This window comes from Yersinia aleksiciae, from assembly GCF_001047675.1.
GTDB classification, from domain to species: domain Bacteria; phylum Pseudomonadota; class Gammaproteobacteria; order Enterobacterales; family Enterobacteriaceae; genus Yersinia; species Yersinia aleksiciae.
The window spans coordinates 3052626-3110296 of record NZ_CP011975.1 but is presented as its reverse complement, the minus strand read 5'-3'; the positions used below and the strand labels follow the sequence as shown (position 1 = coordinate 3110296).

The window sequence follows — 57671 nt, the reverse complement described above, 5'->3', positions numbered from 1 at the left end:
AAAATGAAGTCAGAAACGTGTCACGATGCTGTAGACGAGTCAGGGGTTAAATTAGGTTCAACTTGTCTGGGTTGATGCGTTCCAGTCAAATTAAGGAATTTCAGCCATGCTGTACGGTCCGGAGATAACATACCGAGGGGATCAAAGGAATATTTAGCCGGTATCTTATTAGAAAGCAAGAAATACACTGCGTTATTAACGTACTTAATGCTAGCCATCTGTTCTTTATCTTCAACACTTAATCCACTGACCAGACCGTCTAACTTTTTTAATTTTTCAATAACAGCTACCTTTTCACTCTCTCTCCTTATATATGCACTATGATGAAAAACATTAGCTAAAAAACTAAAAAATCGCTCTCCAATAGTTTTTTTCGTATCAATAGTTTTTATGGCCTGACTAATAATGTCACTACTTACAGATATAGAGTGTTGTGTAGATATTACATTCGTTTCATGGTCATCATCTGTAACTATTTCATTTATACTCTTAGAAGAATTATTAATGACAATCTTATTATATTCCTCTTTTTTACTAACTAAAAAATAATGATCTTTCAACAGTCTATTTTCATAAGCCACCCAAGAATCGTAGCCATCATCGTTGGGTTTTTCTAACTCCTGAGACCCCAATTTTATTCTATTTGTTATAGCTGGAAAACCATTATATATTTCAAGTAATGCAGTAAAAATATCATTATCAGCTTTCAATAAATCAATTTCATTGGAATGGTTTTCACAATCACGTTTTAACTCAGCTAAGCTACGCAAATTGGTTTCCTGAGATATATTTTCTTCAGAAATTGGAGATACATTTACATGAGAAGATTGACCTATATCTTCATCTCCCTCAGAAATTTGACCTGTATCTTCTACAGAACATTGAGATACATTTTCTTTAGAAACTGAAGATACATTTACATGTGGAGATTGACTTATTTCTTCACCTCCCTCAGAAATGTGACCTGTATCTTCCACAGAACATTGAGATACATTTTCTTTAGAAACTGAAGATACATTTACATGTAGAGATTGACCTATATCTTCATCTCTCTCAGAATTTTTATCTGTAGCTCCTACAGGATATTGAAGTTTACTCTCGCCAAAATATTGAGGGGTATTTTCTGCAACAAGTCGGGAGGTGTTTTCATTATTTTCAAGTGGTGTTAATTTATAATGCTTACCTGAAAGCCCATTACCAGTGGACTTATAAAAACAGTAACCACCTGCTAGGAAAGAATCTTTTTTCTCCATTGATTCTCGTATTGTTTTAATTACTAAACGACATTTATCACTACTAGCAGCGTTCTTAAAATAAGAATTAATACTATTTATCACTTCATATTCGCTGTTACTTTCCTTTAATTTTTGGTAAAAATCAGGGAATTTTTTACTCTTTTTTGTTATTGAACAATCACGAACTACAAGATCAAGCACCTTAAGAACTTCACCTTTAATCATAGAAAATCTATTATTAGGTTCATTTTCTAATAGTGTTTGTGAGGAAATATTTTGCAATCCAGTGTTTGGATCTGAAGCACCTATAACATTAGTTGTTGTCGGCATAATATCACTCCACTAAAATAATCAAGTTAGTACCTGTCCAAGATAGACAGGTATATAGAAATACCGTTATAAAAATAAGATTGCTATCAAACTAACGCACTAATTTGAGGAAAGTAATTTTAGGGAGGGGATATTTCAGACCTACAAATAATATTATTAACATTATTTATTTAAAAAATAATATGCAAATTAATAATTAGCAACAAAAAAACATCATAAGCACACGAATAAAAAAGCCCTGAAATACCACCAATTAAGATGATATTTCAGGGCTAATACTGCAACTAACGCTATTAAGCCAATAACATCAAGGCAGAATTGAAGGCTGGTCTGCGCCCTCTTTCTCAACTTTCTGCTGCAACATATGCTCGCGTTTCATACCCAGTTTCAACGCCAGCGCGGACGCTACGTAGATGGATGAAACTGTACCGATGGAAACACCGATCAGCATCGTCAGTGAGAAGCCTTGCAGCATCGCACCACCGAAGATAAACAGCATCAATACCACCATCAGCGTGGTTGCAGATGTCATGATAGTACGGCTTAAAGTCTGGGTCAGAGACACGTTCATGATTTCGTAAGGTGTACCGCGGCGAATCTTGCGGAAGTTCTCACGAATACGGTCTGATACCACAATACTGTCGTTAAGTGAGTAACCGATAACCGACATCAATGAAGCGATGATGGTTAAGTCAATCTCAATATGGAACAACGACAAGATCCCCATGGTAATGACCACGTCATGGGCCAGAGCGATAACCGCCCCCAACGCCAGACGCCATTCAAAACGGAAACCGACATAAACCAGAATACACAGCAACGCTACCAGTAACGCCATGCCACCCGCCTGGGCTAAATCACTGCCCACACTTGGCCCAACGAACTCGATACGTTTTACCGATGCATTCTTATCAACTGACTCATTGATAACAGATATGACTTTGTTACCCAGTTCCTGCCCGGCAGTCCCGGTGGCAGGTGGCATACGTACCATCACATCACGAGTGCTGCCAAAGTTTTGCAAGATTGGCGATTCAAAACCCGCCTTTTCCAGCGTGTCGCGCAGTTGATCCAGATCGGCAGGTTTTTCCAGGTTAATTTCAATCACCGTACCACCGGTGAAATCAAGACCCCAGTTGAACCCTTTGGTGGACATCACCGCAATCGATGCGACCAACAGCAGCAACGAGATGCCGAAAGCAACGTTATCCCAGCGCATAAAGTCATAGACTCTACGGCCATAGTTCAGTTGTTCAACAGTATAATCCTGTGCCACAACGTACTCCTCAAATAGACAGCTTGTTAATGCGCTTGCCGCCGTAAAGCAGGTTGACGATGGCACGAGTACCGACTATTGCGGTGAACATTGACGTTACAACACCAATGGCGGTTGTAATGGCAAAGCCTTTAATCGAACCGGTACCCACAGCATAAAGAATAATCGCTGTGATCAACGTCGTTACGTTCGCATCGACGATACTTGAGAAGGCACCTTTGTACCCTTCATGAATCGCTTGCTGGATCGTCCGCCCGTTTCTGTACTCTTCTTTTATTCGCTCGTTAATCAGTACGTTAGCATCAACTGCTACTGCTAGCGTCAAGACGATCCCGGCAATACCCGGCATAGTTAATGTCGCCCCTGGCAGCAGGGACATCACGCCCACGATTAACACCAAGTTAGCCAACAATGCAGTACTGGCAATCACACCAAACTTACGATAGTAAACCACCATAAACAGGATAGAGACTGCTAGACCCCACAAGCAGGCTTCCAGACCTTGGGTAATGTTTTGTGAACCCAAAGTTGGCCCGATAGTCCGCTCTTCCACGATTTGGATTGGGGCAATCAATGCACCCGCACGTAATAACAGAGAAAGCTGACGAGCTTCAGTCGGGTTATCAATGCCAGTAATGCGGAAGCTGTTACCCAAACGCGACTGAATGGTCGCAACGTTGATAACTTCTTCCTGCTTAACCAGAATCGCCCGGCCATTAGCATCTTTTTTACCGCTGTCTTTATATTCTACGAACAAAGTCGCCATCGGCTTGCCGATATTGTCTTTGGTAAAATTAGACATCAGAGAACCACCCGCGCTGTCGAGCGAAATATTAACCTGAGCTTGGTTATATTCGTCAGTACTGGAGGTTGAATCGGTAATATGGTCACCGGTTAAGATAACGCGCTTGTACAAGACAACCGGGCGGCCTTCACGGGTATTTTTGACTTCTGAATCGCCCGGCACGCGGCCAGTGGCGGCAACAGAGGCATCAACATTGCTGTTTACCAGACGGAATTCCAGCGTTGCTGTCGCACCAAGAATCTCTTTGGCACGCGCAGTGTCCTGGATACCCGGTAACTCAACCACAATACGATCTGAACCCTGACGCTGAACCAACGGCTCGGCTACACCTAGTTGGTTAACCCGGTTACGCAGGATCGTAATGTTTTGCTGAACCGCATATTCGCGCGCTTCTCGCAGACGGTCATCGGTCATCACAGCTTTTAGAGTATTGCTGCCATTAGAACCAATCACCAGATCTCGGTGGCGGGAAGAGAGGTAGCTGATAGCGTCATCGCGCGTTTTATCGTCGCGGAAACGCACTTCAACACCATAGTTATCGAGTTTACGCACTGTCGCATACGGGATATTTTTCTCACGCAGATCAGTGCGCAAGGTATCCATCGTTTGCTCTTGCAGTTTGCCAAGCGCAGTGTCCATGTCCACTTCCATCAGGAAGTGCACACCACCACGCAGGTCAAGACCCAGCTTCATCGGCTCAGCACCCAACTTGGCAAGCCAGGAAGGTGTTGCCGGTGCCAGATTTAGCGCGATAACGTATTTATCTCCCATCGCAGCAACAAGTGCCTCACGGGCTCGCAGCTGGACGTCAGGATCTTTAAAGCGAGCCAGGATTGCACCATTTTCCAGTGCAATGGACTTGCTCGCTATGTTGTCTTTTTCTAAAACGTCACGGACTTGGACCAGCGTTGTTTCACTGGCGGCGATTCCTCGCGCACCAGTGATTTGAACAGCCGGATCCTCACCATAAAGGTTGGGAAGTGCATATAGCAGACCGACGAAGATCACGACGATCAGCATCAGATACTTCCACAAAGGATAACGGTTTAACACGGCAATTCCCTTCGGGAAAATCGAAAATTACAGAGCTTTCATTGTACCTTTCGGTAAAACGGCAGCAACGAAGTCACGTTTGATCATCACTTCAGTGGTGTCGTTCAGTGCGATAACGATGTAGCCCGTTTCCGCAACTTTAGTAACACGACCAAGTAAACCACCCGTGGTTAAAACTTCATCACCCTTACCGATAGAATCCATCAGTTTTTTGTGTTCTTTGGCACGTTTTTGCTGTGGACGCAGGATCATGAAGTAAAAAATCAGACCAAATACCACCAGCATAATCACCAGGGAGTACGGGCTGCTCTGAGCCGGAGCCCCAGCGGATGCGACAGCATCGGAAATGAAAAGACTCATTAAAATTCCCTCATTGTTATCAATATCAGTAGTGTGAAATCAGTGCGATAAAATCAGTAACGTTAAATCGTAACTGTTCAATCTATAAAATACCCGTCATCTTTCAAACCGCAGGTGTTTTAGCTACTTTTGGTTGCTGCCTTCCTGCGTCCTGAAATCTTTTGGGTATGTAAAAATGGTAATTTTAAAATCAAACGTTTAATGGTGGAACAGGTTTCCCTATCAGACCATAAAAATCTTCGACGAAGCTCTCTAATTTACCTTCTTCAATAGCCTGACGTAAACCCGCCATTAGGCGCTGGTAATAACGTAGGTTATGAATCGTGTTCAGGCGCGCACCTAGTATTTCGTTGCAGCGATCAAGATGATGCAAGTAGGCGCGGCTATAATTGCGACAAGTGTAGCAATCACAATGTTCATCCAGCGTTGCAGTATCACTTTTATGCTTGGCGTTACGGATTTTCACCACACCGTCAGTCACGAATAGATGGCCATTACGTGCATTACGGGTTGGCATCACGCAGTCAAACATGTCGATACCACGACGCACACCTTCCACCAGATCCTCCGGTTTCCCCACGCCCATCAGGTAACGTGGTTTATCTGCGGGAATCTGTGGGCAAACATGCTCTAAAATGCGATGCATATCTTCTTTTGGCTCGCCTACCGCCAAGCCGCCCACAGCGTAACCATCAAAACCGATATCTACCAGCCCTTTTACGGACACATCACGTAAATCTTCGTAAACACCGCCTTGAATAATACCGAACAATGCATTTTTATTGTTCAGTTCATCAAAGCGTTGGCGACTACGGGCAGCCCAACGTAAGGACATCTCCATTGAGCGCTTGGCATAATCCCAGTCCGCTGGATAGGGAGTACACTCGTCGAAAATCATTACGATATCGGAGCCGAGATCGTTCTGAATTTCCATCGATTTTTCTGGGCTAAGGAACACTTTATCGCCGTTGATCGGGTTTTGGAACGTCACCCCTTCTTCTTTGATTTTGCGCATCGCACCAAGGCTGAACACTTGAAAACCGCCTGAGTCGGTCAGAATCGGGCCATGCCATTGCATAAAATCATGTAAATCGCCATGCAGCTTCATGATTTCCTGACCCGGACGCAACCAGAGATGGAAGGTGTTACCCAGCAAGATCTGCGCACCGGTCTCTTTGACTTCTTCCGGCGTCATCCCTTTTACAGTGCCATAGGTACCCACTGGCATAAATGCCGGGGTTTCTACTACACCGCGTTCAAATATTAGGCGACCACGACGTGCGCGCCCGTCAGTTTTTTGTAATTCGTACTTCAACATAACCTCCAGCATCAGAGATACAGTCTGATGTTGTTTTAGCCTGATCACACTCTATACATTTGAAAATATACAATTTGTGTGACCTAAAATTTACAGGTTAACCGTCTCTTGCGGTGCCTGTGGATTACGGCTGATGAACATTGCATCGCCATAACTGAAAAAGCGGTATTGTTCTGCCACAGCCTGCTGATAAGCATTCATGGTATTTTTATAACCTGCGAAAGCAGAAACCAGCATTATCAATGTTGATTCAGGTAAATGGAAATTGGTGACCAGAGCATCCACAACCTGATATTCATAGCCTGGATAAATAAAGATACGGGTATCACCAAAGAAAGGGGCAATCAGGCCGTTCTCCGTAGCTTTGGCGGCACTTTCCAATGAACGTACTGAGGTAGTGCCGACAGCGACCACGCGCTTGCCACGGGCTTTACACGCCAAAACAGCATCGACGACCTCTTGGGGCACTTCTGCATATTCGGAGTGCATTATATGCTCTTCGATGGTGTCAACTCGTACTGGTTGGAACGTCCCAGCGCCGACATGCAAGGTCACGAAGGCCATCTCAATGCCTTTTTCTCGCAATGCTGCCAGCATCGGCTCATCAAAATGCAGCCCAGCGGTTGGCGCAGCAACCGCACCAGGGCGCTCACTGTATACCGTTTGGTATAGCTCGCGATCGGCGTCTTCGTCAGGGCGATCAATATAAGGAGGCAAAGGCATATGGCCAACAGCATTCAGGATGGTGAAAACATCCCGCTCATCGTCAAACCGCAGCTCAAACAGTGTGTCATGCCTTGCCAGCATGGTGGCTCGGATACTTTCGTCATCACCTAATAGCAGCTCTGTACCGGGTTTAGGTGATTTTGAAGCTTTAACATGGGCTAGAACGCGATGGTCATCCAAAACACGTTCAACCAGCACTTCAAGCTTACCGCCACTGGTTTTACGGCCAAACAGGCGAGCCGGAATAACCCGGGTATTGTTGAAGACCAGCAGATCACCGGGTTCTAGTTTATCCAGCAAATCAGTGAAAATGCCGTGCGTTAAGGTTCCCGTTGGGCCATCCAGTGACAATAAGCGGCATCCGCTACGCTGGGACTGGGGGTAATGGGCAATCAGAGATTCCGGTAGCTCAAAAGAAAAATCGGCAACACGCATGGCTTTCCACTTCATATTAGGACAGACCCGAACCAACCGAGATGATGGGCAGGTACACAAAAACAGGCCGCTAGTCTAGAGCCCTCAGGGGCAGGCTGCAAGAAATAAGGATAATTGGCAGTCATTTGCTATACCCAAAATAGTGGGCGTTGCAGGTAGGCTGCAAACGAGTAGCTCCCGATGAGCTGACCCACATCAGTGATTCGGGTACGTAAGTGCAAACTAACACCGCTGCAACTTCAAGCAAGAAGGGTATATACTCGGGGCATGAACTTTCTCGCCCATCTCCATCTCGCCACACTGGCTGACAGCTCTTTACTCGGTAATCTGCTGGCAGATTTTGTCCGTGGTAATCCACAGGGTGAATACACCCCTGACGTTGTAGCGGGTATAATGATGCATCGTCGCGTTGATGTGATGACTGATACCTTGCCGTTGGTGAAAGAAGCGCGGACCTATTTCAGTGCTGATTATCGTCGGGTTGCCCCTATTACGCTAGATGTGCTGTGGGACCATTTTCTCGCCCGTCATTGGGATAAACTGGTACCTGACTGTACGCTGCCTGATTTTATCCAAGATGCCCAAAGCCAGATTTTGCCCCATTTGCAGCAGACACCCACAGGTTTTCAGAACCTCAACGCCTATTTGTGGCCAGAGCGTTGGCTGGAGCGTTATGCTGAACTACCCTTTATAGCTGATGTGTTACAGGGTATGGCTAACCGTCGCCCCAAACTGGTGGCGCTTGCAGGCTCTTTTCACGACATAGAGCAACACTATCAGCCGTTAGAGCAACTGTTCTGGGCATTTTATCCTGCAATGATGTTGCAGGCGAAACGTCAGCAGATTTAGCTAAAAGCACCGTTCATTGTAGGGCTATTGATACTAAGCCACTTGCGCTTTCTAGCAAAATGGGTATCTTAGCAAGACTACGAAACTAAAATCGTTGTAACGATAGGTAAAAGCTATCACAGCAATTGGTATTTATCCCTTTATTCATTACGCTTAAATACCTATGCTGTGCCGATACTTTTAAGACAACTGGTTAATCCATCCCTATTAACAGGAGTAATTTATGGTTCTGGTAACTCGTCAAGCCCCTGATTTTACAGCAGCTGCTGTTCTTGGTAGCGGCGAAATCGTTGAAAACTTCAACCTGAAAAAACACCTGAACGGCCGCCCTGCCGTCCTGTTCTTCTGGCCAATGGACTTCACTTTCGTTTGTCCTTCAGAGTTGATCGCTTTCGACCACCGTTACGAAGAATTCCAGAAACGTGGCGTTGAAGTTGTTGGTGTTTCTTTCGACTCCGAGTTTGTTCACAACGCATGGCGTAAAACCCCAGTTGATAACGGCGGTATTGGTGAAGTTAAGTACCCAATGGTTGCTGATATCAAACGTGAAATTCAGAAAGCCTACGGTATTGAGCACCCAGATGCTGGTGTTGCACTGCGCGGCTCTTTCCTGATCGACAAAAACGGCGTCGTTCGTCACCAAGTGGTTAACGACCTGCCACTGGGCCGTAACATCGACGAAATGCTGCGTATGGTTGACGCACTGCAATTCCACGAAGAGCACGGCGACGTTTGCCCTGCGCAGTGGGAAAAAGGTAAAGCAGGTATGGGCGCATCTCCAGATGGCGTAGCTAAATACCTGTCTGAAAACGCCTCTAAGCTGTAATAACAGTTTAGGCAGCCCCTGATTCGCTCGAGGGATATCAAGCCAGTCAGCTTACGCTGACTGGCTTTTTTTATGCCGAACCTGCTTAGCTTTAACGTGCAAAAAGTGCTTTATGGCAACATCTGCTCTATTTCAAAGCAACTCTCTATCTGATTCGAACAATGCCCAAAGCAGGCAGCTTCAAGCACCCGCCGCCGCGTCTATATAATAATCATTCCTATTCCCAGTGTATCCGCCTTAGTTATACTCATTAATTTTCAATCAGTTGTCTTCACTTAACTTAATTTCACCCAAATAAAAAACAACCTATCAGTCTGGCTACATCTCATCACCCCACCCTCTGCCGCCAATTAATTAGCTGCCATAACAATTAATTCTGCTATTAATTATTACCAGGGTGTGTTTTGCGCACTCCATAAGCAGCGATTTTAAGCTGCCAGACAAAAATGACTGGGTAATCCCTGACAGGCAGGAAATAACAGGAGTCAGAATGCTTTTGAGAAAATGGAATAAGCCCTTGGCTGTATTGGCTTTACTGGTGAGTAGCACGCTACATGCAGCCTCAACACCCGCAGTAGAAGCGAAAAATGGCATGGTTGTGACTTCCCAATATCTGGCTTCACAAGTCGGGACCGATATTTTGAAAATGGGTGGAAACGCGATTGATGCTGCGGTTGCCGTGGGGTATGCGCAAGCGGTGGTGAATCCGTGCTGCGGTAATATCGGCGGTGGTGGTTTTATGACCATTCACCTTGCTGATGGAACCGATACATTCATCAATTTCCGTGAAACCGCACCTGCCGCTGCCAGTGCTGATATGTATTTGGATAAAGAGGGTAAAGTGACCAAAGATGCCAGTTTGTATGGCTATCTGGCTGCGGGTGTTCCCGGCACTGTTTTGGGGATGGACAGCGCACAAAAGAAATACGGTAAATTGACCCGCCAGCAAGTCATGGCACCAGCAATTAAGTTGGCTCGCGAAGGTTTTATATTGACCCGCGCCGATACTGACATTCTGGATACCACCGTCAAACGCTTCCGTCAGGATCCAGAATCTGCGCGTATTTTCCTACGTAAAGATGGCGAAGCCCTGCAACCGGGAGATCGCCTGATTCAGACAGATCTGGCGGAGACATTAACCGCTATCTCGGAGAAGGGACCGGATGCATTTTATCAGGGCAAGATACCGCAGGCAGTAGAAGCGGCAGCGAAGAAAGGTGGTGGGATTCTCACCGCGGCTGATTTTGCCAACTATAAAATCACTGAAACTGCGCCCATTACCTGTAGCTATCGTGGTTATAAATTTGTGTCCTCCCCTCCACCTAGCTCTGGTGGCGTGACATTATGTGAAACATTGAATGTGCTTGAGGGCTATGACCTGAAAAGTATGGGCTTTAACTCCGCCGCCTACATTCATACGCTGACAGAAGCGATGCGCCATGCCTATATGGACCGTAATACCTTCCTCGGTGACCCAGAGTTTGTCAAAAACCCGATTGACCGCCTGCTGAGTAAAAGCTATGCCGCAGACATCCGCAAGCAGATCGTCGCTAACAAAGCGACCCCATCTGTAGAAGTGCAGCCGGGTATGCAACCCCATGAAAAACCGGAAACAACTCACTACTCCATCGTCGATCATGAAGGTAACGCCGTCTCGACCACCTACACGGTAAATGGCCGTTTTGGTGCTGTGGTCATTGCACCCGGTACCGGCTTCTTCCTCAATGATGAAATGGATGATTTTACGGTTAAAGTGGGTGAGCAAAATATGTATGGCTTAGTTCAGGGAGCGACTAATGCCATCGCCCCCGGTAAGCGCCCACTATCGTCCATGAGCCCGACACTGGTGACTAAGGATGGTAAGACATTCATGGTATTAGGTTCACCGGGCGGTTCACGAATCATCACGATTACCTTACAAACGGCATTGAATGTGATTGATCAGGGTATGACCCCCCAAGAGGCGGTGGATGCCCCACGCATTCATCACCAATGGTTACCCGACGAGGTTTATTACGAGCAGCGTGGCGTCTCCGCAGACAGTCTTAACCTACTGAAAACGATGGGATATAAGATGGTTGAGCAGAATCCGTGGGGCGCGACTGAACTGATTCTGGTCGGTTTGGCTGGCGTGGAGGGTGTCAGCCCTGCTAACTCGGGGAATGACTCTGCCGTCTCCGGCAAAGTGCGCGAAGGTTATCTCTACGGGGCCAACGATGTTCGCCGCCCTGCGGGTGCGGCCATTGGTTACTAACAGCCATTAGTCACCCATCGGCATCGGATGCTGATACTGATGCTCTGACCTATAATACATCCCCCATCAATATATCGATGGGGGAAACTATTCACTGATTTACATCACAACCACATCTATCACCACGGCAATGTATGCCCTTGATAATCAATGAAACCGTGGCCTCCTTTACCGGAAGCGTGTTCAATTTGGTCAACAACACCTTTGACGCTGGTCGCGATGGTCAGTGGCGCCGCATCCCCGCCCATATCCGTTTTTACCCAACCTGGATGAATCGATAGCACGGTCAGTGTCGGATCCGCTACCTCGGCGACCAGATTACGGGTCATCATATTCAGTGCAGCTTTACTGGCTGAATACAGAGGTTTATGGCCGGAAGCATTATGACCAAGGCTGCCTAGCTGGGATGACATAAAGGCCAATACACTGTGGGTTGGATTGCGTTGCGCCAGCAGATGCTGAGCAATGCGGATGGGCGAAATAGCATTCGTTTGGAACAGCTCGAGGATCTCCTCGGGTTTGGCATCCACCGCTGATTGATGTTCTGGCCCCGAGATACCCGCATTAACGAATATCAGGTCAAACTTCTGGCCCTGCACCTGTGTCAGGAACTGCTTAATGCTTTCTGGCTGATTAATATCTAATGTTAGCCAATGAGCCGCATGCGCACCGGTATCTTTGGCCGCGCCGCGCGTCGTCGCCGTCACTGCCCAGCCACGGCGATTAAGTTCATCAACCAATCCCAGCCCTAAGCCCCGAGATGCACCGATAATCAACGCCTGTCTTTTAGATGTGCTCATATCATTTTCCCTTTGGTGAGTTTACCGACCAACTATTTACCCTCGTTATATACATAGTATCCCACCCAAAGAAAAAGCGGCATTTAGCCGCTTTAATATCTTCTACTGCGCACTAACTACTAAGTTAGCACTCACTATAGTGTTCAACTAGGACTGACCACGCCACAGAGTGACACTCTCACCCGACAAGTGGAGATTCACGCCTGCTTCGTCAACATCCAGTTCGGATAATCCCTCCAGCCGTCGCCACTCAGCCGCATTGAGCAAAGGTGAGGCCGGCAATAAGATATTCGTATCCTGATGACGTTGTATCGCCACCATCACTCGCTCGCGTTGATAGCTGCGAATAAATACCAGGGAATCATCATTGGCATAAATCACCTGACAACCGCCACGGCGCAGTGCTCGACTCTTGTGGCGTAAAGCCGCCATTCGTTGACAGAGTTTCAGTAGGTCAGCATCCCACTGGGACTCATCCCATGGGAAGGGTTTACGGCAGAATGGGTCATTGCCACCATCTAAACCGATCTCATCGCCATAAAATAAGCACGGTACGCCAATCCAGCTAAACAGCCATACCAGCGCCATTTGCATTCGGGCTTTATCACCATTCAGCAACGTTATAAAACGAGCGGTATCATGACTATCCAACTGATTAAATAAGCGCAACTGATGACTATGAGGCAACCCAGCACGGTATTCATCCATCCAGTAGGCACAATCCTCGGCTTTCAGTTTTATCGGATGATAAGCCACGTCAATACCCGCTAAGAAGCTGCGTATCGGCAAGGCAAATCCCATGTAATTCATTGCCGAATCTTCCACGCCAGCATGCAACCAATTGCGCGCGTCGCCAAAGTGCTCGCCCAGAATATAGGCTTGTGGGTTCTCCTCTTTCGCGGCCTGATAGATACCGGCCAAGTGCCGTAAATTCCCTCTGGCTCCGCCCTCTTCCCCCAGCATATGCACTACATCTAACCGCCATCCATCAATGCTGTAAGGGGGCCGTAACCAATAACGCACCACGCTATCATCACCGCGATAAATTTGATTCACCACGCCGTCATTCGCGAAGTTGAGTTTCGGTAAACTGGCATTCCCTTTCCAGTCCAGCGCCCGCCCATCGGGGAAGAAATTAAACCAGCCACGATAAGGCGAATCCGGATGATGGCAAGCACCGTTAGTGCCTTGCTGATGGCGATCAAACCAGTGATGGGAATCACCGGTATGGTTAAACACCCCATCGAGCACCAATTTTATACCCGCATCTCGGGTGGCTGCGCGCAGTTGCAGAAAAGCAGGCTCTCCGCCGAGGTAGGGATCAACCTGATAATAATCTTGCGTATCGTATTTATGCACGCTGGGTGCGGTGAAAATTGGGTTTAGATACAGCGCCGTCACACCAAGCTTTTGCAAATAGGGGAGTTTTTGCGTGATACCCGCCAGATCGCCGCCATAGAATGTTGAAGCGGCATTCACATCATCCAGCGGTTGCTGCCACTCACGGCGGGAAACAGGATGACCTGCCGCATGGTGGGTATAACTGCCATCCCGCACACCATGCTCGCCCTGGCTACTGGCAAAACGATCGGGGAATATTTGATAAAAAATTTGGTCGGCAACCCAATCAGGGCCACTGTCCGGCACATCAATGGCAAACTGCGCCAATTGCGCCGGCGGAACGACTGAAAAACCTAACGGGCCGAACCACCGCTGGTCATCATTCCACAGCAGTTTGAAACAATAGCGCCGGGTAGGCTGGCCTTCATGTAGTGGCAAAGTCGCTCGGTAACACCAGAAACCCTCACGTTGCTGCCCCTTCATTGTAAGCAGCCACTCTTCATTATCTGGCTCGCAGCGTAAGAAAACTTGGGTGGGCAAGTTTTCACCTTGCAACCATAGTGTAATGTGTAATGCGTCGCCCCGCTGACGGACAAACGGCGGGACCGGTAGATGCCAACCACTAAGCATAAAATTCTCCTGCTTTAACCAAAACGATTGCTGTTGAGGCTATCTGGTGCAGACATTAACGCCGCGACACATTCACCTATATAGACACATTCACCTGTTAAATGTAACCGGCATAAACAATGCCACGTTATGGAGGGGTTACCCTCATCTATCCGCATAAATATCGGGGATGAGGTTGGGGGCGGAGAGACTTATTGCGTTACAGAGTGATGAAATTGTAGGGCTATCCCGATTGTACAAAGCAAAAAACCGGAAGATGTGTTCTTCCGGTTTGATAGGCAATTCAACTCAGTGTTATTCCGCTTGTTTCGCAGGTTCTACTTGTTTCTTCTGATGGTTGACCTTGAAGTAATACCCCACCAGCAACAGCGCGATCCATACTAATCCGACATACAGCGAGATTCGCGTCGTTGGGAACCAACCAATCAGGCCGATGATAAACACCAGGAAAATGATAGCCAGAACTGAAGTAAAGGTGCCGCCACGCAGTGGGAAGTCCAGCGCCTTAATTTGCTCTTTGCTCAGCGATCGACGGAAGCCAATCTGGGAGAACAGGATCATAATCCACACCCAAACCGTGGCAAAGGTCGCAAGTGAAGCGATCACCAAGAACACATTTTCCGGCATGATGTAATTCAGGTAAACCGCTGTCAGCATGGCCCCCATCATCACCAACACCGTAACCCACGGCACACCGCGTTTGGAAATCGCAGCAAAGGCTTTCGGCGCATGGCCCTGCTCTGCCATCCCGTTCAGCATACGCCCAACACCGAACACATCACTGTTAATGGCGGATAACGATGCGGTGATAACCACAAAGTTCAGAATACCTGCCGCAACCGTAATCCCCATATGCTGGAAGGTCAGTACAAACGGGCTACCGTTGGTGCCAACTTGGTTCCATGGGTAAATAGACATGATGACAAACAGAGTACCGACGTAGAACACCAGAATACGCCACGGAACGGAGTTAATTGCTTTTGGAATGGAGCTCTTCGGGTTCTCAGCTTCGCCCGCAGTAATACCGATAATCTCAATACCACCGTAAGCAAACATCACCAGTTGCAGTGACAGGATCATGCCGACGAAACCATTACTGAAGAAGCCGCCATTAGTCCATAAATTATGGATACCGGTTGGCTGCCCACCATTGCCAATACCCCAAATGATGATGCCGATACCGGCCAAAATCATGATGATAATGGTGGCAACTTTGAAGAATGAGAACCAGAATTCCAGTTCACCAAAGACCTTAACGCTCATCATATTGACTGCGCCAATGATCAGGACAACACTCAACACCCATACCCAGTGATCTACATTCGGGAACCAGACGCCCATATAGATACCAAAAGCGGTCACATCAGCAATCGCAACAATCAAAATCTCAAAACAGTACGTCCAGCCAGTGATATAGCCTGCCATCGGCCCAAGGTAATCTTGCGCATAGCGAGAGAACGAACTGGCCTGCGGGTTATTCACAGACATTTCACCCAAGGCCCGCATGATGATAAATGCCACCACGCCACCAATCAGGTATGCCAATAATACACTTGGCCCCGCCATTCTTATTGCATCAGCCGAACCATAGAATAAGCCTGTACCTATTGCTGACCCTAATGCCATAAAACGGATATGGCGTGTCGTTAGGCCGCGTTTCAGCTTATTTTTGACTGGTAATTCCATGAATAAAGCCCCGTCTTTTTCAGCAAAAAGCCACGGGGATGAGCCGTGGCTAAAAAAATCCTATCGCTGTGCAGTTATTGCTTGGCAGCAACTTCCTGACGACAGCAGACGCGATCGTACAACCCTACGACGACGAATACCAGCAGCGAAGGTGATAACCATGCCAGCCCTTGTGCAGCCAAGGGTAAATGCTGCGTCCATTCGGGCAAGAAGTGCGCAAACGTAGACGCTTTCACCGCATCAAGGATACCGAACAGCAAGCTGACCAACATGACAGGGGCGACGATGCGTGAGGCGTGATGCCACCAGCGCAGAGTGAAGCTCATCAGAACCAGCACGATGCATGGCGGATAAATTGCCGTCAGTACTGGAATGGAGATCTGAATCAGATGGCTCAGCCCCAGATTCGACACCATCATCGAGAAGATACCGAGAATAAATACCAGTGTTCGGTAAGATAACGGCAGGTATTGAGCAAAGAATTCAGCACAGGCGCAGGTCAGGCCCACCGCTGTCACCATACAGGCAATGAAAATCAATGCTGCCAGGAAGACGCTTCCCAACCCACCAAAGGTGTGCTGAACGTAAGCATGCAAGACCACGGCACCATTTTGTGCATCAGGCACCAAAGCACCGCTGCTAGAACCCAGCTTAAACAAACTCAGGTAGACCAACGTCAAGCCGATACCGGCAATCAATCCAGCCCAGATGGTATAGCGCGTCAGCAATTGTGAGGAAACCACACCGCGCGAACGGGCCGCATTGACGATAACGATACCGAAGACCAAGGCCCCCAAGGTATCCATGGTCAGATAACCATTAACAAAGCCGGAGGAGAATGGTACTTGCTGATAGGCATCCGTAGCGGGAATCAATGGACCCGCAGGCCAAACCAGTGCGGCAATACCCAAAATCGCCAGCGCCAAAATCTTCAGTGGCGCCAGAATATGCCCAACCGTATCCAGTAAGCGGCCCGGATATAACGATATTCCGATAACCAGCGCGAAATAAATCACGCTATAGATAAACAGCGGCAATGGACCATCACCGGTCAACGGGGCAATACCCACTTCGAAGGAGACCGTTGCAGTACGCGGGGTAGCAAACAGTGGGCCGACCGCCAGATAGCAAACCGTCGCCAGTACCAGACCGGCACCACGGCCAATCGGCGTGCTCAGAGCATCAATACCACCGCCGACACGTGCCAGCGCGATAACCGTAATGACCGGTAATCCAACCGCGGTAATCAGGAAACCCAGCGCAGCCATCCAAACATGTTCACCCGATTGTAAACCCACCATCGGTGGGAAGATGATATTGCCGGCCCCGACGAATAAAGCAAAGGTCATAAAACCTAATGCCATAATATCTTTAGACGATAAACGATGACTCATAGTGATGTGCGTTGCCTAGTTAAAATGATCAAAAGAAAAAGTCCTAAGCTGTGGCCTTCCCTACGTGATCGAAACGATACAAAGCTCTGATAAACGCAAACTCCGGCGGTTAATAAGCAATCTATTTCGTCAGTATGCAGTATTTTTGAAGTTATTTGCAGGAGGAATAGACCAACAACGGCGGTAAGTAGACAGTTTATAGCGGAGAAAGGCAAGTGGGGATCATAAAAGTAGAGTCATCATCCAGATAATCTCACCAAACCAGTTAATCGTGCCAGATTTAGATAAATACACACCACAAGATTTGTATCATTTATATCCGATCGTTAACAATTTATAGTCAATCTCACCCACCCCGCCCCACTCATCGGGTGAAAAAATCATCGCTAAATTGTGGTTTTTCGTGGGAGAGAGTAGCCAATTGCGTGGAAGAAAAGTGCCATTAAAAACAGACTAATCAGCAAAACCCAATGCTTTTCGGGTCTGGGTCAGTACCTCAGGAGGTAAAGGCAAATAGCCATCATGGGTCGCTCGTTTTTGCCCTTCTGGCGATAAAACTCGCTCAAGGAATGCCGCAGTCAGCGGTTCCAACGGCTGGCCCGGTACTTTATTGATGTAAATATAGAGATAACGCGAGAGAGGATAGCGGCCATCTTTAACATTTTCGGCCGTCGGCGAGACAAAATCTTGCCCAGAAGCCGCCAGTGCCAGTGGCTTAACACCACTATTACGAAAGCCGATACTGGCATAACCAATGCCATTTAATGACCCCGCCACCGCCTGTACCACGGAAGCAGAGCCGGGCAACTCATTAATATTATTTACAAAATCACCATCGCACAGCACCCGATGCTTAAAGTAGCCATAGGTTCCTGAGGCTGAATTTCGGCTATAACGCTGTAAAGTGCGAGCAGCCCAGTCACCTGCTAACCCCAACTCACCAAAGCGCTGAATCGGGCGAGGTGCTCCACAGCGGCGATTTTGCGAGAAAATAGCATCAAGCTGCGATAAAGTCAGTTTATTCAGCGGGTTATCCTGATGGACAAAAACCACCAATGCATCGACGGCCACAGGGACAGCCAGTGGCGGATAGCCATAGCGTTGAATAAATGCAGTAATTTCACCGGCTTTCATTGGCCGACTCATCGGGCCAAGCTGGGCAGCCCCAGCCGCTAACGCAGCAGGCGCAGTTGAGGAGCCAGCAGCCTGAATCTGCAAATTAACACCGGGATAGTGATGATTGAAATCATCACCCCACAAGGAGAGCAAGTTGGCTAAGGTATCAGAGCCAACACTGGAAAGATTACCTGACAAGGTATGGGCATCAGCAACTGGCGCGGGTGAATACTCCGCCGCCATCGGCGATAACATCACCTGCTGCGTGAAGGCAGCACAGCTAAACCCTAGCATGGCAGTGAACAGCGCCGGTTTTCCCCATCTCATCAGCTTAGTATCCATGCAGTATTAGGATTTGACTGCATTCTCGGCTAAAACCGCGGGAACAATCAACCGGTTCGGCAAGGTAAAAATAAATCGCGTACCCAATCCAATTTCACTCATCACCTCTAAACGCGCGTCGTGGTGACTCAATGCATGCTTCACAATCGCCAGCCCCAACCCACTGCCGCCCGTTTGTCGTGATCGCGCTTTATCCACCCGATAGAAACGTTCCGTTAGCCGTGGCACATGCTCCGGACCAATCCCCGGCCCATTGTCGCTGACCTGAAATTGTGCGCCTTGTGGTGTTTGTTGCCAACACACCTCAATTTTGGTGCCATCAGGGGTGTGATTAACCGCGTTATAGACCAGATTCGAAACGGCACTGCGCAGTTGGTCTTCGTTGCCAAACACCTTTAACTGCTCGTTCACCCGGAAAGTAATCTCGTGGCGGCCATTACTCAGCGCCTGCACCTCATGCTGCAATACTTTTAGCATCAACGGGATATCCACCCGCTCATTCATATCCACATTAGGTGCTGCCTCAATACGTGAGAGCGTCAATAGTTGTTTAACCAACCCATCCATGCGCTTGGTCTGCTCCTGCATCGTCCCTAGCGCTTTATCCCGCAATGGCCCGGCCAATTCTTGGTCATGCATCATTTCCAAATAGCCCTGCAACACTGTCAGGGGGGTGCGCAGCTCATGGCTGACGTTAGCAAAAAAGTTACGTCTCGCCCCTTCCAACTGCCGCATTTGGGTCACATCACGGGCGACCATCAATAATTGCCCTTCTGAATAAGGCATCACGCGGAACTCGACATAATAACCATTATTCAATTGCAGGGTCAGTGGGCGGGAAAAGGCTTGTTGTTGCAGATATTGGCTGAATTCCGGGTAGCGCAATAAGTTGAGGATATGCTGACCATTATCCTCCGGCCAGCGGAACCCGAGCAATTGCTGGGCCAGCCCGTTACACCAGAAGATATTGCCATCAATTGTCGTGATAACCACTGCATCCGGCAGTGATTCGGCACCGCTACGAAAGCGCTTGATAAGTAATGCCAACTCGCGCCGACGCCGACGATTTCTCAGTTGCATCTGGTATAAGCCGTAAAACAGCGGCTCCCAACTCCAACGGCCCGCAGGCGGTGTCATGCTGCGGTCTAACCACAGCCAATGAGATAATTTGAGTTGGTTATAGAAGTTCCAGATCAGCGCCGCGAGTACGGAGACCAGCAATAGCCAAGGGAGATACCCGATAAAAGCGCCCAGCAATAATGCTGGCAAACAAAAAAGAGCCAGCTCTAAAGCCAGCGTTTTCCATGATAAACGTTCTAACACAACGAATTCTCCGGCACTGAAAACTCAGTAGCGCGTTGAGAAACGGTATCCAGTTCCCCGGACAGTTTGTACCATGCGGTCATGACCATCAACTTCAAGCGCCTTGCGTAGCCGACGAATATGCACGTCGACCGTACGATCTTCTACATAAACGTTAGTGCCCCAGACATAATTAAGCAACTGCTCACGGCTGTAAACGCGCTCAGGATGGGTCATAAAGAAGTGCAGCAGCTTGAACTCGGTCGGCCCCATATCCAGTGCTTGCTCGTTAGCCATCACTCGATGCGAGGAGGGGTCAAGGCTTAAGCCTTGCATTTCAATGACTTCTTCAACCGCCATTGGCGATATTCGGCGCATAACCGCCTTGATACGTGCCACCAGCTCTTTCGGCGAAAAAGGCTTGGTAATATAGTCATCCGCACCCACTTCCAAACCGCGTACCCGATCTTCTTCTTCGCCACGGGCGGTCAACATCATCACCGGAATGTCTCTGGTCAATGCTTCGCGTTTCATATGCTTAATAAACTGGATACCCGAGCCACCCGGCAGCATCCAGTCCAACAGCACTAAATCAGGGAAAGGCTCCGACAGACGAGTGACTGCGCTGTCATAATCTTCGGCTTCTAACGGTTGGTAACCATTCTGCTCCAACACAAAGCACACCATCTCACGGATTGGCGCTTCATCTTCCACCACCAGTATGCGTCTTGCCATCATCAACCCTGCCAGTAAGTTAGTGGTCACTATTTGATTTCGGGAGCCATTATGCGTCAGTTTTGTGACATTTTTATGAAAAACATCGCGCTTCTACAAGCAATAAGCATAGTGATAAATTTTACGGTAATTGCAAAATGCAGCAGCCAAGTTTGCGAGACGTCTCGGAGATTTGTCTTATGCTACTGTTTTAGCCGCGACATCCTGCGGTCAGCGTTTATAATCAGCGCCATTCTCTTTGACTGATAACCTGCCGTGCGGGAGATTTATGCGCATTATCCATACCTCTGATTGGCATTTAGGCCAGCATTTCTTCACCAAAAGCCGGGCTGCCGAACATCAAGCATTTCTGCACTGGCTCATTAAGCAGATCGAAGAAAATCAGGTAGATGCGTTGATTGTCGCCGGTGATATCTTTGATACTGGCTCCCCGCCCAGCTATGCCCGTGAGCTCTATAACTGCTTTGTGGTTGAACTCCAGCCCACTGGCTGCCAGTTGGTGGTTCTCGGGGGAAATCACGATTCAGTCTCAACACTGAATGAATCACGTGGTTTGCTTTCCTATCTGAATACTACAGTGATCTCCTGTGCCAGTAGCAATCTCGAACAGCAAATCATTACGCTGAAAAACCGTCAGCAGCAACCTGCGGCCTTACTGTGCGCAATTCCCTTCTTGCGCCCACGGGACTTAGTGACCAGCCAAGCCGGTGAATCTGGCGGGCAAAAACAGCTGGCACTGCAGGAAGCCATAGCCAGCCACTATCAAGCGCTATATCAGCGCGCTGTTGAACTGCGCACCGAATTTGGCTTGCCTCTGCCTATTATCGCCACTGGGCATCTCACCACCGTGGGGGTCACTACCTCAGATTCAGTTCGTGATATCTATATCGGCACACTGGATGCGTTTCCCGCCCAAGCTTTTCCACCGGCAGATTATATTGCACTGGGCCATATACACCGTGCACAGCAAGTGGCTAAAACAGAGCATATTCGTTACAGCGGTTCCCCCATTGCCCTGAGTTTTGATGAGTTGGGCAAAGAGAAAAGTGTCTATCTGGTGGAGTTTGCCCAACAGGCCTTGGCATCAGTGACCCCATTACTCATCCCGCAATTTCAGCCGATGCAGCTCATTAAAGGGGATTTGCAGCAAATAGAGCAGCAATTGGCTAAATTTGCTGACCATCAGGGCTTACCGGTCTGGCTGGATATCGAAGTTGCCACCCAAGACTATCTCACTGATATTCAAAGGCGGATTCAGGCGCTGGCCACAGATCTACCCGTCGAGGTCGTACTATTACGTCGCAGCAAAGAGCAGCGTAACAACAGCATTGAGCAGCAAGAGAAAGAGACACTCAATGAGCTGAGTGTCTCCGATGTATTTGAACGTAGGCTCGCACTAGAAGCAGATTTAGCCGAACCACGTCAGCAGCGGATGCGCCAGATGTTCAATCAGGTGGTTGAAGAGATCACGCAAGGTAAAGATGCCGCAGAGGAGCAGCCGATATGAGAATTTTAAGCCTGCGCCTAAAAAACATTAACTCCCTACAAGGGGAGTGGAAGATAGATTTCACTGCTGAGCCATTCGCCAGCAACGGCTTATTCGCCATCACCGGCCCCACTGGCGCGGGGAAAACCACGCTACTGGATGCGATTTGCCTTGCGCTGTACCACCAAACGCCGCGCCTAAATGTCACGCCGAGCCACAATGAGTTGATGACACGTCATACCGCCGAGTCGCTGGCCGAAGTTGAATTTGAGGTGAAAGACACCCGCTATCGCGCATTTTGGAGTCAACGTCGCGCTAAAAACAGCCCCGAAGGAAATCTGCAAGCGCCTAAAGTTGAGTTAGCGCTTTGCGAAAGCGGCAAGATTCTGGCCGATAAAGTGCGTGATAAGCTCGATATGGTTGCTGAGATAACCGGGCTGGATTTTGGCCGTTTTACCAAATCCATGATGTTGTCACAGGGGCAATTTGCCGCATTCCTCAATGCCGACGCCAATGATCGTGCTGAGTTATTGGAAGAGTTAACGGGTACTGACATCTATGGGCGGCTATCTGAACATGTTTTTGAACAACACAAGCAGGCCAAAACCGATCTGGACGCCTTACACCAGAGGGCAAGCGGCATTGAGTTACTAAATGAAGAGCAGCGGTCAGCTCTATCGCAACAAATAGATGAACTTAGCCAACAAGAGAAGCAACTTGCCGCAGAACAATCGGTGAATCCGCAGCAAATAAGCTGGCTAACCCATTGGCAGCAGCAGCAAAAGAGTGCGCTGGAATATCAGCAGCAACAAAAACTGATTGAGCAAGCATTCGAGCAAGCTCAGCCGGAATTGCAGCGACTAGCCCGAAGTGAACCTGCTGAAAAACTGCGTCCCTTGCTGCGGGAATGCTCACGCAGTCGACAAGACTTGCAGCAGATACAATTGCGTATCACCACACTGACCCAACAGCAGCAGCAACTTCAGACTCAACTGACACCACTGGCTGAAGCGTTGGAGCAAGCTAATTTGGCTCGCCAGCAGCAGGCGGTGAAACAGCATGAACAAGAAACGCTGATCGAACAAAAAGTCGTCCCGCTGGATAACACGATTGCGCAGCAGCAGCACACGTTGGCGCAACTTGCTACGCAGTTACAACAGTTACAGGGCAAAGAACAGCAAGAGAGACAACAGCTTGCACTCAATGAGCAGCAACGGCTACAAACTCATCAGCGCCTACAACAATTGGCTGAATATGCGCGCCAGCATCCCCATCATCAGCACTGGGAAAAGAACCTGCCGTTATGGCGTGAACAGTTCCGCCAACTGCATATACTGCAACAGCAGTCAGTTGAGAGCGAACAGCAGCTACAACAACAGGTCACGCTGCTCAATACGTTACAACAACAAATTACTACGCTGAATGAGCAAGACAAACAACAGCAAGCAACATTGATACAAGCCACTTCGCAGGCGGGTAGCCTCCAGCAGCAATTATTAGCGCTTGAGCAACAGCAGCCTTCAGCACAGCTACGCCAACAATGGGGCGAACTCCAGCAACAGCGGGCCACACGGCAACAATTAGCTGCACTATCGCCTTTGGCACAACAAGTCCAGTCACTGCTCGATAAGCAACAACAGCAATTCGTTAGCCAGCAGCAACAGCTAAAACTGCTTGAGCAGCAGTTGGCAGAAAAACGTCAGTTGTATAAACAGCAAAAACAGCATCTGACAGATCTGGAAAGCTTGTGGGAGCGCGAAAAACAGATAGCCGGATTAGAGGCGGAAAGGGCCAAACTGCAATCGGGAAAAGCCTGCCCATTATGTGGGGCGTTGGATCATCCGGCCGTTACTGAGTATCAGGCGGTACAACCCTCAGAAACGGCTAAACGTGTTGAAGAACTGCGCCTTCAAGTCGATCAACTCTTCGCCGCCGGAACGGAGTTGCGCACTCAGGTAGAGAGTGTGCAGCAACAGCAGCAACGTTTGGAGCAAGAAGTACAACAAAACAGCCAGCAATTGGCTGATTATAAAAAGCTTTGGCAAAAACTGGCACAACCACTGGCACTGACATTCGCCTTGAATGAACCTGCAGCTTTAGCGACTTGGTTAGAACAGCAGGAACAGTTAGAACAAAACTGCCAACAACAACTGGCCGAATATGAGCGTTTAAATCAGCAACATCAGCAAGCGAAGGATGTTCTGGCTCAAGCTGAACAGCAGCAGCAAAAACATCTGCAACAGTTGGCATTAATCACGCAGCGTCAACAAGATACCCAGCAATCCCACCAGACGTTATTAGCGCAACATCAACGCCAGCAGGATGAGTTAGCACTGATGCGTCAGGGCTTCCACAATGCGCTGGCTGAATTATCACTCTCAACCCCTGGAACAGACCAACAACAGAGTTGGCTGACACAGCGGGAAGAAGAGAGCCAACGCTGGCAGCAGTACCAGCAAGAGCAGCAACAACGGGTGCTGGAGCAAAAAGCACTGGAGACGCGGATTGAAGATGAGCGCCGCCATTTGCAAGCGTACGTTGATCAATTAACTGAGCTGACTCAGCAGCATCAACAGACCGAAACCCTACTCCAACAGTACCATCAGCAGCGCCATGAACTGTTTGGCGACAGTCGTGTTAGTGAAGCGCGCCAGTTATTACGTCTGCAACAGCAGCAGGTGGATCTGGTACAGCAAAACGCCGCAGAAGCCCTGCAACTGGCTCAATCCCAGCTCAGCCGATTATCCGGTGAATTGGAGGGGTTAGAGCAGCAATACCTGCATAATCAGCAGCGTGTGGCAGCAGCTCAAGCTGAGTTGCAACAGGCACTGGAGATTAGTGAGTTCACAGATGAAGCGGCACTGACTGCAGCCTTGCTGAGTGAAGAAGAGAGGCAACATTTGCAGCAATTGCAACTGCAATTGAACGAGCGGCAACAACAAATCCATATCCGTCAGCAGCAAACCAACGAAGCGCTGGAACAACATTTACAACAGTGCCCATCGGGTGTCGATCGGACATCTGAATTGGCAGTGTTACAGTTGCAATCGGAACAACTCTTAGCACAGCTGAAAACCAATACCTTACGCCAAGGTGAACTACGCAATCAGCTCGAAAGTGACGTAGCTCGCCGTAACAACCAACACGCACTGTTTGAACAAATTGAACGTAGCCAGCAGCAATATGATGACTGGAGCTATCTCAATCAGTTAATTGGCTCCAAAGAAGGTGATAAATTCCGCAAATTTGCCCAAGGGCTGACACTCGATCATCTGGTCTATTTAGCCAATAACCAACTCAGTCGCTTGCATGGCCGCTATCTGTTGCAGCGCAAAACCAGTGATGCACTGGAGCTGCAAGTGGTGGATACATGGCAAGCCGATGCCATACGCGATACCCGTACACTATCAGGAGGTGAAAGTTTTCTGGTTAGTCTGGCGCTGGCACTCGCACTGTCGGATCTGGTCAGTCATAAAACCAGCATTGACTCACTGTTCCTCGATGAGGGCTTCGGCACGCTGGATGCGGAAACACTGGATACCGCGCTGGATGCACTTGATAGCCTGAATGCGTCGGGTAAAACTATAGGTGTCATCAGCCATGTTGAGGCGATGAAAGACCGAATTCCGGTGCAAATAAAAGTGAAGAAAGTCAACGGACTGGGTGTCAGTCGTTTAGATAATATCTTCCGCGTCAATCCAGACTGAGTTTTACCCCGAGCCATTGGCGTTACAGCTAGGCAGCAAGCGAACAAGTCCCGATGAGCTGACTCAAGTCAGTGATTCGGGTGCGCGAGCGTCGCTAACAACGCTGTGGCGTCAAGGGCGAAGGGCGGTTGGCCACAACCAAGCAGCGCCACGCACCCCACTCGAATCTCCGTGCACTGCCTTGCGAATTGGGGTTTCACACTCTCCACCAAATACCCAAGGGCTGATTAACGCAGGCAATGTTTTATAGAGGCGATCGATATTACTCATTCCTCCGCCCAAGACCACGACATCGGGGTCAAACAGGTTAATGACATGAGCCAATGACTTGGCAAAACGTTGCTCATAATTGCTCATGGCCTGTTCGGCTAGCGCATCCCCCTGCTCAACCAACGTAATGATCTCATGGCCTTTAAGTGGTTTTCCACTCAGACGAAAGTAATCAGTGGCAAAACCTGTGCCGGAGACAAACGTCTCAATACAGCCTTTTTTGCCGCAATAACAAGCAACCTCCTGCTGATATTGGCGTTCTTCGTCATTCTGCCACGGCAAAGGATTATGACCCCACTCACCGGCGATGCCATTGCCGCCCGCATGGACCCGTCCATCAATAGCAATACCTGACCCACAACCCGTGCCAATAATGGCAGCAAATACCAGATGCTTCCCCGCACCGGCGCCATCAGTGGCTTCAGAAACAGCCAAACAATTAGCATCATTTGCCAGACGCACCGGACGCGAGATGAGATCTGACAGATCTTTATCAACAAACTGACCATTCAGCCATACCGAATTGGCATTTTTGACTTTGCCGGTAAAAGGAGAGAGTGTGCCCGGAATTCCCACCCCGACACTGCCCCGCTCACCTATAGCCTGCTCGGCGTCAGCAACTAAAGCTGCAATCGCCTGCAACGTTTTTTGATAATCATGGCGTGGGGTATCAACCCGCTTCCGGAAAAGTTCCAGCCCATCATTGCTCAATGCAATGACCTCTATTTTGGTGCCACCCAGATCGATACCAATGCGCATAGCGCTCCACCTCATTGACGGAATTATTCGTTGTATTGCGAGCGATAAATATGCCCCGATGTGCCAAGGCAATGACGATAATATAAATCTTATCTTTTCAGTGTGGACAATGCATCGCGGTGACACAATCTTTGTTACCCGTAATTTTGCATTCTGTCGTGTTTAAATCCCATCGGGTGAAAATTGCATTCAGAAAATGATTGGCTGGCGCGCTTTTTTCTTATTCTTTACTAGGGGTCAAGGGATCAATTCGTTATCATGCCGCCCTGCGTTTGATTAACTCGCGCGCTCCAGGCGCGCCCGAGCCAGGGATATTACTATGCTGTGGTTTAAGAATTTAATGGTTTACCGTTTGAGCCGGGAAGTCTCGCTATCTGCGGATGAAATGGAGAAACAGTTAAGCGCCCTCAGTTTCACCCCCTGTGGCAGCCAGGATATGGCAAAAACTGGTTGGGTATCACCGATGGGTTCACACAGCGATGCCTTAACGCATACGGTTAATGGTCAGATCGTGATTTGTGCGCGTAAAGAAGAGAAAATCTTGCCATCTCCGGTGATTAAGCAAGAGTTACAAGCCAAAATTGAACGTCTGGAAGGTGAACAACATCGCAAACTGAAAAAAACTGAAAAAGATTCATTAAAAGATGAAGTTCTGCACAGTTTATTGCCACGAGCATTCAGTCGATTTAACCAAACCTTCCTGTGGATTGATACGGTCAATGATCTGATTATGGTTGATGCGGCCAGTGCTAAACGGGCTGAAGACACCTTAGCGTTGCTGCGAAAAAGTCTGGGTTCCTTACCGGTAGTGCCGCTGACATTGGAAAACCCGATTGAGCTGACACTAACTGAGTGGGTGCGTAGTAAAGAATTACCTGCTGGTTTTACACTGATGGATGAGGCTGAACTGAAAGCCATTCTGGAAGATGGCGGCGTGATCCGTTGCAAGAAACAGGATCTGTTCAGTGATGAAATCGCGGTGCATATTGAAGCTGGCAAGCTGGTGACAAAGCTGGCACTGGATTGGCAAGAGCGTGTTCAGTTGGTGCTGTCCGATGATGGATCACTGAAGCGTCTGAAATTCGCTGATACCTTACGCGAGCAGAACGATGATATTGATCGGGAAGATTTTGCTCAGCGTTTCGATGCCGATTTTATTCTGATGACCAGTGAACTGGCCGCCTTGATTAAAAATCTCATTGAAGCTTTGGGTGGTGAGGCGCAGCGCTAATACTGCTGTAACTCTAGTAGGATGAATATTGCCCTCTCTGGCATGGAGAGGGCAGAAATATTCGCTAAATTAAAAGTAAATTAGCTCAAATATTTGCACAGATACGATGATGCTTCAGCAACTTGCAGGTTAAATTCACTTTCCCCTGGGATATAGAAGGTTTCACCTGGTTTGAAGACTTCCCAACCTGACGAACCTGGAATCAGTACCTTTAAGCTGCCAGTAATGACCGTCATCTCTTCCGGTTTAGCTGTACTGAAGGTGTATTCACCCTTTTCCATCACCCCAACGCTAGCTGGTCCAATGCTGTCACTGTCAAAACCAATAGATTTCACTTTCCCGGTAAAATACTCATTAAATTTCAGCATAGTTTTGCACCCGCGTCTTAATCAGAATTGAGCTTTCATATTAGAGTCTCTATAAACGCTCTGTCACTGATTATTATGACGAAATGGGATCATTACCGGATTCACAACCAAGGTTGCGGAGAAAACGCACGAATTGGTGCTAGATTTTATTTTTATCCCAGAGGAAAGCGGTTATTTGACTTAAACAAAGCAACCGCAAATGATTTACAGCTTAAGTAAGTGCGTATTTTTAGAAAAAGAGAATGGCATCAGAGGTTTCGTAAAATATACAGCGCCAGCGAGGTTTCAAAGACCACAATCAATATTGACCAGAATGCAGGCATAAAATTGGTGTGTTGATGGATAAATAATTTGAAGGTTTTCATCGGCCCGCCTTGATTGGCCTTGCCTTGAGTGGCATTAATCAACATAAATGATTTACGTTGAAATGATTACGTAGGTGATGATTGTACGCTTCGTATAATTATCAGGCAATCAGATGGGCTAATTATTCATATTACAAATTACTCTAACTGCCCCCCACTACTTCACTGTTTCATCCGCTAAAATCTGGACAATATGTTCGACAACTTCTTGTGGTTGCTGAGTTGCATCCAGCACATGATGGGCGACTTCCTGATAGAGCGCTTCCCGGCTGGCTAATACATCCAGCATTTCCTCAACGATCGGTTTACCCGTGAGGCTTGGTCGTTGAGCATCTTCTGGATCTTCGGTTAACCGCTCGGCCAGCACATTGGCCGATGCACGCAGGTAAATAACCACGCCGTGATTGCGCATAAATGTGCGATTTTTAGGCGTCAATACCGCACCACCACCGGTAGCAACCACCGTTTTAGGGGCAGTGACAGTCTGCAAAGCCATACTTTCTCGCAAACGAAAGCCATCCCAACCCTCGCGAGCGACAACTTCGGCAACACTCATCTGTAAGGTTTGCTGCATAAACAGATCTGTATCAATAAAACGATACCCCAATGCCTCTGCCAACGCCTTCCCTACTGTTGTCTTACCTGCACCACGCGCACCAACCATGAAGATAGTTTGTGTCATTACTTGAAAATCCTTTCGCATCAACTTCTGAGGATAAATTCTCGATATCAAAAAACTGGCCGCTATTGTTAACCGACGAAATTAGATTAACACTCAGCTATATGCTGTAGATGCAAATCATACCGATAATTGAGAGTAGTGCAAACTTTACAGGCATGTAAAATTAACGATACACAAAATGGAGGTAATATTGCACACCAACCCGATAAAGCGGGTTAATCCCTATCGGGTGATGAGCATAATCAGAAATCGATACTGGCACGTAGAACAAACTGTCGAGGCTCACCAACAGCAACCCGCAAATTACCACCGCTTGAAGGATAATACGTTTTGTCAAACAGGTTTTTCACGTTTAACTGCCATTTCACTCGATAATGATTAACCAGTAATGAATATGAAATAAAAGCATCAGCCACGGTGTAATCATCTAGGGTAAAACGGTTTGCTGCGTCACCCGCTCGCCGCCCGACATAGCGAGCACCCGCACCAATTCGCATTTCATCGCCGCTCTGCCAACCGGTAGAGCCTAATGTCTGGGTCAGAAATAAAGACGCACTATTACGGGCGACATTCGTCATCTGATTACCTTTATTATTAGGGTCTTCCGTTACTCTGGCCCCAATATAAGCATAAGTGGCAATGGCGCTTAGATTATCGGTCAATTGCCCCGCGACATCTAACTCAATACCTTGTGAACGCACACGTCCAGCGGTGCGAGTAACTGTTTCACCATCAATTAACTCATTGACCATAACATTGCGTTTGGCGATATCAAATAGCGCCAGAGTACCGGTCACACCATTAAGTAATTCAACTTTGCTACCGATTTCCCAAGATTGTCCCTGCTCTGGTGGCAATGAACTTATCTGTTTAGCAATAGACGAATTAGGCTTGAAAGATTCACTGTAACTACCATAAAAAGAGATTTCTGGCGTTAACTTGTAGACCACACCGGTGCGTGGGATCAATTTACTGCCAGCACTCTCGGTATTGGTGATAAAGGGCCGTCCTTTACCGGAGAAAACATCAAAATGATCGTAACGTAAACCTGCCAGTACAATCCATTTATCGGTCAGCTCAATAGCGTCCTGCATAAACCAACCATAACTTTTTAAGTTTCTGCGGTGATCGCTGTTTTTAGCACTGACCTTCGTCGAGACTGGCATCAAACCGTACACCGGATGATAAATATCAAAATCCGCGTTCTTTTTGTCACGGATCATATCGCCACGGTAGGTACGGTTATCTTCGTAGTCGAAGCCAAATAGCATCTGATGGCCCATCCCTCCTAAATCCAGATCGCCATTCAGTGTCATTTGCACCGCTTGAGCCTGGCTGACTGCACTGGCTGTCGCATCGGCTTGTCGAGTCAACACTCCAGTCATCGGATTGAGCGATAAAGCCCGCGCTTGATTATCACTGTAGCGGTTACGGCCATACGCGTATGTCAGTGTGCTTTTCCAATGATCATTTAGCACCTGATCAACTTGCAGGGTGATATTGTCCTGATCACCCCGAGTCGCGTTATAGATCTCGTCAAATCGGCGATGGCATGGGGTATCGACTGGTTTACCCGTGCGGCTATCAATAATGGTGCCGCGATCAAAGGGGGTGAGATATTCCATACGTTCGTAAGCGACACGGACGGTAGTCGTTTCACCAAACCACATTATCGAGGGTGCGACAACGGTTTGACGATGGCGACCAAAGTTACGCCAGTAATCTGTTTCATCGTGATCCACAATCATCCGATAAGCGAAACCGGATTGGCCTAATGGGCCGGTGAGATCCAACTGGCCCCCACCCCCGTTAAAACTGCGCCCCCAACCTTCAATGTGCGCTTGCTGCATCAACTGTGGCTTCTTAGTGATCATATTGATGACGCCACCCGGCTCCCCCATGCCATAAAACATTGATGCCGGGCCTTTAAGTACCTCGACCCGCTCAGTTGTCGGGGTGAAATTACGTGCGAGTACCGAACGCACACCATCACGCAGGATTGAACCATCACGGTTATCGCCAAATCCGCGCTTCATAACGGCATCTTGCGTGCCACCCAAGGTATTCGTCTGGGTAATGCCACTAACGTTATATAGCGCCTCATCAATGTTTCTTGCGGCTTGATCACGCAGTACCTGCCGTGGCACGACACTGACCGCCTGCGGTACATTCAACAAATTGCTCTCGGTGCGAGTCCCGGTGACACTGGTTGTCGGCTGGTAACTTTGTGTCTCAGCTTCACTTTGCTGACCAATCACTACTATTTTGGTTCTATTTTCGATCTTTTTGTCTTCGGTACGATTGTCTGCTGATTGGGCGACCGACCCCATCGCCAGCAGCGGCAAGCCGCACCAGTACCAACGCTGACACTTAATTATTTCCATATTTGAACTGACTCCAATAAATCCCTGAGAAAGGTAGCGGTAAAAATTGTTGATAGAGTTGTTGGAATGTTTGCTGTGGACAGACATCAGCAAATAAATCCGGATAGAACGCTTTGGCAAACATCTCTACTGCCACAACGTGGTAAGGGCTGAGGTAGAAATTATGCCAAATACTGTAGGCGCGGCCCTGAGTCACCGCGCTAAGATGAGAAAGGATGGGTTGGTCTGACAGTACCTGCTGGAAGCTGTTTTGTGCCTGTTCAGCGTTGACCAGTGGCCCCAATTGCAAGCTGGAAAAACGCTTGCCAGTAAGGCCCGCCATGCCGGTGGCAATATAGATATCTGGATTGGCTTGCAGCACATTTTCCGGATTCAGTTCGCCATACAGGGTATTAATACGAGAAGAGGCAATATTGTCACCACCGGCGAAAGCAATCAGGTCGCCGAGATTGCCTTTAGAGGCCGTGGTGCAGCAACTTTCACGCCGCCCAAGGTGTAAATGCAGCATAACCTTCGGTTTTCGCCCTTGATACTGCGCCAGCCGCTGCTGGATCACTTGCATATGCCGCTGATAAAAAATGATAAATTGCTCGGCGCGCGCTTGGTGATTAAGCACCTCACCCAACAGCTTAATACTGGGAACCGTGTGCTTTAACAAATCGATCCGCAGATCCACATAGATAACGGGAATACCGGCTTGGGTTAAACGCGCTAATGTTCCGTCATCACCTTCCCCCCCGGAGAGTCGTGACAAAATAATCAGATCGGGCTTCGATTGAATAAGGCGCTCAACATTTATCTGGCGAATATTTCCATTGCCGATTATTGGAATTTGAGCGATTTCAGGAAATTTTTGTGTATAGAGCTGCCAGCTTTGCGCATCATAACGTTCAAGGTCCGCGGGCCAACCAATCACGCGCTCTGCTGGATTACCTGGCGTCAATAACGCCAACGTATATAACATCCGGCTTTCACCCAGAATAATACGCTGCGGGTTATCCGGTACTTCCACCTGACGCCCTAGAATATCGGTGACACTCTTTGCCTGCCCGTTAGAGGCCACACTGAGCAGACAAAAGACCAAAACAGCCTGAAAATAGCGCATACACGTCACATAACCAGAAAATTAGCTGCGCATGATAATCATTATCATTAGCGTTTTTCAAATGAAATGCTTAATCCGTTTAGATAAGAGAGAGGAACCGCCGTAGCGCCCCCTCAAACTTAATTTTGATCAATACGGCGGTATTTTTCGCCTAATAATCCTCTGGATAACTAGAGGCTATGGCGTATGGAACATGAGGAACGGCAAAACAGGGCCGCTAACGAGGCTGGCAAATATAAACTAATGCGGGAGGGAAATTACGGACTACCCGTATCTTTTTCCACGTGAAATAGCGGGATAACAAGGGTTCGGAAAGGTGGCTGTATTGGAACAATACCAGCATTCCACCGTTTGCGCGTAAACGCTGTTGGGTCTGCTGCAATATTCTGATGCTGATCTTGGTTGGGATCGAGAGCAGTGGTAAGCAACAAAATACAACATCGTAATTCTGATCTAACTGTTCGGCCGAGCGATCTACGACCTGCAAACGCGAGTCATTTATCTGATGCAATGCGTGCACAAAATGGGGCAGAATTTCGTAAGCCTGTAAGCGAGAGTTTACTGACATATGTGACAAAATCCGCTTTGTCAGCACACCATCAGCTGCGCCCAATTCAGCAATATTAAGCTGTTGTTTCCAATCCACCTGATTCAACATCGCCTGGCACAACCAAGGCGAAGAAGGAGCTAACGTGCCAACCGTGCGGGGTGAGGCAATAAAGCGCTGCAAATAGGAAAATTGACTTTTAAAATTACGCCGAACGGTGTTTAGCATAGCCTCTCCTCGGAGCCTCAGATACACCACAATAGCACCTTATTTTTCTTAAGTTATCATTAAGATTGCTCTAATAATTAATTATTTTTAGTCGTCAAATAGAAAATACTCTTGCGAGGAATATGAGTGATCAGAAATAAGTAAGCCCAAGGTAACAATAATTTGCGATTGCTAACTTGGGCTTACTTGTAAACTATAGCGTTGTTGTTATTACGATATCGCGACTATCTCCAGAAACCGATTGAATTATCATTTATGATGAAAGTTAGCGATAAATCTCGGCACTGGCACTGTAATTGCTGGAGTCACCGGGATTGCTCATGCCGATGACCCGATAGTGGCTCGCACCATCTGTGGTTGCTTTCGCATTTAATGCTGACTCCACATCCATTGGTGAACCGCTGACATTAGAAATAGAGATAACCCCCATACTTTGCAATTTCGTCGCTTGTTCCGGACTCACTTCTTGTGCAGCCATAGTGGCGAATGAAGCGGTGGCAATAAATGCGGCTGCGATAATAGGTAATAGTTTCATAAAAATCTCCAACAGACAGGTTATATGTAACGTCTTTGTGAGGTTAATTATGAGTGCCTCAATGCAAGGAGACGTAATGCTCTGTAAAGAAGATCAATCATTGTGAGGGGAATAAGGAGGAAATAAAATATTTTATGTCACTGGAGACAGGTAGATAAATAAACAGCTACAGACGCCGATATATTTGGCCGTCACCCAGATTGATACTTTATTGATTATCAAGATGCAGGAAGGCGGCAAGCCAACACTCCTGCGACTTGAAAGATGACGGGTATTAGTCACGCTTTGCAACAACCATCATAATATCACTGGTAAATGAACCGTCAGCGTTAATCTGATAATGATTAATCACACTTTCGGATGCTGATTTTTGTAGCTCACGAATTGCAGTCGCAAAATACTCGGGTGTGCGCATTCTGGCAATCCAGCTACTGAACTCCAAATATAATCGATCGGAGGTCACTTCATTAATTACCAATCCAGCATCAGTAAACAGCGCCAGCCATTCACCTGGCGAGTAATTCCGCACATGGGAAGTATCACGTAAAACCTCTACCGTTTGCAGATAAATATCCAGCACAGGATGACCGGGTGAAACCACATCCATAAAGATAACTTCACCGCCCGGCCGTAATACCCGCTTAACTTCACGTAAAGCTTGGCCGACATCGTGCCAGTGGTGTGCAGAGTAGCGACTGATGACAATATCAAAACTCTGATCACCAAAGGGTAATGATTCAGCCAGCCCCTGTTGTACCGCAATATTAGTCAGATTTTTGTCTGCGGCGGCCTGACTGACCACTTGCAGCATCTGTGCTGAAAGATCATACGAAACGACAGACTTCACCACTGCCGCCGCTGCGAAGCTGGCGTGGCCGGCCCCACATCCAAGATCGAGTAAATGAGCATTACCATGGGGTTGCAGTAGCGTAGCCAAGCGCTGTAAATCTTTACCTTGAGCATGTACGGCACTCGTCAGATAAGCATTAGCCTGATCGCCAAACTGCCTTTCAACTGCATCTGTATGGCTATTTTGTGTTGTCATTAATATCCCCGATTATGGTTTAACTCGCTGATTCACTTTATCTATCTTATTCCTTGTAAAGCGTTAATATGCTTTTTTTGAACCAAATCCACTATAGTGGGTGAATTGAAGCATCACAATAGCGTGGGAGATATTATGGTTACACTCAGAGCAATGCGGGCTGAGGAGCTTGGCGACTATAGGAATTTATTTATTACCGAATATGCGCAAGATTTGGTGTCTAATAGTGACTATAGCGTCGAGCAAGCTCAGGCTTATGCAACACAGAGCTTTGATAGCTATTTACCGGAGGGTGTTAATAGCCCTAGTGACCATCTTTTTTGCATCGAAAATAGAGATGATATCGGCGGTGAAGAGCAATTGGTGGGTTATTTATGGTATGGGTTAGGTAAAGAGGATAGTGCGGCCTTTATTAAGGATTTCTACGTACTACCGCAGTGTCAACGTCAGGGTTATGGCTCGGCGTGTTTAGAAGCATTGGAAAAACGATTGATCGATCAGGGTATATTCGAGATAAAACTGCGGGTAGCGGCTGATAATCCCCAAGCTAAAAGATTGTATGAGCAAATGGCATTCGTAGTCACCGGCTTTAATATGTCTAAGTCACTGAAATAATACGATAGATGGAGATGGAGATGGAGATGGAGACAATATTCAAGGAGCGCTTGCAAGGCTGCAAACGAAGAAACGTTAAGCACTGATAATCGGATGAACAGTTCATCGGGCATGGCGCCTGCTGTTCTTCTGATCCATCAGTCAAAGGGGATGTTATTTCTAGATTAAACTATTTTATCTTCGCCCATCTGCTGCAACTGATTTCTGTAAGATTTTACTTTTTGGCGTTTCTTCATCCAGATGGAGAATGACACGATAAAAATACCACCAGCCAAGCTTAATACACCCAACTCATGCTGATAAAACAGCATAATGACAAAATAGACAGCAGATATTATCGCTACCCATTTAGCCGAATGACCAATCGAGTTTTTCTCATCAGTCAAACGGCGGATACTCTCTTCTTCGCTGATCCCCATGCTTAATCCTCCTTAATAGCCAGCTTATAATATTGGGCCAGTTGCATGATAATTCAACATATTTTTCAGTTTTTATTTTATTCAGTCGAGATAGCTCTGATTGACTATCTCGATTGTGTTCATATCATGTTGGAATTCCTCGATTACATGCCGTCCTGAAATTTTCGCGCCTTGGCGCTTTGCTGCTTTTCCAGTTCAAAAATAGCACGTTGCAGCCCTTTTTCTTGGATCGGACTTAAACGAGAGAATTTAAAACTCAGCCGTTGCATCGTGAGTGTTTCGCCTTTGTTATTCACCACTTTTTTATCAATGGATCGGATAAATTGCAGGTCCAATTTAAAAATGCCAAAGCCGCATAAATCAACCGAGACATCACGTAGAATTCCACATCCTTGCAGCGGGAACTCACTGCCTTTCAGGGCATATAGACCCATTCCCCCCAAGGAGACATCTGCTAACGTATAGGAGAACTTACTGCCATCAGCGAATTTTCCTGAGCAGTAATAAGCGGGCCACTGAGGAATATTGACGCGAAAATATTCCCGTCGTTGAATAAAGTAAAGTTGCTCAGGAAGGGAGGTGCTAAAGGCTGGCAGCGATAAATACTTTATTTCTTTCAATGGACTACAGGTGAACTCTATTTTTGCACCAGTAGGTTCCGCAATGAGAGTTATTTGATTAGCAGCGAGAGCTGAAATATTTTCATGTTCCACGCTGCCAAAATCAAAAATAAACTGATTAGTTTCGGGCACTACATCCAGAATACGGCTAATAAATTGCCCGCGGGCATGGGTCACCATCACTGCAGTATCATTCTTCTTTAAGTCCCGAAGAATTGCACAGATCGCTAATTTATTCGTTTTGACAAAATTTTCTTTAGACGTTTCGCTCACCTGCCATTCCCCATCTTTAATTTATCGCCCTGGCTACCCAGATTATTAAAAGCCTATAAATACCGGAATGGTTATCGGCAGATGTCAGCATTACTTTAGCGGTTATTTTTTGTATTTTCGACGGGGAGTCAGGAGAGTTAAAAATAAAGCGATACTGACAAGTGCCAGATATCGCTTTCATGCATATACCGCAATCTGCGGTTAATCAGGTGCGAACTAAATCGTCGCCGTAGCCAATCCACTTATAAGTCGTCAATGCATCCAGCCCCATAGGGCCACGGGCATGAAGTTTTTGTGTGCTGACGGCAACTTCTGCCCCTAAACCGAATTGACCACCATCAGTGAAACGCGTGCTGGCATTGACATAGACCGCTGATGAATCCACCGCACGGACAAAATGTTCAGCACTACTGAGTGAGCGCGTCAAAATGGCGTCGGAATGGCTGGTGCCATGTTCGCGGATATGATCTATGGCAGCATCGATATCAGCCACAATATCCACATTCAGATCCAACGATAACCACTCGTCATCGTAATCTGCAGCTTCCACGGCCACCACTTTGGCCTTAGCTTCCACCAGATACGGCATGGCCTGCGGGCTGGCATGGAGTATCACACCAAAGGCATGCATTCTGGCGCTCAATACAGGTAGGAAACTTTCAGCGATGGACTGATGAACCAGCAAAGTTTCCAGCGAGTTACAGGCACTTGGCCGCTGGATTTTTGCGTTTTCAATCACCAATAGCGCCTTCTCAACATCGGCGCTTTCATCGACAAAAGTATGGCAAACACCAATCCCGCCAGTAATCACCGGAATAGTCGATTGCTCACGGCACAGTTTATGGAGACCGGCACCACCACGTGGAATCAACATATCAACATAGCGATCCATACGCAGTAATTCATTCACCAACTCGCGGTCCGGGCTTTCAATTGCCTGCACTGCCGCTGCGGGTAAACCGCATTGCTCCAACGCCTGTTGGATCACTTTCACCGTAGCCTGATTGGTGTGATGTGTCTCTTTCCCACCACGCAAAATCACCGCATTGCCGGTCTTTAGGCATAAGCTGGCCACATCAATGGTGACATTCGGGCGGGCTTCATAAATGACACCAATCACCCCCAGCGGTACACGGCGGCGTTCAAGTTTCAAGCCGCTGTCGAGCAAGCTACCATCAATCACCCGGCCTACAGGGTCATTCAGGCGGCATACCTGACGCACATCATTAGCAATGGCAGCTAATCGTGCGGGCGATAATAACAGCCGATCGAGCAGCGCTTCACTCATACCACTGTCGCGGGCGGTTTGCATATCTTGTTCGTTGGCTTGCAAAATGGCCTGACTTTCAGACTCCAACAGGTTTGCGATGACAGCGAGTGCCTGATTTTTTCTGGCTGTGCTTAGCATCGCTAATTGCCAGGAAGCCTGTTTAGCGGCCTTCCCCATCTGTTCCAGCATGCTCATGCTTGCTCCTTAACTGACAATCATATCGTCACGGTGAACAGCCACCGGGCCGTATTCATATCCGAGGATTTCACTGATTTGTTGCGAGTGGTGCCCCGCTAACAGGCGCAAGGCGTCACTGTTATACCGTGATACGCCGTGGGCCAAATCTCGCCCACTGAGGTTGCGGATGCGGATCACTTCACCACGGGAGAAGTTCCCTTTGACGCTGCGGATACCTTTTGGCAACAGCGAACTTCCCCGCTCCATAATGGCAGAGACCGCACCATCATCGACGGTAATTTCGCCCGCCGGTGGCGCACCAAAAATCCAGCGCTTACGGTTCTCCAGCGGTGTTTCCAGCGCGTGAAAACGAGTGCCGACTGGGGTGCCGTCAATCACATCAGCAATCACGCTGGCCTGATTCCCTGCCGCAATCACCACATCAATACCCGCACGGCACGCAACATCAGCGGCTTGCAGTTTCGTCGCCATACCACCGGTGCCGAGACCAGAGACGCTATCACCCGCAATTTCACGCAAGGCATCATCAATACCATGCACTTCACGAATCAGTTCTGCTTCTGGGTTGTTACGGGGATCTGCGGTGTATAAGCCCGTTTGATCGGTCAGTAACAGCAACTTGTCTGCACCAGCCAGAATGGCTGCCAGTGCCGAGAGATTATCGTTGTCGCCCACTTTGATTTCAGCGGTAGCAACGGCATCATTCTCATTGATGACGGGAACGATGCGGTTATCCAGCAAGGCGTTCATGGTGTCGCGCGCATTCAAAAATCGCTCACGATCTTCTAAGTCAGCACGGGTCAGCAGCATCTGGCCCACATGGATGCCATAGATAGAAAACAGCTGTTCCCAGAGCTGAATCAGTCGGCTTTGCCCGACTGCGGCCAACAGTTGCTTCGAGGCAATGGTGGCGGGTAATTCTGGGTAACCCAAGTGTTCACGTCCTGCGGCAATCGCCCCAGAGGTGACAATAACAATACGATGACCTTTGGCGTGTTGCTGGGCGCATTGGCGCACCAGTTCAACAATATGGGCACGGTTAAGACGACGGGAACCGCCCGTCAGCACACTCGTCCCCAATTTCACAACCAATGTCTGGCTGCCACTCATAATTTTTCTGCCGTTGGGATAATTAAAAAAGAAATGATAGATCAAACGTTGTAGCAGGCGCGAAGCATTATGCCAACAGGCATGATGAGAAATCCCCCCTTTTATTGTGCTAAAGGGGGGATGGGCTTCTTAATTGATGACTTTGAGCATGCTGTTCTTAATTGGCTATTAACAACATTAGGTATTAACAACGCTATTCTTACGCGGACAGCTTAACGGGCTGTTCGCTAAAATGTTGCGCTGGCACCAATCTCATCTCGATAGAGGTTAGCATTTCGGCCAGGCGCTTGTGAAAACCGCGTAATGTGGTCTCCAACTTCTCTTGTACTTCAGGATCTTTAATGTTTTCCGCTTTCCAACTGCCCTCTTTATTAAACAGGCCAAACTGGTAAACATAGGTGAAATGGTCTGCCGCAGGCTCCAGCTCTATCCACCATCCCCAGAACTCACGCTTCTCTGGAGCAAGCTTCACATTGACGCAAACAGCTAAACAGTCAAAGAAAAAACGGTCATTCTGGCACTGCCCTTCACGTAGGTATGGTCCCAAAGCGGCAAAACGTTTCATAAGCTTGCTTTTAGGATGAGCACTGGTTGACGTCATTCTTAAATCTCCTTATGTAGACGCACCTTTTTAGCAAACTGTTAAAAATTAGCAACTCATTAACGCATTTTATCTTCTAACCATTGGCTGGTTTGCAATAATGCGCGATGGAAATTGTCATACAGCGGCGTAGATGATATAGCCAGTAATTTGCCGTCCGAAGAGGAAGAGCAAATAAGTTTCGACTCTTCTTTCGGGCTGAAGGGGTCGTTTTCCCAGAAACCTGCCAACATTGGCGTTTGGCAGCGCCGCCCCAACAACCCTTGCGTTTTCAGTGAATAGCGATTCATTTCTGTTTTCAGTGTTTCATCAGACGCATCCGCCATGCCCAAGCGGCTGGCCATCACATCCATATACATATCCGGCACTTTGCGTTGGCTATCACTGTTGCACAATAGATGATGAACAATCGGCCCGAGACATGCCACCGCGCGTACCCGCTGAGGTTCCAGATAACCTAAGCGTACCGCCACATTCGCGCCGAAACGTAAGCCGAAAACGCTGACTCGCTGATGATCAACCCACGGAATATCCGGCAACGCATGCAATACTTGTTGATGCAGATAGCTGGTGTCTTGGGTTAATTTCCAGCGTGATGATGCCCCTACGGATGGCATGTCGATGGTCAACATGGCTATCCCTTTTGGCGCGAGATAGTCGCGGAATAAGCGGTGATAATCACTTTGCAGGGTATCCAGTCCGCCGCATATCAGCACCGTCGGGAATGGCGCACTGCCGACGGTTGGCATATGCAGGAAGCAGGAAAGCGTGCCACCATCGGAAATAGCGAAATCAAGCTTTTTCAACGTGTAGGGCAGATGCTCGGCGGCGGCTTCATAGGCACGGTTAGACAGTACTTCGACCTGCTCGGCCAGCTCATCCCCTTTCAGATGCGGGTAGCTGCCGATGCTGTAGAGATTGGCTGCATTTAACCAATATTGGCCCGCATTCGCTGGGTCAGTTTCTTCCATCGCTTTTTGCTGCCACTGCATTGCTTGATGGGCCCATTCATAGATCCAGTTACCGTTACGATAACCCACCACAGTATCCAGCAGTTCATTGTCGCTGTGTTCTGCTTTTGAACAGGCGATGCGCGATAAAACCTCTTCTATCTCAAGGGGGTCAACACCCCGCCAAGTCCACATGAGACGGTTAATCATTCGATACCAATGACTAGCGGTGTCGCCATCCAATGCTGAATGAACACTCATCGAATGATTGCAATGGGCATGTCGGACTAACGTTGAGGTTTCAGGGTGCTTAAATTTGGGTTTGAACAGAATTTCAGAAAGGTTGGCTTGTGCCATGGTAACAATAGCCTCCATAAGCCGTGAATCAGGCCCGGTAAGGGCTGCTCAGATGGAGTCAAGTGTACTCATACTGCGGGAAAAATGAAACGCCCGGTCAAGACCGAGCGTGTAAAGTTGGATAAATTATTTGCTGCTCAGAGGGGCAACAAAGGTCACCGCCATATCCCATGGCTGTTCAATCCAGGTGTCCTGCGGAATATCAACCACATAGTCATCAACTAATGGGCGGCCCGCCGGTTTGGCGAAGATAGTGACAAAGTGTGCTTTGGGATACATATCGCGAATGGCTTTCGCAGTGCCGCCAGTATCAACCAAATCATCAATCACGATAAAGCCTTCACCGTCGCCTTCAGCGCGTTTTAAGACTTTAAGATCACGTTGATTATCATGGTCATAGCTAGAAATGCACACGGTGTCTACATAACGAATACCCAGCTCACGCGCCAGAATACCAGCCGGTACTAACCCACCACGGCTCACCGCGATGATACCCTTCCATTGCTCGGCTGGCAGTAAACGCTGTGCCAGTTTGCGGGCGTGAATTTGCAACATATCCCAGGTAACGACGTATTTTTCGCTCATAAAATGTAATCCCAGCCAGTATAAAAGTGGCTTGCCATGTATCAGAAGGGGAAAAAAGGTTGCGCGAGATTATAGTGAGCCAGCCGGATAAAAACCAGCAATTATCTGGCTAATTAATCAGAACAGTTACAGTAATTGTGCGGCGATACGCGCGCAACGCCAATGAAAGTGATATTCTCAAACTATCTCGCCATCTCGATGGCGGTTTATCACTACCCCAAAAATCTTTAGTCATCAACCCAATAGCATCTCTGACATCTCCACTGCGAGGCTGCCGATATGAGAATGCTATTACAGGAGACTTACAGTGTCTGAACTGTCTCAACTTTCGCCTCAGCCGTTGTGGGATATTTTTGCAAAAATCTGCTCGATCCCACACCCGTCTTACCATGAAGAAGCGCTAGCACAGCATATTATGACGTGGGCCAAAGAAAAAGGTCTGCACGCCGAGCGTGATCAAGTCGGTAATATCCTGCTGCGTAAGCCTGCTACCAAAGGGATGGAGAACCGTAAGCCCGTTGCACTGCAAGCCCATTTGGATATGGTTCCGCAGAAGAATAATGATACGGTACATGACTTCACCAAAGACCCAATTCAGCCTTATATCGATGGTGAATGGGTTAAAGCCCGTGGCACCACATTAGGGGCAGATAATGGCATTGGTATGGCCTCCGCGCTGGCAGTGTTGTCTGACGACAGTGTCGAGCATGGCCCACTGGAAGTGTTGCTGACCATGACCGAAGAAGCGGGTATGGATGGCGCATTCGGCCTGCAACCGAACTGGTTGAAGGCCGATATTCTGATCAACACCGACTCCGAGCAGGAGGGTGAGATCTATATGGGTTGCGCCGGTGGTATTGATTTCATCACTACTTTGGCACTGAAGCGCGAAGCTATCCCCGCAGGTTACCAAACCTGGAAACTGACCTTAAAAGGCCTGAAAGGCGGTCACTCTGGGGCGGATATCCATTTAGGTTTAGGCAATGCTAACAAACTGCTGGCCCGCTTCCTGTTTGAACAAGCAAAGGATTTAGACCTGCGGGTATTGGATCTAAATGGCGGCACATTGCGTAACGCGATCCCGCGTGAAGGCTCTGTCACGCTAGCCATTGCTACAGATAAAATCGATCAACTGAAAAGCTTGAGTCAAGATTATCTGGCGACACTGAAAAACGAATTGGCCGCAGTGGAAAAAAATCTGACTGTGCTGCTTGAACCAGTGACTACCGATGCGAAGGCTCTGACGAAAGAGACCCAACAACGCTTGGTGGCATTGTTAAATGCAACACCAAACGGTGTGATTCGCATGAGCGATGCCGTTAAAGGCGTGGTAGAAACCTCACTGAATGTAGGTGTGGTTACCATGAATGAGAATGAAGCAGAGATCATTTGCCTGATTCGTTCTTTGATCGACAGCGGCAAAGATTACGTGGTGAGCATGCTGACAGCAATAGGTCAGTTGGCAGGGGCTAAAACCTCGCCCAAAGGCGGCTACCCTGGCTGGCAGCCAGACCCTAGCTCTCCGGTCATGGCATTGGTGCGAGAAACCTACCAAAAGCTATTCAACAAAACGCCCAATATCATGGTGATCCATGCCGGTCTGGAGTGTGGTCTGTTCAAAAAACCTTACCCAGATATGGATATGGTGTCGATTGGGCCAACCATGACCGGCCCGCATTCGCCGGATGAGCAAGTTCATATCGAGAGCGTGGGTCAATATTGGCAGTTACTGACTGCGCTGCTCAAAGCGATTCCAGAACGTGCATAAATAGGTTTAGTTAAGCTATTGATTCGATAACGGCGGGCTATGGGTCTGCCGTTTTTTTATGCGGTGCTATTCCCAACTGAGCAACAGTTGTCGCTCAAGTTGTGGGTCGAGCAAAGTGACATGCAATCCTACCAAACGTACCCCCCGCCCAGCACGCCGCTCGTTCCATGCAGTTCGCGCAACTTGCAGCAAATCAGCTTTATTCAGTTGCGGCCAAACATGTTCCTGCGTCGTTTGCTGAAAATCGTGAAATTTCAGCTTAACCCCTTGCCGGGCAATATGTAGATCCGGCCTCACCTTACGTAAACGCATTTCCAACTCAATATATAACTGCTCAATCAATGACTCACAGTCATCCCAATCATGAATATCTTCTGCCAGCGTTCTTTCGACACCCACTGATTTACGTAAGCGATCAGGAGAGACTTCTCGCTCATCAATACCTTGGCTACGTTCCCACAGCACATGACCAAATTTACCAAAACGCTTTAATAATTCAGCTTGCGGATAGTTTTGTACATCACTACAGGTGACCAACCCCACTTCTTGCAAACGCTTAGCAGTCACTTTCCCGACACCAGGAATTTTACTCAACGGTAAATCATGCAAGAAAGGCAAGACCTGATCGGGTGTGATCACATATTGTCCATTGGGCTTATTTAAATCAGATGCGATCTTAGCCAGAAACTTTATGGGGGCAATGCCTGCCGAGGCGGTCAGATTCAGTTCATCAGCAATCAACTGACGAATTTCTTGTGCAATTAAGGTGGCGGAGCCGCTACACGCGAGGCAATCAGATACATCCAGATAGGCTTCATCCAAGGATAGCGGTTCAATCAATGGGGTATAGCGGGCAAAAATTTCACGAATATGCAGTGAAGCTTCTTTATACGCCGCCATTCGGCCGGGGATAACTTTAAGCTGTGGGCAAAGTTTCAATGCCATTGCCGTTGGCATCGCACTGCGGACGCCATAGCGCCTGGCGGGATAATTGGCTGTGCTGATAACACCACGCCGATCCCTGCTACCACCAATCGCGATGGGGATATCGCGCAGGCTAGGATCATCGCGCATTTCTACTGCCGCGAAGAAGCAATCCATATCTACGTGAATAATTTTTCGCATTTTATCTCCCCCAACCAAACCACTGTATAAGAATACAGTTAAGTGGGGAAAATTCAAGATTATCCTAATCCACGACACCAACCCTTCAATTGAAAGGGGGTAGTAATTATCCTAATCAAAACACGAACCAATTACACATATAACAGAATTGAATTCTGTTATTGAGGTTTTTAAGTATTTTGTTATTTATTTTAAAAAAAAAACCATTAAATTCGACAAGGTAGAAAAATGTAAGTTATATGATTAACACTCACCTCAAGAAGATTCATTATTAACTAATGGTTGGAAAACGAATATTATGCGAAATTATATAATGGCTACTTTACTATTATCCTCTAGTTTTGCGGCAAACGCGCAGTCCGTTACATTGCCTGTATTATCATCCCCGAAACCACAAATTATTGCCCACCGAGGAGGAACCGCTGACGCACCAGAAAATACGTTGCCAGCGATAAAAAAAGCGCTAGATAATGGTGCAGATGCAATTTGGATCACACTACAACTCTCAAAAAATAACATTCCTGTACTATATCGCCCTTCTGACCTTAAGGAACTCACCAATCAATCGGGCAAAGTCTCTGCTTATACCACACAGCAACTTGCACAAGTTGATGCCAATATGGCTTATGATAAAAAAAATAATATTACACCTAAACCTGGCGTGCATATTGGTATTCCCACACTTGATGATGTATTGAAACAATTTCCCACCACAACATTTTATCTCGACATCAAATCACCCGATGCAAATCCGGCGACCTTTGCTAAAGCACTGCAAAAAACACTTGAGGAGACAACTAAAGGCGAGAAAAACCGCCTATCCCGCACCCGAGTCTACTCCACCGATGATACTTATTTAACTGCACTGGATGCCGTGAATAAGACTAATGACCCATCACATCAGATAAAACGTTTCGAAAGCCGCGACCTTACACGTACTCAGTTAGCCAACATTACCATGGATCATAAATGTAATTTACCAACAGATAATAAAGAACGTTGGTATGGCTTAGAGTTACATCGAAATGTTGAAGTCGTGGAAAAATATACTCTGGGTGAAGGGCGCTCTAAGGCCGTATTAAGTTGGGATAAAGAAGCTGTTGATTGTTTCCGTAAAAACACTAATGCGCATATTATTTTCTTCGGCATCAATACCCCAGAAGATTATAAGAAAGCAAAAGAATTAGGTGCGGATGGTGTTATGGTTGATTCACCGGCTAAATTTAAAAAGATTGTCAGTGAGGATAAATGATTATAAATATCTGGCAGAGGATAGAGACAAGTCAGCGATAAAAACACATTAATATTTATTTTCTACACAAATCATCAATTATTCCTTTATATGAATCTAAATGATAAAGCCCCAGCCAACAGATAGCTGACTGGGGCTTTAGAGTCTCTACATTATTTACCGTATCGACTTATTCTTAACTGTCTTGGCTCTGGTTATAAAATACGATATTGATCCAGTGCTTTTTGGCGCGCTGCCTCTTTGGCTAAACGTTTCTTACGTGAATCACAAGGCTCAGGGCAATCACATACTTTTTCCATCCCCAACGCCCCAATGCCGCCGCAACTGCCTTGCAAGGTTTTACGTTTTACGATATAGCCCAGCGACATCGCAGCGATAACCAATAGGAAAAAGACAAAGGACGCGATAAAAACTGTCAACATATCCCCTCCAGATTAAGGTCGTTTTTGCCGAAAAGGCTGGAATGCATCGGAATAACGCTCTTCAAAGCCGTCATCGGTTTTGACTATCATAAGTACCGGAATACCCAGTAAATTAGCCAATGCCATTCCCCGCTCAGGCCCAAGAACATCTAATCCGGTAGATAGTCCATCAGCGGTCATACAGCTCGGATCTAAAACGGTGATCGACACTAACCGATGGTTGATTGGTCGGCCAGTTTCAGGATCAATGGTGTGAGAATAACGTACACCATTCTGCTCGAAATAATTACGATAATCCCCAGAAGTGGCTATTGCCATACGCCCAGGTTCGATAATCTCTTGAGCACTCTGAGCCAGGCCGGACACTGGCTTTTCAATAGCGATACGCCACGGTTTGCTTTCCCCATTGTTGCCACGAGTCCGCACCTCACCACCGATATCAACCATATAGTTGGTGATATTATTAGCTTCCAGATATTCAGCAACTACATCTACCCCATAGCCTTTAGCAATGGAGGAGAGATCGACATACAACTCGGGGATTCGCTTAACCAAAGCACCGTTTTCTACCGCAAGTTTATCAATACCGACCCATGCCCGCCGTTTGGCAATTTCATCTTCGGTAGGAACCACATCTGGCCGCCCTTCAGGGCCGAAACCCCACAAGTTCACCAATGGCCCGACCGTCACATCCAACGCACCGTCGGTTAGGCGGTTAATTCGGATAGCTTCCCGTACCACTTTCGCGGTCGCGGCTGAAACCGGGAAAGGCGTATTCACCTGCCGACTTTGGTTGAAACGGCTCAATTCAGAGCCTGGCCGATACGTCGACATCTGGTCATTAACGGCTTCTAGCTCGCGATCGATCTCCTGCTGTAGCGTCTCTGGGCCGGGTGTAGATGAGTCACTCACATACTTAATTGAGTATGAGGTTCCCATAGTTTTGCCTTCGAGATTGATTTGCTCGGGGCCACATCCCGTCAGCAGCAAAACCCCCGCCACCGTCATTAACCAATGTATTAACTGTTTTTGCACGATATCCCCAATAGCCCTATTCCCTTGGTACTTGAAACCGGATGGTAAGCAATTAGCCACCGAAATCATCAAGCATAATATTATCGTCTTCCACGCCGAGATCTTTTAGCATCTTGATGACTGCCGCATTCATCATTGGCGGACCACACATATAGAATTCGCAATCTTCTGGCGCTGGATGATTTTTAAGATAATTTTCCAATAATACGTTATGAATAAACCCAGTATAGCCCGTCCAGTTATCCTCTGGTTGTGGGTCAGAGAGCGCAACATACCAACGGAAATTATCATTCTCGGCCTGTAGTTGGTCAAAATCTTCTTCATAGAACATTTCACGCTTCGAACGGGCACCATACCAAAAACTGATTTTACGCTTCGAATGCAGCCGCTTAAGCTGATCAAAGATATGCGAACGCATCGGTGCCATACCCGCACCACCGCCAATAAAGACCATCTCTGCGTCGGTATCTTTAGCGAAAAATTCACCAAATGGCCCAGAAATAACCACTTTATCACCCGGTTTCAGTGACCAGATATATGAGGACATTATCCCTGGAGGCGCATCAGGTTGTGAAGGTGGTGGCGCAGCAATTCGCACGTTAAGCATGATGATGCCGCGCTCTTCTGGGTAGTTTGCCATGGAGTAAGCACGTACCGTCTGCTCAGTGGCCACTGACTCATATCGGAACAAATTGAATTTATCCCAGTCGCCACGATATTCCTCTGGCACATCAAAATCAGCGTATTTGACGGTATGAGGTTCAGCCTCTATTTGAATAAAACCGCCCGCGCGGAACGGGACGACCTCACCATCAGGTATTTTCAGCTTTAGCTCTTTGATAAATGTGGCTTTGTTATCATTAGAGATAACTTCGCACTCCCATTTTTTCACACCAAAGATCTCTTCCGGCAATTCAATTTTCAGATTCTGCTTCACGCTAACCTGACAAGCCAACCGGCAACCCTCTTTGGCTTCGCGCTTTGAGATATGAGAAAGCTCTGTTGGCAGAATATCCCCACCGCCTTCTTTGATCTTCACACGGCACTGCCCACAAGAACCGCCGCCGCCACAAGCTGAAGAAACGAAAATACCGTGGCTGGACAACATGTTGAGCAGTTTATCCCCCGCAGGGGCAACAAAACTCTTTTCCGCATCTTCATTGATATCAACGGTAATATCACCGGTATTCACCAGCTTTGATTTGGCAAATAAAATCATTACCGTCAGCGCCAGCACGATGAGGGTAAACATCACTACGCCCAGAATTATTTCCATGAATTATTCCTGCTTTTATAGGCTCACACCGGCGAAAGACATAAACCCCAATGCCATCAATCCGGTCGTGATAAAGGTGATCCCTAACCCCTGTAAACCCGCAGGCACATTGGCATATTTCATTTTTTCGCGAATACCCGCTAACGCCACAATCGCCAACATCCACCCGAGACCGGAACCAAAGCCATAAACAATCGATTCAGGGAAGTTGTAATCACGTTGTGCCATAAAGGAGACGCCGCCAAAGATGGCGCAGTTTACGGTTATCAGAGGCAAGAAAATGCCCAGCGCGTTGTACAAAGCTGGGAAATAACGATCGAGGATCATCTCCAGCACCTGCACAATGGCGGCAATAACACCAATAAAGGTGATGAAGTTCAGGAAGCTGAGATCAACACCTTCGACCAATGCGCCATCCCGCAACACCAGGTTATAAACCAGATTGTTCGCCGGTACTGAGATACCCAAAACGACCGTGACCGCAATGCCAAGGCCGAAGGCAGTGGACACTTTCTTGGAAACGGCCAGGAAAGTACACATCCCCAAGAAGAACGCTAAAGCCATATTTTCCACAAACACTGCGCGGACAAATAGACTGATGTAATGTTCCATCGTCAATTACTCCTTCTCAATCTGCGCAGGTTTCAGGGTCCGCAGGCCCCAAATCAGCAAACCAATGATAAAGAATGCGCTAGGTGCCAGTAAGAACAATCCATTTGGCTGATACCACCCACCGTTCTGGACGGTTTCAAGCACCGACACACCAAATAGTTTACCGGAGCCAATCAGTTCTCGGACAAAGCCCACCAGCACTAAAACCACGCCATAACCCAAACCATTACCAATGCCATCCATAAAGCTTTCAATCGGTGGGGATTTCATCGCGTAGGCTTCTGCACGCCCCATCACGATGCAGTTAGTGATTATCAAGCCGACAAACACTGACAGCTGTTTGGATATCTCATAGGCATAGGCACGCAGGATCTGATCCACCACAATAACCAGTGAGGCAATAATCACCATCTGAACAATGATACGCACACTGTTTGGAATATGATTACGAATCAATGAGATGAAGAAGCTGGAGAAGGCTGTCACCAAGGTCACCGCCAGTGTCATCACTAAGGCGGTTTCCAGCTTGGTTGTCACCGCCAACGCTGAGCAAACCCCGAGGATCTGTAACGCAATGGGGTTGTTATCAAATAACGGTCCGAATAAGACCCGCTTAATCTCTTTGGTATCAGCCATTTTTTAACGCTCCTTGGCGCACTTTTTTCAGGAACGGGCCAAAGCCGTTTTCACCGAGCCAAAAATCGAAGCTGTTTTGCACCCCGTTTGAGGTCAGCGTCGCCCCTGATAAACCATCGATCGCATGGGGATCGTTAGCTGGCGCACGCCCTTTAACGATGCGAATAGCCGGCTGCCCCTGGTCGTCAAATAACCGCTTGCCAATCCACTGGTTACGCCAGTTTTGGTTTTCAATTTCACCGCCCAGCCCCGGCGTCTCACCATGATCGTAATAGGTGATACCGCGAACGGTTTTGCCGTCACTATCGATGGCCACAAAGGCATACATCATTGACCACAAACCAGAGCCATAGACTGGCAGGACTATCTTATTGATCTGACCGTTTTCACCGCGTACCAGATAAATTTCAACGATATTAGCCCGACGACGGATACCCGCAATATCTTGTGCCGCAGTCAGTGCGATACTCATTTGGTTATCTCGTAACGCCTGAGTACGGTCAAACGTGGCGGGATCTTGTTTGATAAATTCACCGCTTTGCAAATCAAGTAAGCGGGGTTCAATGCGTTCAGCAAACTCACGCTGTACTTCTTCTGCAGGCATTCTCGGTTGCAGTAAACCGGTCACCGCTAGAATATTGCGCTGTTTATCCAGCAGACGCTGTTCTTGCTGTTTAGCTTTCAGCCCCACAGCCGCGCCCGCAACAACCACAGAACACACCAGACACAGTACTATCACCACCAGCAACGTTTTGCCGATGCTGTCATTATTTCTTGGTTTATCACTCGCCACGGGCTTTCCTCCGCTTGATATTGGCCTGAACAACCACATAGTCGAACAGTGGCGCAAACAGGTTGGCAAACAGGATAGCCAGCATCATTCCCTCCGGATAAGCCGGATTGATCACACGGATTAAGACACACATTGCACCAATCAAGCCGCCATACCACCACTTGCCCGTATTGGTAAAAGAGGCCGAGACGGGATCGGTCGCCATAAAGACCATGCCGAAAGCAAAACCACCCAGGACCAGATGCCAATACCATGGCATGGCAAACAGCGGGTTGGTGTCAGATCCTATCCAATTAAATAAGCAAGCGGTCGCAATCATGCCAAGCATCACGCCAGCGACAATCTGCCAAGAGGCCACGCGGGCAAATAGAATAATGGCCCCGCCAATCAAAATCATCAGCGTAGAGACTTCACCAATAGAGCCGGGAATATTGCCGAGGAAGGCATCCATCCAAGTGATAGGTTGGTGGGTCACTGTGTTGAGCAAGCTGTGGCTACCGTTAACCGTCCATTGTGACAAGGGGGTTGCACCGGAAAAACCATCCGCCGCGGTCCACACTAAATCACCGGATATCTGCGCGGGATAAGCAAAGAACAGGAAAGCACGTCCAGCCAAAGCAGGGTTGAGGAAGTTACGCCCCGTGCCGCCGAAGATCTCTTTGCCGATCACCACGCCAAATGAGATCCCCAGCGCCGCCTGCCAAAGTGGCAATGTTGGCGGCACAATCAGCGAGAATAAGATTGAGGTAACGAAGAAGCCTTCGTTGATTTCATGTTTGCGGACAATGGAAAAAACCACTTCCCAGAAACCACCCACCAAAAACACCACCGCATAAATAGGCAGGAAGTAGGCGGCACCCAGCACCATCTTACTTATCCAGCCCGCATCGGGTGCAAAGGAGACCCCCAACATGTGTGCCAGTTGGTAATGCCAATCACTGGCAATAATCTGTTGTAGCTCCGCACCACTGTAGAGTTGGTTCAGCGCCGGAATCGCCTGGGCACCGACGTTGTACATCCCCCAGAACATGGCCGGGAAGACCGCCAGCCAGACCAGAATCATCATCCGTTTCAGATCGATGGCATCTCGCACATGAGAAGCACCCGGTGTCACTTTGCCCTGAGTATAGAAAATGGTGGCAGCAGCTTCATACAGCGGATAGTACTTTTCTAATTTGCCACCCGCTTCAAAGTGGTGCTCTATTTTCTCGAGAAAACTTTTCAGGCCCATAGGTTATCCTTCCTGCTCAATCTTGGTCAGTATGTCGCGCAGTACCGGACCGTATTCGTACTTGCCGGGGCAGACAAATGTGCATAAAGCCAGATCTTCTTCGTCCAGTTCCAGACAACCCAGCGCCTGCGCACTGTCGGTATCACCCGATAGCAGGTCGCGCAGCAGATGGGTCGCCAAAATATCCAGTGGCATCACCCGCTCATAGTTACCAATTGGCACCATGGCGCGCTCTCCGCCCTGCATATTTGTGGAGAAAGCAAACAATTTGTGTTTGAAGAAGTGGCCCAGTGTCGTGCGAGTAATCGAGTATTTATCGCGACCAGGCATCACCCAGCCGAATAGCTCTTTTTCTCGCCCTTCGCGGATAACGGACACTTGCTGATGGAAACGCCCCAGATAACCATGGGTGGCGGAGAAAGCCGTACCACTGAGGACTGAGCCGGAAATAATGCGGTTGTCATCCTCTTTCAGTCTACCGGCAGTCAATTCAGATAAGCTGGCACCCAGCCGGGTACGCAGTAAAACCGGTTGATTCACTTGCGGGCCAGCCACTGCGACAATGCGGTCAGTGCAAAGCTCACCACGGGTAAACAGTTTGCCGATCGCAATGACGTCCTGATAGCCCACATGCCAAACTGTTTTGCGCGCACTCACGGGTTCAAGGAAGTGAATGTGTGTGCCAACCAGACCCGCCGGATGCGGGCCGGAGAACTCATTATAGGTGACCTGTGCACTCGGATGGCTGGTAATCACTGGCCCCGGCGCATGACAAACATGCACTTTACCTTCGGTTAAGCGCGTGAGCACCGTTAAGCCATGCTTAAAAGCTTCAGGCTCAGTGGCGATAATCACCTGCGGATCGGCTGCCAGCGGTTGAGTATCCATTGCACTGACGAAGATAGCCCGTGGGCTGCTGCCTGGGGAGGGGGTTTTGCTGAAAGGACGCGTTCGCAATGCTGTCCATAAACCAGAAGCCAGTAAATAGTTTTGTACTTGTTCATTGCTCAGTTGATTGAGAGAGGCTTCATCGTAAGGCTCGAAAGGAATTTGCTCATCACCTTCAACTTCGATCACAACAGATTGCAGCACGCGACGCTCACCACGGTTGATGGCGCTAACTTTGCCGCTGGCCGGAGCGGTATACATCACACCCGGATTTTTTTTGTCTTCAAACAGTACCTGACCTTTCTTAACCCGATCGCCTTCTTGCACCAACATTGAGGGACGCATGCCCACATACTCTTCACCAAGCAGCGCTACATGACGAATAGCGGGACCATCTTCTATCACCTGCAAAGGTGCGCCAGCGATGGGGAGGTCGAGTCCTTTCTTTATTTTAATCATAAGTTTGGACAACTTTATTAGTGATATCAAATGCTGTACTTGAACCCAGAGCGTACAGCCACACAAAGGAAAGATACTTTCACGATTCATTTAAACGGCGGCTTAATGCCGAGTCAATTGGACAAACATGAATGCTTGCTGAAAGAGTCTCTGAAATAAGCGCTCTATCCTCTCACGTGAATGTCACTGATGAAATAGCCATTCGACGAGCAGGTTAGCAGCGGGAGATTTTAGCATTTACAACTTGCACTGTCTGACAAATGCAGTGACTTGGGTCAAGCAAACACAAATAATTTCCAGATAAATTCTGAATGCATTCGGTAAAATCGCATCATCAGCTCAACTTTACCGAATTGGTACTTATTTTATACAAAACATATATTGCTAAAAAATTTCTGACTGATAATCTGCGCCTATAAATCAGAAGAGTCAGTGGCATCTATAAATATAAGTAGGAATAATAATGGGCAAAGTCGCACTGTTGTTTGCGATGATAATTTGTTTGCCTGCGGTATCCTTCACCAGCTCAGCCAGTGAGCCGGTGGCGGTGTCCAAAGAGCTAAAACAGCAATTACTAGGGTCATCGGTCTATATTCAGATCTTCAAAGAAGAACGTACTCTGGAATTATATGCCAGATTACAGGGCGAGTATCGCCTGGTACAAAGCTATCGCATCTGTGAATTCTCGGGTGGTCTTGGCCCGAAACGCCGCGAGGGTGATTTCAAAAGTCCGGAAGGTTTTTACAGTATTGATATGCGCCATTTAAAACCCGACAGTAAATTCTATCGGGCAATCAATATTGGCTTCCCAAATGATTATGATAAGTCGCAGGGCTATTCAGGGAAATATCTGATGATCCATGGTGCTTGCAAATCAATCGGCTGTTATGCAATGACCGATGCCTATATGGACGAGATATTTAACTATGTGCAAACCGCATTTATCTTTGGTCAGGAAAAGGTCGATATCAGTATTTACCCGTTCCGAATGACTGAGCAAAATATGCAGCGCCATCGTAACTCTTCGGATTATAGTTTCTGGCGTCAATTGCAGCCGGGATATACCTACTTTGCCAAGAACCGGATGCCACCTTCGGTTTCCGTGATCAACGGGCAGTATGTCCTGAGCCGCCCGCCGATCTCCAGCGCACCTGAATCGCAGTACGCACTGACCAAATCAAATTTTCTCACCAAAACAGAATAATGAAAACTCACCTGGTGCAATTTTGTGCCAGGTTTCATTGACTGTCAGTGGTTGAGTCGCGATCACCGTGACCACATCGTTAGGTGTGGTCTGCCGCTGAAAATCGATCTCCACATCTTGATCAAGCAACGTCGCTTTGCCGAAAGGCGCACGGCGAGTTATCCAATATAAGTTCGTCGAACAGAACGCCATCACAAAGCGCCCATCCGAGAGCAGCATATTAAACACCCCTTTGGTGCGCAATTGCTCACATAAGGTGGCAATGTAGCGGAATACCGCAGGCCAGTTACTGGGGGTGCGAGGGTAGCGTTTTGCCAATTGATTCAGCAACCAGCAGAAAGCGTATTCGCTATCGGTCTGGCCGATGGGCCGAAAAGTGCCAGTATCTAACTGACGATACCCCTTGAGCTGGCCGTTATGGGCATAAGTCCAGTTCCGTCCCCACATTTCGCGGGTAAATGGGTGGGTATTTTCTAACGCCACTTCACCACGATTTGCCTGACGAATATGCGAAACCACCGCGCAGGATTTTATCGGATAATCTTGCACCAAGCGGGCAATGGGTGAATTAAAACTAGGTTGCGGATCTTTAAAGGTACGGCAACCATTACCTTCATAGAAAGTAATGCCCCAGCCATCTTTATGTGGGCCAGTCCCCCCGCCTCGTTGCACCAGGCCGGTAAAGCTAAAGCAAATATCCGTGGGAACATTTGCGCTCATCCCGAGCAATTCGCACATAACCAACCTCCCGCGTATACCCTTCATTCTTGGTGTTGCAGCGGTGTTAGCTGCGCTTTCGGCTCACCCTATCCTTGATGAGCATTCAAGGTGATCAACGCAATTTACATTTCCGTTGATCACCTCGGCACATCAGGCTTTTACCATCTCTTTTTCAATCAACTGAATCAAGATATGAATCGCTTTGATATGAATTTCCTGAATACGATCGGCATAGCCGAAATGGGGAACCCGGATTTCAATGTCCGCAGTGCCTGCCATTTTACCGCCATCTTTACCCGTCAGGGTAATGACCTTCATGCCTTTGGCACGGGCCGCCTCAATCGCTTTAATGATATTGCCCGAATTACCTGAGGTGGAAATGCCAAGCAAAACATCGCCTTCGCGGCCTACGGCTTCAACATAGCGAGAGAACACATAGTCATAACCAAAGTCATTACTGACGCAAGAGAGATGGCTGACATCTGAAATCGCAATCGCCGGATAACCTGGGCGATTTTCGCGATAGCGACCGGTCAACTCTTCGGCAAAATGCATGGCATCGCAATGGGAGCCGCCATTGCCGCATGACAATACTTTGCCGCCAGCCTTAAAAGAATCAGCCAATAGGACGGCTGCGCGCTGAATAGCATCGATATTCGCATCATCTTTCAGAAAGTTTGCCAGCGTGTCTGCTGCTTCATTCAATTCACTGCGGATTAAATCGTGGTACATGGGAGCCTCTTTATAGTCCTATGGCATCAATATCTTCCTGTGCCAGTGTACCGGATCGCATAAACAGCGAGAAGCACTGTAATGAATTAGGCGTAAGAGTTTTAACGAGGATTGCGAACAATTTGTGAAGTAAGTTGTAAATAATATGTAATGGTATTGATAAACATAATGAGATGAACTACAACAAATGTATCACTCAACAGGTCAGACCTCCTACATCTCAGGAGCTTTATCATGATGGTTCTTAGCATTGTTGCCTTGCTGGTTCTTATTGGTGTGCTGTTCTATCACCGGGTGAACCTCTACCTCAGTAGTTTGATTTTGGTGGTTTACACTGCCGCAATGGGCGCGTCACAGTTATGGTCGTACTGGGTATTATTGCCGCTGGCGATTGTTTTACTGCCTCTGCTGCTCACCTCGGTACGTCGGTCACTGTTTTCTGCGCCAGCATTGCGCATGTTCCGCAAAGTTATGCCTGCCATGTCACGTACCGAAAAGGAAGCGATTGATGCGGGTACCACTTGGTGGGAAGGTGATTTGTTCCAAGGTCAACCTGACTGGAAGAAACTGCATAACTACCCAAAACCGCAGTTAACCGCAGAAGAGCAAGCTTTTATCGATGGGCCAGTTGAAGAAGCCTGTCGTCTGGCGAACGACTTCCAGATTACCCATGAACTGGCTGACTTACCGCCAGAGCTATGGGCCTATCTGAAAGAGAATCGCTTCTTTGCGATGATCATTAAAAAAGAGTACGGCGGCCTTGAGTTCTCAGCCTATGCTCAGGCACGTGTGCTGCAAAAACTCTCTGGCGTATCGGGCATTCTGGCCATCACCGTGGGCGTACCTAACTCCCTCGGCCCCGGCGAATTGCTGCAACATTACGGTACTGAAGAACAAAAAAACCATTATCTGCCAGGTTTGGCCCGTGGCGACGAGATCCCTTGTTTCGCCCTGACCAGTCCGGAAGCTGGCTCTGATGCCGGTGCAATCCCAGA

At 47.9% G+C, this 57671-nt stretch carries 51 protein-coding genes (1 of these 51 only partly in view); 11 read left to right on the top strand and 40 right to left on the bottom strand.

Features of this window, described 5'->3' with window-relative positions:
• Positions 1-20: 20 nt before the first annotated feature.
• The 6 genes from ACZ76_RS13880 to queA all read right to left on the bottom strand — a co-directional run bounded on the left by ACZ76_RS13880 (position 21) and on the right by queA (position 7538).
• Complete coding sequence (locus tag ACZ76_RS13880) at positions 21-1565, bottom strand: hypothetical protein (RefSeq protein WP_048619445.1); 1545 nt, start codon at positions 1563-1565, stop codon at positions 21-23.
• A 307-nt stretch (positions 1566-1872) separates the two neighbouring features.
• Positions 1873-2841: a protein translocase subunit SecF gene (gene secF / locus ACZ76_RS13875; protein WP_048619443.1), complete on the bottom strand. Its 969-nt coding sequence runs from the start codon at positions 2839-2841 to the stop codon at positions 1873-1875.
• A gap of 10 nt (positions 2842-2851) precedes the next feature.
• Positions 2852-4699 carry a protein translocase subunit SecD gene (gene secD, locus ACZ76_RS13870; RefSeq protein ID WP_071840504.1) on the bottom strand — a complete coding sequence of 616 codons (1848 nt, stop codon included), beginning with the start codon at positions 4697-4699 and terminating at the stop codon, positions 2852-2854.
• Positions 4700-4726: 27 nt separating this feature from the next.
• Entirely contained in the window at positions 4727-5059 is a 333-nt protein-coding gene (gene yajC / locus ACZ76_RS13865) for a preprotein translocase subunit YajC (RefSeq protein WP_005166605.1), read from the bottom strand.
• A gap of 190 nt (positions 5060-5249) precedes the next feature.
• Positions 5250-6374, bottom strand: a complete 1125-nt coding sequence (gene tgt, locus ACZ76_RS13860; RefSeq protein ID WP_048620305.1) for a tRNA guanosine(34) transglycosylase Tgt — start codon at positions 6372-6374, stop codon at positions 5250-5252.
• Positions 6375-6467: 93 nt separating this feature from the next.
• Positions 6468-7538 (bottom strand): tRNA preQ1(34) S-adenosylmethionine ribosyltransferase-isomerase QueA, encoded by a 1071-nt coding sequence (queA, locus tag ACZ76_RS13855; protein ID WP_048619438.1) that lies wholly within the window; start codon positions 7536-7538, stop codon positions 6468-6470.
• Positions 7539-7805: 267 nt separating this feature from the next.
• Between queA and ACZ76_RS13850 the strand changes: the two genes are divergently transcribed.
• The 3 genes from ACZ76_RS13850 (at position 7806) to ggt (ending at position 11467) form a co-directional block, all read left to right on the top strand.
• Positions 7806-8387, top strand: coding sequence for an acyl carrier protein phosphodiesterase (locus ACZ76_RS13850; protein WP_048619436.1), 582 nt, complete (start codon positions 7806-7808; stop codon positions 8385-8387).
• Between the two features lie 223 nt (positions 8388-8610).
• Positions 8611-9213: a peroxiredoxin C gene (locus tag ACZ76_RS13845; RefSeq protein WP_004873480.1), complete on the top strand. Its 603-nt coding sequence runs from the start codon at positions 8611-8613 to the stop codon at positions 9211-9213.
• Between the two features lie 490 nt (positions 9214-9703).
• Positions 9704-11467, top strand: coding sequence for a gamma-glutamyltransferase (gene ggt, locus ACZ76_RS13840; protein ID WP_048619435.1), 1764 nt, complete (start codon positions 9704-9706; stop codon positions 11465-11467).
• A gap of 119 nt (positions 11468-11586) precedes the next feature.
• On the opposite strand, the gene ACZ76_RS13835 is transcribed toward ggt, so the two are convergent.
• The 7 genes from ACZ76_RS13835 to phoB form a co-directional block, all read right to left on the bottom strand.
• Positions 11587-12267, bottom strand: a complete 681-nt coding sequence (locus ACZ76_RS13835) for an SDR family oxidoreductase (protein ID WP_048619434.1) — start codon at positions 12265-12267, stop codon at positions 11587-11589.
• Between the two features lie 147 nt (positions 12268-12414).
• Positions 12415-14238 carry a maltodextrin glucosidase gene (gene malZ, locus ACZ76_RS13830; protein WP_048619433.1) on the bottom strand — a complete coding sequence of 608 codons (1824 nt, stop codon included), beginning with the start codon at positions 14236-14238 and terminating at the stop codon, positions 12415-12417.
• 294 nt (positions 14239-14532) lie between these two features.
• Positions 14533-15924, bottom strand: coding sequence for a proline-specific permease ProY (gene proY, locus ACZ76_RS13825; RefSeq protein WP_048619432.1), 1392 nt, complete (start codon positions 15922-15924; stop codon positions 14533-14535).
• Positions 15925-15998: 74 nt separating this feature from the next.
• Positions 15999-17318, bottom strand: a complete 1320-nt coding sequence (gene brnQ / locus ACZ76_RS13820; RefSeq protein ID WP_048619431.1) for a branched-chain amino acid transport system II carrier protein — start codon at positions 17316-17318, stop codon at positions 15999-16001.
• A gap of 453 nt (positions 17319-17771) precedes the next feature.
• Complete coding sequence (locus tag ACZ76_RS13815) at positions 17772-18689, bottom strand: PstS family phosphate ABC transporter substrate-binding protein (protein WP_412179162.1); 918 nt, start codon at positions 18687-18689, stop codon at positions 17772-17774.
• A 93-nt stretch (positions 18690-18782) separates the two neighbouring features.
• The gene (phoR, locus tag ACZ76_RS13810; protein ID WP_048619427.1) at positions 18783-20099 is read right to left on the bottom strand and encodes a phosphate regulon sensor histidine kinase PhoR; all 1317 of its coding nucleotides are present in this window, start codon (positions 20097-20099) and stop codon (positions 18783-18785) included.
• Positions 20100-20123: 24 nt separating this feature from the next.
• Positions 20124-20813: a phosphate response regulator transcription factor PhoB gene (phoB, locus tag ACZ76_RS13805; RefSeq protein WP_032899207.1), complete on the bottom strand. Its 690-nt coding sequence runs from the start codon at positions 20811-20813 to the stop codon at positions 20124-20126.
• Positions 20814-21081: 268 nt separating this feature from the next.
• On the opposite strand from phoB, the gene sbcD reads away from it, so the two are divergent.
• Entirely contained in the window at positions 21082-22320 is a 1239-nt protein-coding gene (gene sbcD, locus ACZ76_RS13800) for an exonuclease subunit SbcD (RefSeq protein WP_048619426.1), read from the top strand.
• Positions 22317-26006 carry an AAA family ATPase gene (locus tag ACZ76_RS13795; RefSeq protein ID WP_048619425.1) on the top strand — a complete coding sequence of 1230 codons (3690 nt, stop codon included), beginning with the start codon at positions 22317-22319 and terminating at the stop codon, positions 26004-26006. The genes sbcD and ACZ76_RS13795 overlap by 4 nt, the downstream gene beginning before the upstream one ends.
• A 111-nt stretch (positions 26007-26117) precedes the next feature.
• On the opposite strand, the gene mak is transcribed toward ACZ76_RS13795, so the two are convergent.
• Positions 26118-27035, bottom strand: a complete 918-nt coding sequence (gene mak, locus ACZ76_RS13790; RefSeq protein ID WP_048619424.1) for a fructokinase — start codon at positions 27033-27035, stop codon at positions 26118-26120.
• 319 nt (positions 27036-27354) lie between these two features.
• On the opposite strand from mak, the gene rdgC reads away from it, so the two are divergent.
• A complete protein-coding gene (gene rdgC, locus ACZ76_RS13785) occupies positions 27355-28266 on the top strand; it encodes a recombination-associated protein RdgC (protein WP_048619423.1) in 912 nt (303 codons plus the stop codon).
• Between the two features lie 80 nt (positions 28267-28346).
• On the opposite strand, the gene ppnP is transcribed toward rdgC, so the two are convergent.
• The 8 genes from ppnP to ACZ76_RS13750 all read right to left on the bottom strand — a co-directional run bounded on the left by ppnP (position 28347) and on the right by ACZ76_RS13750 (position 35525).
• On the bottom strand, positions 28347-28634 hold the full coding sequence (gene ppnP, locus ACZ76_RS13780) for a pyrimidine/purine nucleoside phosphorylase (protein ID WP_004873495.1): 288 nt from the start codon (positions 28632-28634) through the stop codon (positions 28347-28349).
• 248 nt (positions 28635-28882) lie between these two features.
• The gene (locus ACZ76_RS19330) at positions 28883-29044 is read right to left on the bottom strand and encodes a hypothetical protein (protein WP_156312868.1); all 162 of its coding nucleotides are present in this window, start codon (positions 29042-29044) and stop codon (positions 28883-28885) included.
• 112 nt (positions 29045-29156) lie between these two features.
• Positions 29157-29681, bottom strand: a complete 525-nt coding sequence (aroL, locus tag ACZ76_RS13775; protein WP_048619422.1) for a shikimate kinase AroL — start codon at positions 29679-29681, stop codon at positions 29157-29159.
• A 242-nt stretch (positions 29682-29923) separates the two neighbouring features.
• Positions 29924-32065: a TonB-dependent siderophore receptor gene (locus ACZ76_RS13770; RefSeq protein WP_048619421.1), complete on the bottom strand. Its 2142-nt coding sequence runs from the start codon at positions 32063-32065 to the stop codon at positions 29924-29926.
• Positions 32052-33170 carry an ABC transporter substrate-binding protein gene (locus ACZ76_RS13765; protein ID WP_048619420.1) on the bottom strand — a complete coding sequence of 373 codons (1119 nt, stop codon included), beginning with the start codon at positions 33168-33170 and terminating at the stop codon, positions 32052-32054. Before ACZ76_RS13765 ends, ACZ76_RS13770 begins: the two co-directional genes overlap by 14 nt.
• Before the next feature lie 217 nt (positions 33171-33387).
• Entirely contained in the window at positions 33388-33945 is a 558-nt protein-coding gene (locus tag ACZ76_RS13760) for a class I SAM-dependent methyltransferase (protein WP_048619419.1), read from the bottom strand.
• Between the two features lie 265 nt (positions 33946-34210).
• Complete coding sequence (locus ACZ76_RS13755) at positions 34211-34480, bottom strand: YdgH/BhsA/McbA-like domain containing protein (RefSeq protein WP_048619418.1); 270 nt, start codon at positions 34478-34480, stop codon at positions 34211-34213.
• A gap of 274 nt (positions 34481-34754) precedes the next feature.
• Positions 34755-35525 carry a class I SAM-dependent methyltransferase gene (locus tag ACZ76_RS13750; protein ID WP_048619417.1) on the bottom strand — a complete coding sequence of 257 codons (771 nt, stop codon included), beginning with the start codon at positions 35523-35525 and terminating at the stop codon, positions 34755-34757.
• Between the two features lie 135 nt (positions 35526-35660).
• Between ACZ76_RS13750 and ACZ76_RS13745 the strand changes: the two genes are divergently transcribed.
• Positions 35661-36140 carry a GNAT family N-acetyltransferase gene (locus tag ACZ76_RS13745; protein ID WP_048619416.1) on the top strand — a complete coding sequence of 160 codons (480 nt, stop codon included), beginning with the start codon at positions 35661-35663 and terminating at the stop codon, positions 36138-36140.
• 164 nt (positions 36141-36304) lie between these two features.
• On the opposite strand, the gene ACZ76_RS13740 is transcribed toward ACZ76_RS13745, so the two are convergent.
• The 7 genes from ACZ76_RS13740 to gpt all read right to left on the bottom strand — a co-directional run bounded on the left by ACZ76_RS13740 (position 36305) and on the right by gpt (position 42523).
• Positions 36305-36559, bottom strand: coding sequence for a hypothetical protein (locus ACZ76_RS13740; RefSeq protein ID WP_048619415.1), 255 nt, complete (start codon positions 36557-36559; stop codon positions 36305-36307).
• 143 nt (positions 36560-36702) lie between these two features.
• Positions 36703-37452 carry a flagellar brake protein gene (locus ACZ76_RS13735; RefSeq protein WP_048619414.1) on the bottom strand — a complete coding sequence of 250 codons (750 nt, stop codon included), beginning with the start codon at positions 37450-37452 and terminating at the stop codon, positions 36703-36705.
• A 205-nt stretch (positions 37453-37657) separates the two neighbouring features.
• The gene (proA, locus tag ACZ76_RS13730) at positions 37658-38911 is read right to left on the bottom strand and encodes a glutamate-5-semialdehyde dehydrogenase (protein ID WP_048620304.1); all 1254 of its coding nucleotides are present in this window, start codon (positions 38909-38911) and stop codon (positions 37658-37660) included.
• Positions 38912-38926: 15 nt separating this feature from the next.
• Entirely contained in the window at positions 38927-40030 is a 1104-nt protein-coding gene (gene proB, locus ACZ76_RS13725; protein ID WP_048619413.1) for a glutamate 5-kinase, read from the bottom strand.
• 199 nt (positions 40031-40229) lie between these two features.
• The gene (gene crl, locus ACZ76_RS13720) at positions 40230-40631 is read right to left on the bottom strand and encodes a sigma factor-binding protein Crl (RefSeq protein WP_048619412.1); all 402 of its coding nucleotides are present in this window, start codon (positions 40629-40631) and stop codon (positions 40230-40232) included.
• 59 nt (positions 40632-40690) lie between these two features.
• A complete protein-coding gene (gene frsA, locus ACZ76_RS13715; RefSeq protein ID WP_048619411.1) occupies positions 40691-41938 on the bottom strand; it encodes an esterase FrsA in 1248 nt (415 codons plus the stop codon).
• Positions 41939-42064: 126 nt separating this feature from the next.
• Positions 42065-42523 carry a xanthine phosphoribosyltransferase gene (gene gpt, locus ACZ76_RS13710; RefSeq protein ID WP_048619410.1) on the bottom strand — a complete coding sequence of 153 codons (459 nt, stop codon included), beginning with the start codon at positions 42521-42523 and terminating at the stop codon, positions 42065-42067.
• Between the two features lie 307 nt (positions 42524-42830).
• On the opposite strand from gpt, the gene pepD reads away from it, so the two are divergent.
• Positions 42831-44291, top strand: coding sequence for a beta-Ala-His dipeptidase (gene pepD / locus ACZ76_RS13705; RefSeq protein WP_048619409.1), 1461 nt, complete (start codon positions 42831-42833; stop codon positions 44289-44291).
• Between the two features lie 66 nt (positions 44292-44357).
• Here pepD and dinB read toward each other — a convergent pair whose 3' ends face one another.
• The gene (gene dinB / locus ACZ76_RS13700; RefSeq protein WP_048619408.1) at positions 44358-45416 is read right to left on the bottom strand and encodes a DNA polymerase IV; all 1059 of its coding nucleotides are present in this window, start codon (positions 45414-45416) and stop codon (positions 44358-44360) included.
• 298 nt (positions 45417-45714) lie between these two features.
• Here dinB and ACZ76_RS13695 point away from each other — a divergent pair, with 298 nt between their 5' ends.
• Entirely contained in the window at positions 45715-46668 is a 954-nt protein-coding gene (locus ACZ76_RS13695) for a glycerophosphodiester phosphodiesterase family protein (protein WP_048619407.1), read from the top strand.
• 194 nt (positions 46669-46862) lie between these two features.
• On the opposite strand, the gene nqrM is transcribed toward ACZ76_RS13695, so the two are convergent.
• The 8 genes from nqrM to ACZ76_RS13655 form a co-directional block, all read right to left on the bottom strand.
• Positions 46863-47090 carry a (Na+)-NQR maturation NqrM gene (nqrM, locus tag ACZ76_RS13690; protein WP_048619406.1) on the bottom strand — a complete coding sequence of 76 codons (228 nt, stop codon included), beginning with the start codon at positions 47088-47090 and terminating at the stop codon, positions 46863-46865.
• Between the two features lie 12 nt (positions 47091-47102).
• Positions 47103-48098: an FAD:protein FMN transferase gene (locus tag ACZ76_RS13685; RefSeq protein ID WP_208757865.1), complete on the bottom strand. Its 996-nt coding sequence runs from the start codon at positions 48096-48098 to the stop codon at positions 47103-47105.
• 79 nt (positions 48099-48177) lie between these two features.
• Positions 48178-49401, bottom strand: a complete 1224-nt coding sequence (nqrF, locus tag ACZ76_RS13680; RefSeq protein ID WP_048619405.1) for an NADH:ubiquinone reductase (Na(+)-transporting) subunit F — start codon at positions 49399-49401, stop codon at positions 48178-48180.
• A 15-nt stretch (positions 49402-49416) separates the two neighbouring features.
• Entirely contained in the window at positions 49417-50013 is a 597-nt protein-coding gene (gene nqrE, locus ACZ76_RS13675; protein WP_005274947.1) for an NADH:ubiquinone reductase (Na(+)-transporting) subunit E, read from the bottom strand.
• Between the two features lie 6 nt (positions 50014-50019).
• A complete protein-coding gene (locus ACZ76_RS13670; protein ID WP_042546682.1) occupies positions 50020-50649 on the bottom strand; it encodes an NADH:ubiquinone reductase (Na(+)-transporting) subunit D in 630 nt (209 codons plus the stop codon).
• Positions 50642-51442 carry a Na(+)-translocating NADH-quinone reductase subunit C gene (locus ACZ76_RS13665; RefSeq protein WP_048619404.1) on the bottom strand — a complete coding sequence of 267 codons (801 nt, stop codon included), beginning with the start codon at positions 51440-51442 and terminating at the stop codon, positions 50642-50644. The genes ACZ76_RS13670 and ACZ76_RS13665 overlap by 8 nt, the downstream gene beginning before the upstream one ends.
• Positions 51432-52673: an NADH:ubiquinone reductase (Na(+)-transporting) subunit B gene (locus ACZ76_RS13660; RefSeq protein ID WP_048619403.1), complete on the bottom strand. Its 1242-nt coding sequence runs from the start codon at positions 52671-52673 to the stop codon at positions 51432-51434. Before ACZ76_RS13660 ends, ACZ76_RS13665 begins: the two co-directional genes overlap by 11 nt.
• Before the next feature lie 3 nt (positions 52674-52676).
• Positions 52677-54020, bottom strand: a complete 1344-nt coding sequence (locus tag ACZ76_RS13655) for a Na(+)-translocating NADH-quinone reductase subunit A (protein ID WP_048619402.1) — start codon at positions 54018-54020, stop codon at positions 52677-52679.
• 463 nt (positions 54021-54483) lie between these two features.
• On the opposite strand from ACZ76_RS13655, the gene dpaA reads away from it, so the two are divergent.
• Positions 54484-55224 (top strand): peptidoglycan meso-diaminopimelic acid protein amidase, encoded by a 741-nt coding sequence (dpaA, locus tag ACZ76_RS13650; protein WP_048619401.1) that lies wholly within the window; start codon positions 54484-54486, stop codon positions 55222-55224.
• Here the strand turns inward: dpaA and ACZ76_RS13645 are convergent.
• Positions 55198-55962 carry a class II glutamine amidotransferase gene (locus ACZ76_RS13645; RefSeq protein ID WP_048619400.1) on the bottom strand — a complete coding sequence of 255 codons (765 nt, stop codon included), beginning with the start codon at positions 55960-55962 and terminating at the stop codon, positions 55198-55200. The genes dpaA and ACZ76_RS13645 overlap by 27 nt on opposite strands.
• 132 nt (positions 55963-56094) lie before the next feature.
• Positions 56095-56676: a D-sedoheptulose 7-phosphate isomerase gene (gene lpcA, locus ACZ76_RS13640; protein WP_048619399.1), complete on the bottom strand. Its 582-nt coding sequence runs from the start codon at positions 56674-56676 to the stop codon at positions 56095-56097.
• A gap of 234 nt (positions 56677-56910) precedes the next feature.
• On the opposite strand from lpcA, the gene fadE reads away from it, so the two are divergent.
• On the top strand, positions 56911-57671 hold the start of the coding sequence (gene fadE, locus ACZ76_RS13635; protein ID WP_048619398.1) for an acyl-CoA dehydrogenase FadE. 1687 nt of this gene lie beyond the right edge of the window; only the first 761 of its 2448 coding nucleotides appear in the window; the start codon lies at positions 56911-56913; its stop codon lies off the right edge, out of view.

Coding starts and splice junctions, on each gene's coding strand:
- ACZ76_RS13880 (WP_048619445.1), bottom strand. CDS start 1,565: ATGCCGACAACAACTAATGTTATAGGTGCTTCAGATCCAAACACTGGA.
- yajC (WP_005166605.1), bottom strand. CDS start 5,059: ATGAGTCTTTTCATTTCCGATGCTGTCGCATCCGCTGGGGCTCCGGCT.
- queA (WP_048619438.1), bottom strand. CDS start 7,538: ATGCGTGTTGCCGATTTTTCTTTTGAGCTACCGGAATCTCTGATTGCC.
- ACZ76_RS13850 (WP_048619436.1), top strand. CDS start 7,806: ATGAACTTTCTCGCCCATCTCCATCTCGCCACACTGGCTGACAGCTCT.
- ACZ76_RS13845 (WP_004873480.1), top strand. CDS start 8,611: ATGGTTCTGGTAACTCGTCAAGCCCCTGATTTTACAGCAGCTGCTGTT.
- ggt (WP_048619435.1), top strand. CDS start 9,704: ATGCTTTTGAGAAAATGGAATAAGCCCTTGGCTGTATTGGCTTTACTG.
- ACZ76_RS13835 (WP_048619434.1), bottom strand. CDS start 12,267: ATGAGCACATCTAAAAGACAGGCGTTGATTATCGGTGCATCTCGGGGC.
- malZ (WP_048619433.1), bottom strand. CDS start 14,238: ATGCTTAGTGGTTGGCATCTACCGGTCCCGCCGTTTGTCCGTCAGCGG.
- proY (WP_048619432.1), bottom strand. CDS start 15,924: ATGGAATTACCAGTCAAAAATAAGCTGAAACGCGGCCTAACGACACGC.
- brnQ (WP_048619431.1), bottom strand. CDS start 17,318: ATGAGTCATCGTTTATCGTCTAAAGATATTATGGCATTAGGTTTTATG.
- ACZ76_RS13815 (WP_412179162.1), bottom strand. CDS start 18,689: ATGTTATCGCCGATGGCGGCGGAGTATTCACCCGCGCCAGTTGCTGAT.
- phoB (WP_032899207.1), bottom strand. CDS start 20,813: ATGGCAAGACGCATACTGGTGGTGGAAGATGAAGCGCCAATCCGTGAG.
- sbcD (WP_048619426.1), top strand. CDS start 21,082: ATGCGCATTATCCATACCTCTGATTGGCATTTAGGCCAGCATTTCTTC.
- ACZ76_RS13795 (WP_048619425.1), top strand. CDS start 22,317: ATGAGAATTTTAAGCCTGCGCCTAAAAAACATTAACTCCCTACAAGGG.
- mak (WP_048619424.1), bottom strand. CDS start 27,035: ATGCGCATTGGTATCGATCTGGGTGGCACCAAAATAGAGGTCATTGCA.
- rdgC (WP_048619423.1), top strand. CDS start 27,355: ATGCTGTGGTTTAAGAATTTAATGGTTTACCGTTTGAGCCGGGAAGTC.
- ppnP (WP_004873495.1), bottom strand. CDS start 28,634: ATGCTGAAATTTAATGAGTATTTTACCGGGAAAGTGAAATCTATTGGT.
- ACZ76_RS19330 (WP_156312868.1), bottom strand. CDS start 29,044: ATGTTGATTAATGCCACTCAAGGCAAGGCCAATCAAGGCGGGCCGATG.
- aroL (WP_048619422.1), bottom strand. CDS start 29,681: ATGACACAAACTATCTTCATGGTTGGTGCGCGTGGTGCAGGTAAGACA.
- ACZ76_RS13770 (WP_048619421.1), bottom strand. CDS start 32,065: ATGGAAATAATTAAGTGTCAGCGTTGGTACTGGTGCGGCTTGCCGCTG.
- ACZ76_RS13765 (WP_048619420.1), bottom strand. CDS start 33,170: ATGCGCTATTTTCAGGCTGTTTTGGTCTTTTGTCTGCTCAGTGTGGCC.
- ACZ76_RS13760 (WP_048619419.1), bottom strand. CDS start 33,945: ATGCTAAACACCGTTCGGCGTAATTTTAAAAGTCAATTTTCCTATTTG.
- ACZ76_RS13755 (WP_048619418.1), bottom strand. CDS start 34,480: ATGAAACTATTACCTATTATCGCAGCCGCATTTATTGCCACCGCTTCA.
- ACZ76_RS13750 (WP_048619417.1), bottom strand. CDS start 35,525: ATGACAACACAAAATAGCCATACAGATGCAGTTGAAAGGCAGTTTGGC.
- ACZ76_RS13745 (WP_048619416.1), top strand. CDS start 35,661: ATGGTTACACTCAGAGCAATGCGGGCTGAGGAGCTTGGCGACTATAGG.
- ACZ76_RS13740 (WP_048619415.1), bottom strand. CDS start 36,559: ATGGGGATCAGCGAAGAAGAGAGTATCCGCCGTTTGACTGATGAGAAA.
- proA (WP_048620304.1), bottom strand. CDS start 38,911: ATGCTGGAACAGATGGGGAAGGCCGCTAAACAGGCTTCCTGGCAATTA.
- proB (WP_048619413.1), bottom strand. CDS start 40,030: ATGAGTGGCAGCCAGACATTGGTTGTGAAATTGGGGACGAGTGTGCTG.
- crl (WP_048619412.1), bottom strand. CDS start 40,631: ATGACGTCAACCAGTGCTCATCCTAAAAGCAAGCTTATGAAACGTTTT.
- frsA (WP_048619411.1), bottom strand. CDS start 41,938: ATGGCACAAGCCAACCTTTCTGAAATTCTGTTCAAACCCAAATTTAAG.
- gpt (WP_048619410.1), bottom strand. CDS start 42,523: ATGAGCGAAAAATACGTCGTTACCTGGGATATGTTGCAAATTCACGCC.
- dinB (WP_048619408.1), bottom strand. CDS start 45,416: ATGCGAAAAATTATTCACGTAGATATGGATTGCTTCTTCGCGGCAGTA.
- ACZ76_RS13695 (WP_048619407.1), top strand. CDS start 45,715: ATGCGAAATTATATAATGGCTACTTTACTATTATCCTCTAGTTTTGCG.
- nqrM (WP_048619406.1), bottom strand. CDS start 47,090: ATGTTGACAGTTTTTATCGCGTCCTTTGTCTTTTTCCTATTGGTTATC.
- ACZ76_RS13685 (WP_208757865.1), bottom strand. CDS start 48,098: ATGACGGTGGCGGGGGTTTTGCTGCTGACGGGATGTGGCCCCGAGCAA.
- nqrF (WP_048619405.1), bottom strand. CDS start 49,401: ATGGAAATAATTCTGGGCGTAGTGATGTTTACCCTCATCGTGCTGGCG.
- nqrE (WP_005274947.1), bottom strand. CDS start 50,013: ATGGAACATTACATCAGTCTATTTGTCCGCGCAGTGTTTGTGGAAAAT.
- ACZ76_RS13670 (WP_042546682.1), bottom strand. CDS start 50,649: ATGGCTGATACCAAAGAGATTAAGCGGGTCTTATTCGGACCGTTATTT.
- ACZ76_RS13660 (WP_048619403.1), bottom strand. CDS start 52,673: ATGGGCCTGAAAAGTTTTCTCGAGAAAATAGAGCACCACTTTGAAGCG.
- ACZ76_RS13655 (WP_048619402.1), bottom strand. CDS start 54,020: ATGATTAAAATAAAGAAAGGACTCGACCTCCCCATCGCTGGCGCACCT.
- dpaA (WP_048619401.1), top strand. CDS start 54,484: ATGGGCAAAGTCGCACTGTTGTTTGCGATGATAATTTGTTTGCCTGCG.
- ACZ76_RS13645 (WP_048619400.1), bottom strand. CDS start 55,962: ATGTGCGAATTGCTCGGGATGAGCGCAAATGTTCCCACGGATATTTGC.
- lpcA (WP_048619399.1), bottom strand. CDS start 56,676: ATGTACCACGATTTAATCCGCAGTGAATTGAATGAAGCAGCAGACACG.